The following is a 56255-nucleotide window of genomic DNA, read 5'->3' on the forward strand; positions in this document are numbered from 1 at the left end:
CCTTTACCGGACGGGGAGGGGGGAGTCTGCCGTGTCATCTGCTTTGCCGCTTGCCTTGATTGAACTTCTATTTAGTCCGCAAAAATAAAGTAACGGCATAAGTTTAAAAAACAATGACCAAATATTCTAATATATTTCAAATTACATTATAAATAATATTATAGTTAACTAAAGGTAATATTTAAGTATTTTACGATTTATTTTTGGCGTTTTTCCAGAAATCTGCTTTTAAAAACTCGTTGAGGAAAATAAAAAATGCCCCAAAAGTGATAAAACTGTCGGCCAGGTTAAAAACAGCAAAAGACCAGTTGCCAAGGTGAAACAGGATAAAATCCGCCACATAATGCAGCCTTATTCTATCCAGCAAATTGCCCAGCGCGCCGCCAATAATCAGCAAATAGCCGAAACAGGCCAGCCTGTCGCGCCCGTTTTGCCGCCAGAACAGATAAAAAATAAAGAGAATAATGGCAAAAATCAGTATAATCAGGCCAATATCGCTAAAAGAAGACAGCATGGAAAAAGCAATGCCGGTATTGCGGGTGCGATAAAAAGATAAAAACGGCAAAAGCGGCCATTCCTGCCCCTCAGCCATATTATGCGCAATCCAGTATTTGCTGAATTGATCCAGCGCCACAAAAAGCATAATCCAGCAGAAAGCATAAAGGGCATGGCGGCAGCGCACAGGCAAACTCCTTTAATCCGAAATCTCATTATATCAGAATGTAAGGCGGTTTCGGCAAATTTCATAGAGCATAATGCCGGTTGAAACCGCCAGATTAAGCGAATCGGCCCGCCCGGTTTGCGGAATACGCGCCAGAGCGGAGCAGGCTTGCACCAGGCTGTCGGCCAGGCCTTGCTGCTCATTGCCCATTATCAGCATAATATCCTTGCCGTCTTCAAAATAGGGGAGCATTCGATAATCTGCTCCGCCATGCAAATATGTGCCGATAATCTGCCCGGCAAAATTATGTATTTTTTGCAGGAATTGCGGCAGCGACAGCCGGCACAGCGGCACAGCGAAAATAGAGCCCATAGTGGCGCGCACAGCCTCCAGCGCAAAGGGGGAAGCAGTGTCGCCCACCAGCACCAGCCCGCTTACCCCTGCCGCATCGGCCGTACGGATAATTGTGCCCAGATTGCCGGGGTCGCGCACCCTGTCCAGCGCCAGAAACAGCCGGGGCCAAACAGTTTTGGCGGCGTTTTTGTTACCAGGCGGGGCGGGGCGGCTTTCAGCATAAGCGCGCGGCGCCCGACCTTGCAGAACTTGCTCCAGCCCATACCATTGCTGTTCAAACACGCCGATAATATTTTGCGCATTATCACGATGGGTAATGGCAGCCATAATTTTGGCATTGGCCTTAATCACCAAAGCGCCGGCACTAAAGCTGCGCGCTGCCGCCTGCTCGGCCAGATTGCCGCTCTCATTCCCCTCAGCATAAACCAGATAACGGATTTTATGGCCAAGCTCCAGCCCTTCCAGCACCAGTTTCAACCCCTCGGCGATAAATAATCTTTCGCGCTCGCGGTGTTTTTTCAGCGCCAAAGCGCGCAAATCCTTGATAATCGGATTAGCAAGGCTGGTAATGGTTTTTACCGTTCCTGCTGCCGGATTTCCCGCTTTTGCCGGTCTGTCGGAAAAACTGTAATTATTTGGCGGCGCGGCAAAAGCGGTGCCTGCTGCTTCCTGTTCGACCTTGCCTGTTACAGTTTTTACCATAATTTGATTGTCACTTTGTCTGTTGCTTTATATTATATTGACCCAGCGGCTAAAAAGTGAGGTAGAAAGCACTCTACCGGCTTTTTGGCGGCCGTCCGGCCGGTTTTCACCCTTGTCCGACAAGCCGGCTTCGCGCAAAATCAGCTCGCCGGATTCTACCCTGCCATTGCAGCCGCGAAAACTTTCCCGCATCAATGTGTGCAGTGCATAAAAAGAAGCGCGAATGGAATAAGCGGTTAAGATAACCGCCAGCGGCTGCGGCGATAATAAAGCGCGGGCGCGAGCCGTGAGTTCGGCAATATGGTCAAAAAACTGCCAGATCTCCCCTTTTGGGCCGCGGCCGTAAGCCGGCGGATCCAGCAGAATAATATCATAAAAACTGTTGCGTTTTTGTTCTCGCCGCATAAATTTTAGCGCATCTTCACATATCCAGCGAATGGGGGCATCAGCCATTTTGGCAAAAAGCTGGTTTTCCTGCGCCCAGCCAATGGCTTTGCGGGAAGCATCAATATGCACCACTTCTGCCCCGGCGCGCGCGGCAATAAGTGAGGCCAGCCCGGTATAGCCAAACAGGTTCAAAACACGCGGGCGCGGGCCTCCTTTAATTCCTGCCTGTTTTATCAACTGTTCCATAAACAGCCAATGCGCCTCCTGCTCAGGAAAAACGCCGACATGGCGAAAAGAAGTAAAACGGCCGAGAAAAGGCAGGCCCCGCCATTGCAGCGGCCAGGTTTCAGCCGGAATTGCGCCTTTGCCATAATGTTTTTCTGCTTGCGGAAACTGCCAGCGCCCCACCCCCTCTTCTTCCAGATTACCGGTAAATACGGCATCAGCCTGTGCCCATTCCCGCTCGGGCAAGGCCGGCGGCCATAAAGCCTGCCCTTCCGGGCGGATAATATGCAAAGCGCCGTAACGCTCCAGCTTTTTGCCAAAGCCGCTATCTATCAGAGCATAATCGCGTGTCGGCCGGGTTTCCAAAATCAGCGGCACAGTTTCAGACGGCAATTCTCCGGTAAAAGCGGGGAAGGCAAAAGGCACTTCCGGCATACTTGCCGGCGCCGCCGCCATGCGGCGCGGCAGATTTTTTTGCTTTTGGCGCATTCGCAACTTTCAGCTCAAAGCGGCAAAGATAAAATTACCCGGCAGCGGCCTTCAGCCTAAATAGTAATTTCGTCACTATAATCTTTAACAGCATGCGGTTTTTTGGCCAGCACTTCCTGGTGCAGGCGGGCATTTTCCGCCTCCAGCCTGTGCCGGTTTTTTTGCACTCTGCATAATTTGGGCAGCATGGCCAGACCGCCGGCGGCAAAACCCAGAAACAAAAACACAAACAGCCAGACAAAAAGCGGCGCGGTCAGGCTGTAACCTTCTTCTGCCCGGCCGGAAAAAAGAGAAAAAATGCCTAGATTGAGGGTTACAAAATGGCGATTGGCGATAATAAAAGCAACCATTATCACGGCCAGCGGGACAAGAATGATAAAGGCGCATATTTTTTTTAAGGACATGATTGAGCCTGTGACGAAATTATTTTTTGCGGCTTTCACCGGGTTCGGCTTCCGGGTTAAGCCGGTCATAGAGATTTTTGCCGATTTTAAAAAACGGCACCCATTTTTCCTCCACCGGCACGGGGGTGTTTTTCCGCGGATTACGCGCCAGCCGCGCCGGCCGGTTTTTGACTGAGAAAGCACCGAAACCGCGTAATTCCACCCTTTTGCCTTCAGCCAGAGCGGCGGATATTTCATCAAGCACAGTTTTGACAATATGCCCGGCATCGCGTTGAAACAAATGCGGATTGCGATTGGCAATATTTTGCACAAGTTCTGATTTTATCACAAAAACCTCCATTAAGGCGCAGATACAGGGCACAAGGCCGGCCGCATTATACATCAGCCCGGCTGCGGCCAGGCCGCAATCCGGCGAAAAAGCAGGAACATAATTTTCATTTATCTGGCTTTTTGCGCTGTTAGTCAATAATATAAAATATAATAATGCTCTGCGCCGATTATCGGCAATGACGGGTAAACTCTGTTGCCTTTGCTATTACAGGCCGGCGCGGGGGAGAAATTGCCGGTTAACGGACAAATTTGCCGTTAACCGGCCTTATTTCAAGGCGATAAAGCAGTTTTGCGGCAGAATTAACGAGATTTAATAAATTTGTATTTTAAAATGTCTGGCGCTTTGTTAAAGCCGGGAAAATCTGCCCCGCCTGGCTGGGGGCAGAGCGAGGGGCGGCACGGCAAAGGGCTTTTACTCAGATTGATTCAGGCACAGCTTCGGCCGGCAGCAGGTCAAAATGCGGATAGTGATACAGGGCAGACGTGATATATGAATAATCCCAGGCAAAAACCGCCGGAAAAAAGCGAACTGCATATTTCTTCGGCAGGGCATAAGGGGCTTAAGCCGTTTAGCCATGCGCAAAAACATTCGCGCCGGGTGCGTTTTTTAAAGATTTTTCTGCCGATTATGGCTGTTATTATTGCTGCCATATTTTCATGGTTCACCTTTTTTGCCGATTTTCCCGGGAAAGCGGTCATTACACTTAACAGTGAAGAGGGGCAAAGCAACAGGCTGGTTATGACCGCGCCCAAGGTGGAAGGCTATACCAAAGATAAGCGCCCTTATGCCATAACTGCGCAAAAAGCCATTCAGGATCCGACACAAAGCGGCATTATTGAGCTGCAAATGATTGCCGGCACTATGCCTTTAGGCAATCGCGGCAATGCCAGAATAGAGGCGGCAAGCGCCTTTTTTGACAATATTAACGGCCGCTTGCAGTTTGACCGCCCCTTTACTGTTGTGACTGAAGATGGGATTGGAGCAAAATTATTATCGGCTGATGTCAATGTGCAATCAGGGCAAATGACTACTTCCGACCCGGTGGAAATTAACAGCGCCACACAAAATCTGACGGCTGCTTCCATGCGCATTACTGAAAATGGTCGCATTATTCATTTTGGCGGCAAGGTGCATATTGTGATAAATCAGGATAAAGCGCAATAAGCGGCCGATAAAAGGCTGCGGACGGGCAGGCAGCACGCGGCCGGGCCGATTGCATTTAAGGAAAATTTAAGGTAAATCGGGCTATTCTCGCCGGGGCATAATGTTAACCTTGCCGGGGCCGGCTCCCGGAATCTTTCTGAAACGGCCTGTCGCAGAGTGGCGGAGAATGGGTTTTCGGCTAAATCGCAGGATTATTGTGAATCAAAGCGGGGGCGGCTTTTATGGGATTATGGGGCATTATGCGGTTTCTGGCAAAAATTTCTGACAAATTTGCGCTTTGGGCGGCCTGCTTTATGCTGCCGGCGGCGGGCTTTGCCTGGCCCGGCCAGGCCTTTGCGCAAAATGTTAATTTCGGTATCAATTTATCGGGCGGCAAAGAGCCGGTCAAAATTGACGCAGACGAAATGGAAATGCACGATAAAGACGGCATGGCCATTTTAACCGGCAATGTTTCCGTGGCGCAGGGAGACAGGATTTTGCGCGCCGGTAAAATGATTGTCTATTATAACAAGACCGGGGCGGCAGAAGAGGCAGAAGAAGAAACCCGCTATGGGGAAAAGGCCAATAAAAAGGCCGGCATGCGGCAGGCCAACAGCCTGGGGGCAAGCGGTATTGACAGGCTGGAAGTTTCCGACAAGGTCTATATTAAAAACGGCAGGCAAATTGCTGTGGGGGATAAGGGGGTGTTTAATGCCGGCAATAATATTATGGTGCTGACAGGAGCAAAAATTGTGCTGACAGATGGTGACAATGTGGCCACAGGCTGCAAATTGACCGCTCATATGGATTCCGGCAAAGCTTTTCTGGAAAGCTGTTCCTCTTCGCAGCAAAAAGGGCGTGTCTCCGTTATTGTTAATCGCGGCGGGCAGAATTGATTATTCCATGTGGCAGATAAAGCAGACAGCAAAAGAGGGAAATAAAGGCGCAAAAGCCGAAAATGCGCCGGCCGGGCAAACCGGCCTGTCGGGAGGTGAGCCGGCCGGGCCGGTGGAAGATTTGTCTTTGCCCGGGGCCGCGGCAGCGCGCGGCAGCCATGCTTTTTTGCCGCCGGTTCAGACAAGCGGGCAAAGTAATGGGCAAGAGGCCGTATCGGTTTCAGCGGCAGCGGGGATTATGCCGGCGGCAAATTTTATCGGCCTTGCTGTGCAGGCGGAAGAATCGGCGCCGGCTGTGCCTGAAAAGCCCTTTGAAGTGATTTTTGCTCAGGCAGGCCCGTCCGCAGGCAGAAAAAATGCCGGGAAAATATCGCCGAAAACAGCGACAGAGCGGCAAAACCTGTTGCGCGGCACATTGGTAGCGCGCGATTTAACCAAAAAATATCGCGGCCGCAGTGTGGTTAACGGTGTTTCCTTTGGCGTGCGCGCGGGCGAGGCTGTCGGTATTCTGGGCCCTAATGGTGCCGGTAAAACCACCTGTTTTTATATGGTAACCGGGCTTGTGCCCGCTGATAGCGGCATTATAGAAATTGACGGTTTTGATGTAACCACTATGCCCATGTATCGCCGGGCGCGTTTGGGTGTGGGCTATTTGCCGCAGGAAGCTTCTATTTTTCGCGGCCTTTCAGTAGAAGATAATATCAAGGCCGTGCTGGAAGTGGTGGAGAAAGATAAAAAGCGTCGGCAGGCTGATCTGGACGCTTTGCTGGAAGAATTTAAAATTGCGCATTTGCGCCGGTCTATGGCGATTGCACTTTCCGGCGGGGAGCGCCGGCGGCTGGAAATTGCCCGTGCTTTGGCTTCACGCCCCAATTTTATGCTGCTGGACGAGCCTTTTGCCGGTATTGACCCGATTGCCATTGCCGATATTCAGCAATTAGTGCGACATTTGACCAGACGCGGTATTGGCGTGTTGATTACGGATCATAATGTGCGCGAGACTTTAGGTCTTGTTGATCGTGCCTATATTATTCACGCAGGGAAAGTATTGACGCATGGCCGGCCTGATGAAATTGTGGCCAATGCCGATGTGCGCCGGCTCTATCTGGGCGATGCTTTTTCGCTTTAGGCCTTTTATCGGTTAAAGGGTAACATATTTTTGCTTTGGTAAAAGCGCGGAATAATGTGTAATCGCCTGTTAAAAAGGCGCTGTTTAATTGTTTTTCGTGATTGACTTTGGTCTTTTTGCCTTATAAGGCAAACGCGGCGCCGGCCGGGGCTGCAAGAAACAAGGCAGGTTTTGGCAGTTTTTCGCCCTTACGCGATTTATCATTTTAATTGCGGCCTGACTCTGAAAATGGCTCCGGCGCCGGCCGGGCAGGAGACAAAGGCGGCAAGGCAGGCGGGTCGGCTTAAGGCGCGGCACCTGCCGGTAAATGAGGGCAGGAAAGTGAGCAATTATGAATTTGAGCGATTTAATTGCCGTGGACGCAATTTTTACTGATTTAAAGGTTGTTTGCAAAAAGCAGCTTTTGCAGATTTTGTCGGAAAAAGCGGCGCGGTTGACAGGTTTCTCTGAGACTGTCGTGTTTGACACAATTTTGAAACGCGAAAAACTGGGCTCAACCGGCATTGGCAACGGTATTGCCATTCCGCATGGCAAATTGCCCGATTTGGCAAAAATAACCGGTATTTTTGCCAAATTATCAAATCCGGTAGATTTTGACTCGCTTGATGATCGCCCGGTGGATCTGGTGTTTATGCTGCTGGCGCCGGAAGGGGCGGGGGCAGATCACCTTAAAACCCTGTCGCGCATTGCGCGGCTATTGCGCAATCCGGATTGCATTGCGCGGCTGCGCCAGAGCAAAGATGCGCAATCCGTTTATCTGGCTTTGACCCAGGCCAGTGATTTGGCTGCCATATAAGCGGCGGGCAAGGCTTTATTGCCTGTTATCGTGCCCGCATAGATGCAGAAAACAGCAGGGCGGCCGCCGGCGCCCAAGGGGCTGAGAAATTTTTCCCCTCGCTCTTGCGCAGATAAAAAGCCGTTACTATATAGCCTTTATATTCAATTTGGCAGAGTAGCTTTGCTCTGTGACAAGGCGGTTTTGCGCCGCGGCTGCGCAAAAGCGGGTTGGGCCGCGCAAATGGCAGCAAAATCCAAGGGAAAGTGGAGATATAAATGGCAAAAATTATCGGTATTGATCTGGGAACGACCAATTCCTGTGTCGCTGTCATGGACGGCAAAAACGCAAAAATTATTGAAAATGCCGAAGGGGCGCGCACAACCCCTTCTATTGTGGCTTTTACTGATGGCGGTGAGCGTCTTGTCGGCCAGCCGGCCAAGCGCCAGGCAGTGACTAATCCTGAAGGCACGATTTTTGCAGTCAAAAGGCTGATTGGCCGCCGTTTTGACGATAAGACGGTAGAAAAAGACAAAAGCCTTGTGCCGTATAAAATTGTCAAAGGCGATAATGGCGATGCCTGGGTTGAGGCCGATGGCAAAAAATATTCGCCTTCGCAGATTTCTGCCATGATTTTGCAGAAAATGAAGGAAACGGCTGAAGCTTATCTGGGCGAAAAAGTGGAGCAGGCGGTTATTACTGTGCCGGCTTATTTTAATGATGCCCAGCGCCAGGCTACCAAAGATGCCGGTAAAATTGCCGGTCTTGATGTATTGCGCATTATCAATGAGCCGACAGCAGCGGCGCTGGCTTACGGGCTGGAAAAGAAAGAGGGCAAGACGATTGCCGTTTATGATTTGGGCGGCGGGACATTCGATGTTTCTGTGCTGGAAATTGGTGACGGCGTTTTTGAAGTGAAATCCACTAATGGTGATACTTTCCTCGGCGGTGAAGATTTTGACATGCGCCTTGTTGCCTATTTTGCCGATGAGTTTAAAAAAGAGCAGGGTATTGACCTGAAAAATGACAAACTGGCTTTGCAGCGGCTGAAAGAAGCGGCAGAAAAAGCGAAAATTGAGCTTTCTTCAGCCCAGCAGACAGAAATCAATCTGCCTTTTATCACGGCAGACCAAACCGGGCCGAAACATTTGACAATGAAACTGACCCGGGCGAAATTTGAATCGCTGGTGGAAGATCTGGTCACCCGCACGATTGAGCCATGCAAGGCTGCTTTGAAAGATGCCGGTTTGAAGGCCGGTGAGATTGATGAAGTTGTGCTGGTTGGCGGTATGACCCGTATGCCGAAAATTCAGGAAGTAGTGAAAAATTTCTTTGGCCAGGATCCGCATAAAGGAGTGAATCCCGATGAAGTGGTGGCTATGGGTGCCGCCATTCAGGGCGGGGTTTTGCAGGGTGATGTCAAAGATGTGCTGCTGCTTGATGTAACACCGCTCTCGCTGGGGATTGAGACTTTAGGCGGTGTCTTTACCCGCCTGATTGATCGCAATACCACAATTCCTACCAAAAAATCGCAGACTTTTTCTACTGCTGAAGATAGTCAAAGTGCGGTAACGATTCGTGTTTTCCAGGGTGAGCGGGAAATGGCCGCTGACAATAAGCTTTTGGGGCAGTTTGATCTGGTCGGTATTCCGCCGGCGCCGCGCGGTGTGCCGCAAGTGGAAGTGACATTTGATATTGACGCCAATGGTATTGTCAATGTTTCGGCTCGCGATAAAGGTACCGGCAAGGAGCAGCAAATCCGCATTCAGGCTTCTGGCGGTTTGAGCGATGCCGATATTGAAAAAATGGTCAAGGACGCTGAAAGTCACGCAGAAGAAGATAAAAAACGGCGTGAAGCTGTGGAGGCCAAAAATCAGGCGGAATCGCTGGTGCATATGACAGAGAAAAACCTGGCCGAGCATGGAGCCAGGCTGGCGGCAGAGGATAAAGCCGCCATTGAAGCGGCAGTGGCCGAGACAAAAGCGGTGCTTGAAGGCGGTGATGCCGATAAAATCAAGGCAGCAGCGCAGAAACTGGCGGAAGCAAGTATGAAACTTGGTCAGGCCATGTATGAGGCGTCTCAGGCTGAGGCTGGCGCCGCCGGCGGGGAAAGCGCAGAGGGCGAAGCAAAAGCCGATGATGATGTTGTTGATGCTGATTTTGAAGAAGTCGGCAATGATGACAAAAAGAAATCCTGATGCTGTTTTTTCAGATTGGATAGAGTTGCGGCTTACCCCTTGGAACAGGCTTTCAAGGGGTAAGCCTTTATAGGTCTGGATAAAATCGGCGGGAAACGGCTTGTTTATTGCACACGCGCAAGAGGCGAGGAGGGGCGCAGCCCCGACCGGGACAAAGGATAAAGAGGCGAGGAGGGGCGCAGCCCCGACCGGGACAAAGGATAAAGAGGCGAGGAGCGCGGGACGCGCGACAGGGACAAGGGATAAAGAGGCGAGAAGGGGCGCAGCCCCGACCGGGACAAAGGATAAAGAGGCGAGAAGGGGCGCAGCCCTGACAGGGACAGAGGATAAAGGGCAATCGCGCGGCATGGCGGTAAAACAGTATAAGGTTTGGCGGTAATGAAATCAGATTATTATGAGCTTCTTGGCGTGGCGCGCGATTGCGATGACAGAGCTTTGAAAGCTGCTTTTCGTAAATTGGCCATGCAATATCACCCGGATAAAAATCCGGGTGATGCTCAAGCCGAGCGCAAATTTAAAGAAATCGGCGAAGCTTATGAAACTTTGAGAGATCCGCAAAAGCGCGCTGCTTATGATCGTTTTGGTCATGCTGCTTTTGAAAATGGCGGTTTTGGAGCCGGCGGCGGTTTTGGGGCAGGTGGTTTTGGCGGCGGTTTTGCCGATATATTTGAAGATATTTTCGGCGGTATGATGGGAGGCCGGGCGCGCCGCGCCGATGCCGCCATGCGCGGCAGTGATTTAAGCTATAATATGGAAATCACGCTGGAAGAAGCTTATCACGGCAAGGAAGCGCAAATTCGAGTGCCGTCTCACCAGACATGCGATATTTGTCATGGCAGCGGTGCCAAAGCCGGCAGCAAGCCGACAGAATGCAAAACTTGTCACGGCACCGGGCGTATACGCACCGCCCAGGGCTTTTTTACGGTAGAGCGCACTTGCCCGACCTGCCATGGCCAGGGGCAGATTATTGAAGATCCCTGCCCAAAATGCCACGGCCAGGGGCGGCTGCAGAAGGATAAAGTGCTGACAGTCAATATTCCTGCCGGGGTGGAAGACGGCACGCGTATCCGCCTGTCAGGCGAGGGTGATAGCGGTTTGCGCGGCGGGCCAAATGGTGACCTTTATATATTTTTAGCCATATTGCCGCATGAATTTTTTGAGCGTGACGGCGCCAATTTGTTTTGCCGGGTGCCGGTGGCCATGACTACGGCAGCGCTTGGCGGCAAGTTTGAAGTCTCAGGCCTGGACGGCAGCAAAACGCAGGTCAAAGTGCCGGAAGGCACACAAAATGGCAAGCGCTTCCGGCTGAAAGACAAAGGCATGCCTTATTTGCGCCGCCAGCAGGCCGGCGATATGTATATTGAATTACAGGTGGAAACACCGCAAAAATTGACCAGGAAACAAAAGGAATTGCTACAGGAATTTGAAAATATCAGTGTTCATGAAAATTCGCCGCAATCTCACGGCTTTTTTGCCCGCATGAAAGAGTTTCTCGGCGGTTAGGCTGAGGTAATTATTGCAAGGACAGGGTATTCTGCCACGAACTGCCTTATTCCGCTTAAGAAAAAACTCTTAATGAGAGGGAAATATGGCTCTGCCAAAATATCCGATTACCATTGCTCCGGCCTTGGGGATTATCCTGAAATGTCATTTTGACGGCTTTGTCAGTCCTGAAATGTTAAAAACGCGGCCTGTCCTTATCGTTGCGCCGCCGATGCAACAACGGCCGAGATTGTGCACAATCATACCTTTAAGCACAACAATTCCCGAGCCAAAAATGCCGTATCATTTGGAAATTGCTATGCCGACCCCCTTATTGCCGGAGCCTTTCGATAGTCCTTCGGCATGGGTTAAAGCGGATATGCTTTATGCCGTGGGCTTTAGCAGACTGGAGAAGTTTTATTATCAGACCGGCAAAAGCAAAAACTATACTGCCCCTGTTATTGCTGCGACCACTATGCAAGAAATCCGGAGAAGGGTTTTACGGGGGCTGGGCTTGCGCGCTTTGGAACAGGGCTTCAGATAACGGGAAAAGCCTGTGGCCGGAACCCATAAGCGCCGTAGTGCTTTTTATTGACTTGCTTGCAAGTTTACTCTATACTTTTAAACGAGATCCGCTCTTGTATCTGCCTCCGGGGTGGACAATCGGCATTTAAAAGCCTTCGGCTGTAAAGCCTGGGGTCATTGTATTCCGGATTGTGTATAGGGGGAACATCGCACCGCCATAAGTAACAGTGTATGCTCAGGTGTGTGTTCTGAATTATATCCGATACAATGTTTTGCGCCGCTCTTGCATCGGCTTTCAGGGTCGACAATCGGCATTTAAAAGCTCCATTTCTGCTCAGGCAGAGTGGGGCTTTTGTTATTATTCCTGCTATTCAGAGGTCTGCGCTGAATAAAAAGCCTTTGGGTAAAGGCAGGCGAATTATCGAAACAACCGGAGAAAAATTTGCAGCAACAGCAAAACTGGTGCTGCGAGAGAGGATTGAACTCTCGACCTCTCCCTTACCAAGGGAGTGCTCTACCACTGAGCTACCGCAGCAGGTTTGCACAGGCTTTTTGCCATATCCCGGAATATTGTGCAAGTCTCAAAAAGCTTATGCCCGCCAGGAAACTCTTTTTCCGCGATAATTTTAGGGTGCCTTGCCCAAAAGCGAGAAATTTGCCATTTTAAGCGCAGGGGTTGGTCAGGATAAAGGCGGATTGGATATAGTGACGCAGGCCGATAAAAAACAGAGCAAACGCCATATTACCGTGGCACAGCGTAAAAGCGGGCAGGAAAAGCGGCTGGCAGAGCAATTACGCGCCAATTTGCTCAAACGCAAGGCGCAGGCGCGCCAACGCAAGGCAGTAGAATCAGAGGACAGTGATTAGACGCATAATTGCGATTGTGGTTTTGCGGCTCACGCAAAAGCTGCCTGCTTTATTCGGCACTTCTCTATTGCTCCGATTATGGAAGCAGCTTTTGCTGCCGCAAAGACAACGCGCCAATCTGCTCAAACGCAAGGCGCAGGCGCGCCAACGCAAAACGGCAGAATCAGAGGGCAGTGCTTAGGCGCATAATTGCGATTGTGGTTTTGCAGCTCACGCAAAAGCTGCCTGCTTTATTCGGCACTTCTCTATTGCTCCGATTATGGAAGCAGCTTTTGCTGCCGCAAAGACAACGCGCCAATTTGCTCAAACGCAAGGCGCAGGCGCGCCAACGCAAAGCGGCAGAATCAGAGGGCAGTGCTTAGGCGCATAATTGCCGGATTGCGGTTTTGCAATCAAGCCACGGCCACCATGTCGACCCAATTATTATAAATTTTGCTTTTTCGGCCAAAGCCGCAAAACCTGTTGCCTTTTTACAAATTTAGTTCTTCGCCGTCTGCCGGCACCATAACCTGCTCGCCCAGCCTGTTGGCGGCAATATAGTGGCGCAATTCTGCCCGGCTGAGCATAGCATGATTGACCGCCTCCATATGGACAGCAATAATTTTTGCTGTCGGCATGGCCTGGTGCACGCGCAATATATCCTCTTTCCCCATAATAACGGAGCCGGCAAAAGCTGTTATACAGGCATAACCGGCATTGAGAATAATAATCTCCGGCCGATATTGCGCCAGCGCCGCCTCAACACCCGGATACCAGATAGTATCGCCGGCAATATAGACGCTTTTGTGCCCTTCCGCCTGCAAAACAATGCCCATGGTTTTGCCCAGACGCGCTGCCGTATCAGGGTCGGCATACATGGCTGCCGTGCCGTGTTGCCCGGCGGTTTTATGCAGGCTTATGCCTTTGAACCGGGTTGTCTCGCCAATAATCTGTATATTGTGAAAGCCTTGCGCGCCGACAAGCGCGGCATCTGCGGCATTTTGCACAAAAATCGGCAGGGTTTTCGGCAATAATTTTTGTGCCGCATCGTCCCAGTGATCCAGATGCGTATGGGTAAGCAGCACAGCATCTATATCAGACAGCAGCTCTGCCGCCGGTATGGGCAGATCTACCAGCGGGTTGCGCCGCTCACTATAAGCGTTCGGGAAACCGGGATAAGAGCCTTTGGCTGCCAGCATGGGGTCAACCAGAAAAATGCAGCCGGCATAAGACAAGATCAGTGTGGCGTTACGGATAAGGCGCAGGGAAACAGTGCCGCCGGCCGCCGGAGATTTGCCGGCTATTATATTTGTCATAATTACAGCTCCAAATATATGTCTGGAAGTATAAGCGACATATCATTGCTCATAGCCGCCAAAAAACAGAACCCGGTGCCAGTTTTCGCCGTGATTGCGCCAAAATTACGGCCTGTGCCGCAGCTTCGATATTTTACCGGCTATAAGAGGGAAGCTTTGTCTGTCCCCGGAGCAGCGATAATTTTTACCCCTTTATCAGCTCTTCGCCATGTTTTTATGCCGCAAATAATGTTTGGTGCGCCTTTGGCAGACAAGTTTCTGTTTACGCTTTTCTGACAGGGGGGAGCTTTGCCGCGCGGATTTATCGGCATAAACCGGTAGTGTCATCATGCCCGGCCGGGGCGACATTGCCCGCCTGTTGCCGGCCTCCCCCGCGCCAGGCCCTGATTGCGGCGCATTGGCGCAGTGCTTATATAGCGGGGCTTGTGTTACGGGATTTATCTCTCGACCTATACCGGCTTTCCTGATAGCGGAAAGGCGGTCACGATTGGCTGGCCAAAGGCGATTTTCGCTGCTGCTGCCTCGTTACCCGGCGGTGGGGAGGCCGGATTTGTTGCCTTGATGAGCGGCTGATAGATTCTGCCGGGCCGGGTGCGGCGCCGGCTTATCGCCTGCCGGCTATGCTGGCAAAAATTGATGGCTTGCGGGCGCAGCTATTTGGTCGAAGAGTATAATAGCGCAGCTCATGGCGGCGCGCGCTGTCATGAGCTGCCGCAGCTTTACCCGGTATTTTCGCCGTGCTATCAGTATGATGCCGGTAATATGGCGGCAAGGCTGCCGGAAACCACCGCCCTGTCGGCGGCAGGCATTGCCGCGCCGGCCGGCTGGAAAAAGCCGGGCAAAGCTGCCGGTAGATTGTAAGGCAGCAGTGCCGGTGCGGCTTGCCGCCGCGCTTGCTATGCGGCATATATGGGGTTTGGGGTAACGGCAATCGAGGCAAAGGGAATTTTATGGACAGAATACGCATTGTCGGCGGCCACAGGCTGAATGGCGAAATTTCCATTTCCGGGGCAAAAAATGCGGCTTTGCCGCTTATTATTGCCTCTTTATTGACAGAAGAGCCGTTGACGCTGGAAAATGTGCCGAGCCTGGCTGATGTTGAGCAACTGATTCGCATTTTGGGCAATCACGGCGTGGATTATGCCCTGCACGGCCGGCGCAAAGCGCATACAAGCAGTTCTTATGCGCGTGTTATGCGCTTTGAAGCGCGCAATATTGTCAATATTATTGCTCCTTATGATCTGGTTTCCAGAATGCGGGCAGGGTTTTGGGTTATCGGCCCGCTTTTGGCGCGTATGGGCGAGGCAGAAATTTCGCTGCCCGGCGGCTGCGCTATCGGCACGCGCCCGGTCGATTTTATTTTGGACGGTTTGCGCGCTTTGGGGGCGGTTATCACCATTGAAAACGGCTATGTCCATGCCCGCGCCGCCAAAGGCCTGCATGGGGCGTCTTATCATTTCCCCAAAATAACGGTAGGCGGCACGCATGTGCTGCTCATGGCGGCCAGCCTTGCCAAAGGGGAAACTGTGCTGCACAATGCGGCGCAGGAGCCGGAAGTGGTGAATCTGGCTGAGTGCCTTACTGCTATGGGGGCGCAGATTAGCGGTGCCGGCACAAGGACAATCCGTATTAAAGGGGTAGAGTATTTATCCGGCGCGCAGGTAAAGGTTATCCCCGATCGGATTGAAGCCGGCACTTATGCTTTTGCCGCAGCGGCGACCGGCGGTAATGTGCTGTTGCGCGGCGCCAACCCTAATCATTTGCCCATTGTGCTGGAAAAATTGCAACAGGCCGGGGCGCGGGTGGATTGGGAAGAAGACGGTGTTCGTATTCGCCGCGAAGCGCCGTTTATCACCCCGGTGGATATTGAAACTGCTGCTTATCCCGGCTTCCCCACGGATTTGCAGGCGCAATTTATGGGGTTGATGACACGCGCCCAGGGCACGGCAAAAATTACTGAAACAATTTTTGAAAACCGTTTTATGCATGTGCAGGAGCTGGCGCGGCTGGGCGCGCATATCAGCCTTGCCGGCCAGACGGCCGAGGTGGAAGGTGTGCCGCTTTTGCAGGGGGCGCAGGTTATGGCCACAGATTTGCGCGCCTCTGTTTCGCTGGTGATTGCCGGGCTGATGGCAGAGGGAGAAACCATTGTCAATCGTGTTTATCATCTGGATCGCGGTTTTGAGCGGCTGGAAGAAAAACTGGCCGCCTGCGGCGCGGAAATTGAAAGATTGCGCAGCTAACCGGTTGTTTGGCTGTTGTATCAAAGAGTAATCGGGGATAGAGAGCACAAAAGCCGGCCGGGTTATATGCAGCAGTAAAATCAGGCGCTGCCGGGGCGCTACAGCATAATGAACGGCATGGCGGCGACTGTGACGGGCGGTTTGCTTTTATCATGTTTATATTGGCCATGCCGGCAAAAGGCTGAAATAAACTTTAAAAATTCCGGTTGCAAAAGCCGCAAAATCAGGCGTCCGGTTTTTATAGGCCAAAGCCTGCGGTAACAGGGAGCAGAGCAATGTTAAAACTGATGGCGCTTGATGAAGAAGATTTGGGGATTTTATCTTTTCATTTGCATAATGCGCGCCTCTATGGGCGCGATATGCTGCGCCAAATGCGGGAGCAAAGTTTTTTGCTGGCCATGCACCGCTTTAATTGGGAAGCAGCCTTGGCTGGAACAGCAATAGCAGGCGCAGAAAAAGCAGCTCCAGGCAGGAAAAGCGGCAAAATTTTGCCGGCAGGCACAGATCTGCCGGCAAAGGCAAAACAAACGGCGAAAAAAGCCGGAAAAACTGCGCCGAAAGCACAAGGCACAGCGGCGGATACAGTAAAAACAGCGCAGGAAATACCGGCTATTTTGCAATTTGATCATGTGCTGGCCGTGCGCTCATACGGCATTGACCGGCGGCAAAGCGGGCAGGTTTTGTCACTAAAGGGCCTGTGCTTCCGCCCGCAGGCTGCGCCCGGCGGCATTATCACTTTCCTCTTTGCTGAAAAGGCCGGGCTGGAGCTGAAGGTAGAATGTATCGAAGCCCGCCTGCAGGATTTGCCCACTGAGTCGTGACGACAATTTAATTTTCAATACTATTCGCCAACGTAATTGAATTCTACTTTACTCTGAATAGCTATTTCTGCCAGTATCTGCTGTAATAATTCGGGTTGAGTTATACCATTTAAATAGCTTAATAAAGCGGGAACGTTGATTATCTCTTCAATGGAATTCATATAAGAATCAATAACAGTTTTAATTTTGAATTTAGAGATTGCTTTCTTTCTTATAGCCTCTTTTATCTCAGCGCTAGAGAGTTCTGTTTTTACTACAAATGTAATAGGGAAGCGTTGGATCTTATCTATGTCCAAAAAATATTTGGTTGTATCCAACGTCTCCGTAACTTGGAAAAAACGCCCGATTGGTTTCATGACAAAATCAATTCCACCATCATTGGCATTAGTGCGACCAGTTTTATAAAGCACCAGAGCCTTTTCTGTTACAGATTCTCGCTCTTCGCCGATCCATATTGTATCCTCACTATATTTCACTTTAAGCACTGCATAGCTAACAATTTCAAAAATTCTCGCATCAACATTTGGATTTAATTGTTCTTGGATAAAACTGACCGCTAGCTCATTTTCTTTCGTTTCAAGAGTAGACATTTCTTTACATATTTTTATAAAATTTTCAAACGAACTTTTCTTTTGCATTATATATTCATCAATTATTTTGATAATTGAGTGAGCGAGATTAAATTCTATTGTATGCTTATTACCGTGTGGGACAGATATTTTCAATAAATCTTCATGAATCCAATATCGTTGTTTTTCAACATCTCTAATAATAGGGTCTATTTCGCTTATAGGAAAAAACTTTCTAAACTCACTATTCAGACGATGATTCAGAGCATGGTTTTGCAGTTTGGCACCAAATGGAAGCTGCCTCTGTCTCCTAAATAAGTCTATAAATTTTGCTCCTTCATAGACTGAATAGTCTATATCTTTTCTTGTAGCGTATCCTTTATTTATGTAATCTTCAATAAGCACATATAAAGCATAAATATTAGCAAAAGAACCTCTTGCTTTTGATCCTTTGTCAACAGATTTTGTCTTACGATTCAAATAACTTATCAGGGTGCTGCGTTCAAAAATATAATCTGCATTTTCTGCAAATTCCTGAACTAAAATTTGTCGTATAATTGAGGAAAACGGATACTGATTTAACGAATTTTTACTCATGACAGTCCCAAAGAAAATTGCTTTTTATTGTCCGGTATGCCGCTTTTTTTCTTTTGAAAAGATTTATTTAATCGTTTGAGGATCTCCCCTTTATATTCAGTCGCAATATCCAAGCGCCGTAAACCTATTTTTACATAGTCCTCTTGCAGCTCAATATTTATACTTCTTCTACCTAATTTTTGTGCGACAGCACCGGTAGAAAATGTGCCAGAAAACGGGTCTAAAATTAAATCACCCCGATTACTGCTCGCTCTGATAATGCGTTCAAGCAAAATCTCCGGTTTTTGGCTGGGGTGTTCTTCATATTCTGCCATACGATAACGCACTCTTGGCATATACCAAGCATTACCTGGTATTTTGCAATTATTGTATGGAGCCGGAACAGCCTTACGATAATCAATAAGGTTTCTTTTTGCTCCGGTTTTAGCCTCAATCTCAATATCAGAAGCATTAAATGTATATAATTTTGGATTTTTTACCGCAAAAATAATTGGCTCATATAAAGAACCATAATATTTTTTTGCCTGAACACCCGAACTATCATAATGCCAGATAATACGAGATAGAATACTCATTCTTTCTCTTAACCACAAATCAATGTAAGGCATCGCTTGCGTACTGGTCATGACATATAGGGAACCCGTTGGTTTTAATTTTTTAATACACAGATCAAGCCATTTGAAACACCACTCTATATAGCTTTTATCCGTGTCCCATATGTCAGTAAAATTACCAAATTTTTTCCCTAAATTATAAGGCGGGTCGGCGAATACCAAATCAATAGATTCGTCATCAATATCATCAAGCGCTATCAAACAATCAGCGTGGTAAATTTTTGCTCCTTTGTTTTGATATATTTCATATTTTTTATGATGCGTAAAAGCCATGTGAGCGCAGTCCTTAAAATGAACGAATCCTCGTATATCATAGGCTTAATCATCGTTATTGTTCAATATTTAAACTTTAGAAACTATCCATTATTTTTTAGATCAGTTCAAAGAACAAAGCTACTGTCTCTTCTGTGTTTCTGTTCTTATCACTGATCTCTGTCCACTTCTTTATGCTTCAGTTATCAGCGTTTACTTGGTGTGTTGCTCAAGACAGCAACGCTGTTAATGCCCGATATGGGGGGCGGCGCGGCGGCTTTTGGCTAATGCTGTCTGCTTCTGCCGCTCAGCGTAGCGGGCGCGATCGGCGTTGCTATGCTCATTATAGCAGGCGGCGCAGGAAATGCCTTCCTCATAAAGCGGCGATTTTTTATCCTCTGCCGTCAAAGGCCGGCGGCAGGCGCGGCACAGTTCCATCTCGCCCTGCTTAAGCCCGTGCCCCAGCGATACGCGCTCATCAAAAACAAAACATTCCCCCTGCCACAGGCTTTCTTCCGCCGGAATTTCTTCCAGATATTTTAAAATGCCGCCTTGCAGGTGATAGACATTTTCATAGCCCAGTTTTTTGGCATAAGCGGTCGATTTTTCACAGCGAATGCCGCCGGTGCAAAACATGGCAATATTTTTTTTGCCGCGCAGCTCGGCCGCATGGTCTTGCAGCCATTGCGGGAAGTCGCGAAAAGTTTTTATCTCCGGGTCAATCGCGCCGGCAAAACTGCCAATAGCATATTCGTAATCATTGCGCGTATCAATGAGGATTGTGTCTTTATCCTGTATCAGGGCATTCCAGTTTTGCGGCGCGACATAAGTGCCCACGGCCTGCAGCGGGTCAATGCCCGCTACTCCCATAGTGACAATTTCTTTTTTCAGCCGCACTTTCAGGCGGCGAAACGGCATTGCCTGCGCTGTAGAATATTTCAGCTCCGGTGCCTCAAGCCCTTTTTGCGCGGTGATAAAGGCCACAAGGCGGGCAATGCCCTCTTTGGCTCCGGCGACTGTGCCGTTAAGGCCTTCTGCCGCCAGCAGCAGGCTGCCTTTAATACCGGCCTCGCGGCCAAGAGCCAAAAGCGGCGCGCGCAAAGCGCGATAATGCGGCAAAGGCGCAAAACAATAGAGCGCGGCAACGGTAAAATTTTCTGCCATTTCCCTTTTCCCTGTTATTTCCCGGCAGCCTGATCCGGCGCCTAATCAACAAAAGCCTTTTCCACCACAAAAGAGGCGGGGGCATTATTGGCGCCTTCTTCAAGGCCGAAATGACGCGCCATAGCGGCGCAATCTTTCAGCATGGCCTGTGAGCCGCAAATCATCATGCGGTCATTTTCCTTATCGATCGGCGCCAGCCCGGTATCGGCAAAAAAGCGGCCGGAAAGCATAGCCTCAGTAATGCGCCCCATATGCGGCGATTTTTCCCGTGTGGTCATGGGGTAGAAACATAATTTATCGGCAAATTCGCCAATCAGCGGGTCATGCCGCAAATTTTCCAGCAATTCTTTGCCATAGCCGAGTTCCGCTATATTGCGCGTGGTCTGGATAAGAATAATCTGCGCAAATTTTTCATAAATTTCCGGGTCGCGAATCAGGCTGGCAAAAGGGGCAATGCCGGTGCCGGTGGCCAGCAGAAACAAACGCCTGCCGGGAATAAGGGCGTCCAGCACCAGCGTGCCGGTAGCTTTTTTGCGCATCAGCACAGTGTCGCCGGGGCGGATTTTTTGCAAATGCTCGGTCAATGGCCCGCCAGGCACTTTAATCGAGAAAAATTCCAGCTCCTCGTCCCAAAAGGGCGAGGCAATGGAATAAGCGCGGAAAACCGGTTTATCGGCATCAGGCAGGCCAATCATGACAAATTCGCCTGAGCGAAAGCGAAAATTTTCCGGCCTTGTCATGCGGAATTTAAACAGCCTGTCGGTATAATGTTTTACTTCTGTGACCTTTTGGGCAAAAACATTATCCATTTTGGCGGGGTGAGTTTGGTTTTTCGCCGCTATCATCAATAATCCATAGGCTCAAGCAAGAGATTTTACGCAATTTCATTGCCTTGTTTAGCGCAATGCCGGCCTTTTTTCCATATAAAACTGCTTTTCCTTTCTGCTTTAATCGGCTAATTTGGCGGCAGACGCGGTTAAAATAGCAAAAACAGCAGGAATCAAGGAGCAATGGCGGCTATGACAGCAGTGAAATTCGGCACAAGCGGTTTGCGCGGGCGGGTGGAAGATTTGACGAATAGCCTATGCCGCGCCTATATGCGGGCTTTTTTGCAGCATATGGCGCAGGCACATGGCTTGCAGCCGGGGAGCACGGTTTTGGTCGGGCGGGATTTGCGCGCCAGCAGCCCGCGTCTTGCCGCCGCTATTTGTGCTGAAATTGCTGCTGAGGGCTTCCAGGTTGAAAATTGCGGCCTGGTGCCGACCCCGGCGCTGGCTTTGGCCGCGCTTGCCGGAGCAGCGCCGGCGGTGATGGTAACCGGCAGTCATATACCGGAAGATCGCAACGGGCTGAAATTTTATCGCCCGGACGGTGAAATTGACAAGCAGGACGAAACGGCAATATGCGGGCTGCTGCAAACGGCGGCGGATAAAGGGCAAGCGGCGGAGGCTTTGGAAAACCCGGCCTTGCCGCCGGAAAACGGCCGGGCGCGCCAGGCCTATATTAAACGGGCGCTTGATTTTTTGCCGCCGCAGGCTTTGCGCGGGCTGCATATTGGCATTTATCAGCATAGTTCAGTGGCGCGCGATATATTGGCCGATATTATGACAGGTTTGGGGGCAGAAACTACCGTTTTGCACCGGGCGGAAAAATTTATTGCCGTCGATACGGAAGCCCTGCGCGAGGAAGATCGCCGCTTTGCCCATAATGCCGCTGCCGAATACCGGTTAGACGCGCTTGTCTCGACGGACGGCGATGGTGACCGGCCGCTGATAGCCGATGAAAAAGGTGAATTTCTGCCTGGTGATAGTATCGGCATTTTGACCGCCTGGTTTTTGCAGGCCGATAGTGTGGCCACACCGGTAACCACCACTACGGTGCTGGAAAAAAGCGGGTTTTTCCCCCATATTTACCGCTGCCGGGTTGGCTCTCCCTTTGTGCTGGCGGCCATGAAGGCGGCAAAAGAAGCCGGCGGGCGCTTGATTGTCGGCTTTGAGGCCAATGGCGGCGTGCTGCTGGGCAGCCCGGTGCCGCTGCCGGGGGGGCGGGTGCTGGCGGCCTTGCCCACGCGTGACGCGGTTTTGCCGATTTTAAGCCTGCTGGCGCTGGCGCGGCAGCGAAATCTGCCGCTAGGTGGCTTGCAGGCGCTGCTGCCGGCGCGTTTTACCGCGGCCGATCGCTTGCAAAATTACCCGCCTGAGGCCGCGGCGGTGCTGCTGGCGCAACTGGCGGCAACGGCACCGGGTGCGCATTTGGCCGGTGTGTCGGGCAAACTGGTTGCGCGCGATACGGTAGACGGTGTGCGTCTGAGTTTTGACAATGGCGATATTCTGCATTTTCGCAGCTCCGGCAATGCGCCGGAATTGCGCTGTTACAGTGAGGCGGCGAGCCAGGCTGAGGCAGCGGCTTTAGTGCAGGCCGGGCTGGCTCTTGCGGCACAAGCCGCGGCGTAATGCCGGCGCATTGCCGGTGCGGGCTTGTATTGCGCAACTATTCGCCCTAAAATAAACGAAGCGTCAGGCGGCAGATCGGGGAAAGCCGGTATAATCGAGGCAGGAAAACCAGCAATAATGGCCAGAAAAGTAAAAGAACACATCAAGATTACGGCCAGGGACAAAGCGCTGATTGTCCGCCTGCTGCGGGAGAACTTCCGCAAGCACGCTTTGCTGTATCTGGGTGCCATGATCAGTATGCTGTTTATTGCCGCCAGCACCTCGGCCAGCGCCTGGGTAATGAAAGATGTGGTGGAAGCAACTCTGCGCGGCCATGATTTTCAGATGATTTTATTTATTGCCGGGGCAGTGGCGGTTATTTTTATCACCAAAGGTTTTTCGTCTTTTTTCCAGTCCTTTTTCCTGACCCGGGCGGGCAATAGCATTGTTTCCGAACAGCAGCGCAAAATTTATGCCCGGCTGATGCAGCAGGGGGTTGGCTTTTACCAGAAAAATGCCTCTTCCGATCTGTTATTGCGGGTCACGCAAAATGCCAATTCCGCCCGCTCGATTATTGATACGGTGGTCACCACTTTTGTGCGTGATTTATTTTCCGTGTCCGGGCTGCTGCTGGTTATGCTGGTGCAAAATTTCCGCCTGACCATTGTGGCTTTAATGCTTGGCCCGGTGGCTTTTCTCGGTGTGCGGATAATTTTACAACGCGTGCGCGGCTTAATGGCGAAAGAATTAAGCTCGCTGGCTGATATTATTAAAGTCATGCAGGAAACGACCATTGGTATTCGCGTGATCAAGGCGTTTTCGCTGGAAGATCGCATGCAGCAGCGCATGAATAAGGCAATTACCGATGTGCAGCGCCGCGCCAACAGCATTGCCACGCTGGAGGCAGCCACCGGCCCGGTAATGGAAACTCTGGCCGGGCTGGCCATTGCCACAGTTATTGTTTTTTCCGGCTATATGGCCTCGCAGCAAAAGGGAGTGGAAGCCCAGCTTATGGCCTTTATCACTGCTTTGCTGCTGGCTTATGAACCGGCCAAAAGGCTGGCTAATGTGCGGGTGAAAATTGAATCCGGCATGATTGGCGTGCGCATGATGTTTGAGCTGATTGATGTGCCGCTAAGCCTGCAGGAAAGCAAAAATGCCGAGCCGCTGGCTTGCCCGCGCGGGGTGATTCGTTTTAACAATGTCGGCTTTGCCTATATTGACGACCGCTATGTGCTGAAAAATATCAATCTCACTTTTCCCGCCGGCAAAATGACTGCTTTGGTCGGCCCTTCCGGTTCCGGCAAATCGACCATGATCAATTTGATGATGCGCCTTTATGATCCGAAAGAAGGGTTTATCGATATTGACGGGCAGGATATAAAAAATGTCACTTTCCAAAGCCTGCGCGATCATTTGTCTTATGTCGGTCAGGATACTTTTTTGTTTGAAGGCTCAGTCTATGACAATATTGCCATGGGCCGGGCCGGGGCGACAGAAGAAGAAGTGAGAGCGGCGGCTGTTTCTGCCAATGCGCATGAATTTATCGAAAAATTGCCGCAAGGCTATCAAACCAATGTCGGCGATAATGGCGGCAATCTTTCCGGCGGGCAAAAACAGCGCCTTTCCATTGCCCGCGCTATGTTGCGCAACAGTAAAATCCTGATTCTGGACGAAGCGACCAGCGCTCTTGATGCGCAGTCGGAAGCTCTTATCCGCGATGCGCTGGACAGGCTGACCAAAGGGCGGACAACTATTGTTATTGCTCATCGCCTGTCCACTATTGCCAATGCCGATAAAATTGTGGTGATGAAAGAAGGCGATATTTGGGAAGAAGGCACGGAAGAAGAGCTGCTGGCCATTGATGACGGGCTTTATCGGGAATTATATGAGCTGCAATTCCAGAACAGCCGGCAGGCGCTGGAAAATATGTCCTGAAATCGCTATGCGCGGCAGGGAAGAGGAACCGCGCCGTTTGGTCAGGTCGCGGTAAAACGCGGCTTATAGCGCCGAAGAGGGGGGCGGGATTTCTCTGCGGCTTGATAAAAGGGTGCCTTTAAGCGGCCGCGCTTTGTTTGTTTTAGCGGCGGGGCTTCTGCTCTATCCGCCGCGGCAGTGCGCGGGCGCTGCTTGCGCCGGTAAAGCTGCCGCAAGTGCCGGTGCGGCCGGGAAGGCAGCATAGGGGGTGCCGTTTTGGCGCGGGGGCGGCCGGCGTTTGATGGGCGGCGCGGCACAAAGCCGCGCTGTCTGCTCCGGCGAGAGGGAATCCGGCAAAGGCATGAGACAGCAGGGCTGCGCCTTGCCCCCGCCCGGTTTAATTCTGTGCGCCGGCCGGTTTAAAATCCTGTCCGCTATTTGTGCAGGAAATGAAGGGGAAATATGTTCCCGAATTTTTATATAAAGCAGATTAAAGAGCAAATTCGGCGTGTTGGGCTTGCGGAAACCTGCCGCCGCCTTGCCGGCAAGCGCGACAGAGCGGCGGCAAATGCCGCCAAAGCCGGGGATTATGAGCGGAGAGTCTATTACAGCGGCTGGGCAGTGCGGCATGAAGCCATGCTGGAAGAGCTGGAAAGAGGAAAATTTACGCTGGAAATGGGGCGGTAAAGAGTTGAAATTGCTAATCTTCTTGCTGCCGCGCCGGCAATAGTCGCCGTACCGGCCAACTGGCTTACTCTTATGAGCATAATGCTATATATTTTCTGTGCCGCGCCGGCTCAGCTCCGCTGCGGCTGCCGGTTCTGCGGCTATGGGCAATGGGGCGGCGTTCGGCTGTTCTGAGTTTCAGGCGCGCATGGGCGAAGAAAGCAGCCGACAGGCGAGTGGAGCGGCAAATGGGGGTGGCAATGCTATTGTCCACCGGCGCCAAAGGGGGTAAGCCGCCTCTCACTGTTACCGGCGGCCGGCAATATATTGCCGATAGCCGGCAGGTTGCGGTTCATAAGGGCGGGCAGCTTTGCCCGGCGCCTGGTCTTTCAATCGAATAAAGCCCGCCAATTATCGGGGATACGGCGCGGCCGGCCTGTTCGGCTGATAAGCGCCAGACAGCAAGTGCCGTCAGTCAGCAGGGTTTCGCCTCTGAATATGCGCTGGCGGATAAAAAAGCGTGCCCCGGTTAATTTTTCTATTGCAGTTTCCACCAGCAGCAGATTGTCAATATAGGCCGGCACCTTGAACTCCAGATTTAATTTGCTCACGGCGAATAAAACCGGCTCCGGCACAGGTGCGGCTGCATTTGCTGCTGCCGCGGCGGCTTCAGCAGCAATTTTTTGCAAAAGGCCGAAGGCGCGCAAAGCCTCAGTGCGGCCGCGTTCCATAAATTCAACATAGCGGCCGTGGTACACTATGCCGGAAAAATCTGTATCGGCATAATAAATGCGAATGGGCAAATAATGCGCCTTGCCTTTAATAAAACCGCCATGCGGCAGAGTGTTTTCCATTATATTTCCCCAATATTATCTGCCGCCTTCCGCTCCGGTCTCGCGCAAAGGCGCCTCACAAATTCGCCGAACCCGTTCCTGCAAATTTTCAATGCGGCTAAACAGCCATTGTAACTGCAAAGCGGTGATTTTATAATGCGGTGAATAACGCGCCTCAACATAAGCGCGGCGCAACAGCTCAAAACAGCGCTTATAGGCGCGCTTGTCCTGCGGCCAGCTCGAAGCAAGCTCCGGCGCCAGCGCATTGGTCATTGAGCGCAATTTACGCAAATTATGCAGCTTGGGGCTGTAAAGCGTTAGTGTTAATAGCAGGCAATGATAAATGCTTTCCGTGGCTTGATGGGCTTCAAAAGCCGCTTTCCGCATAGCGGCATTCATTTTGCCTTTTGATCGGCCAAAAGAAAATTTTGCAAGCTCCAGACATTCTAAAGACAAATCATAATATTGGTCAAAATATTTCTGCGCCTCTTCATATTGTTGCTTTTCTGTCATATTGCCGGGCGTGGCCAGCCGGTAGCCCGGTTCAGCATAAAGCTCTATGCCGTCCCGCAAAATATCGAGAAAGAAAGGCCGGCCGATTTTAAGCTGGGCATTCACATCATAATAGCTATGGACAATAAACTCGACCGGCACGTTTATCCGCTTGAGCACCAGCTCTTCGCGCAGCAAAACCCCTTCCACATGATACCAGTTTTCCGGTGCTGCCGCTTCCTTATTATTGACGATAATCAGCAAATCATAATCGGAATTATAGCCGCTTTTGCGATCCATCACCTGCTTGCCGCGGGCATAAGAGCCAAACAGAATAATTTTTAAAATCCGGCCGCGGCGTAAAGCTTGATTCGCTTGCGGCAGTTTTGCCGGCTGGAAATTCTCAAGCAGCAGCTTGACGACATAGGCCAGCTCCCGCCGCCGGCGCGGCGGCAAATGGCGCAAACGCTCTTCCAGTGCATTTTCATCAATCATCATAGTCTGTTGTAAAACCGGCAGGAGATACAGGCAAGATAATGTGCGGACTTATGCAAAATTATTTGCCGCCGGCACCGGTTTTGCCGGCCGGTGCCAAAACATTATCGATAAAATCGGCCTGCGCCGGCGGCTCCGGCGCGGCCTGCGGCAGTGTGTTTTGCGGGGCCGGCAGCCCCAAATGGCGGAAAGCTTTGGCGGTTAACAGCCGCCCGCGCGGGGTGCGGTTGATAAAGCCCTGCTGGATTAAAAACGGCTCAATAATATCTTCTACAGCATCGCGCGGCTCGGCCAGAGCGGCAGCGATTGTCTCGACCCCTACCGGGCCGCCGTTAAAATTTTCAGCAATCAGGTGCAAATAGCGCCTGTCCAGCCTGTCCAGCCCCAGCCGGTCTACTTCCAGCCGGGTGAGCGATTCATCAGCCAAAGCATGGTTAATCTCCACCGCGCCGGCAACATGAACAAAATCGCGCACCCGGCGCAACAGCCGCCCGGCAATGCGCGGTGTGCCGCGAGCACGGGCGGCAATTTCCCGCGCGCCGGCGGCAGTAATCGGCATATGCAGCAGGCGGGCATTGCGATGCACAATTTGCTCCAGCTCTGCCGCAGTATAAAATTGCAGCCGCACCGGAATGCCAAAACGGTCACGCAGCGGATTAGTGAGCAGCCCCAGCCGGGTTGTTGCCGCGACCAGAGTAAAGGGTTTTAAATCCACTTTGACGGAGCGCGCCCCCACGCCTTCGCCGATAATGAGATCGAGTGAAAAATCTTCCATAGCCGGGTAGAGAATTTCTTCTACTGTCGGGTTAAGGCGGTGGATTTCGTCAATAAACAGCACATCATTAGCTTGCAGATTGGTTAAAATCGCCGCCAGATCACCGGCTTTGGCCAAAATCGGGCCGGAAGTGGCGTGAAAATTCACCCCCATTTCCCGTGCCATAATTTGTGCCAAAGTAGTTTTGCCCAAGCCCGGCGGGCCGGCAAACAACACGTGATCCAGCGCTTCCTGCCGGCTCCTTGCCGCCTGAATAAAAACAGCAAGATTGGCGCGCGCCTGCTCCTGGCCGATAAAATCGTCCAGGTTTTGCGGCCGCAAGGCAGGCTCACTATCGCGCTCCTGCTTTTCTGCCGAAATGAGACGCTCTGCCTCCATTATTCTGCCTTATTGCTACTGCTTGTGCCCGGTGCCGGTGCGTATAGCCCGGCCTTTCTGCCTTTATTATGTCAGTGTTTGGCCAATATTTGCAAGCCCAGCCTGATCAGCCCGGCCGTATCGGCCTTGGCCCCCTCGGCGCTTTTGGCGGCTTTAGCAATAGCGCGGCCGGCTTCATCAGCTTTATAGCCCAGATTGGCCAAAGCGGAAACAGCGTCCAGCGCTTTGCTGCCGGCCAAGGGCGCCGCTCCGTTTTTTGTCCCTGCCGCCGGGGCAATGCTAATATTGGCCGGCGCCGGGGCTTTATTATGCAATTCCGTAATCAAACGCTCCGCCACTTTTTTGCCCACGCCGGGGGCGCGGCAAATAGCGGCCGTGTCACGCAGAGCCAGGGCCTGCGCCAGCTCATCAGAGCTTAAACTGCCCAAAATAGCCAAAGCCAATTTTGCCCCCACGCCCTGCACATTTTGCAACAGGCGGAACCAGGCGCGCTCGGCGGTGCCGATAAAGCCGAAAAGTTTTATCACATCTTCCCGCATTTGCGTTTCAATAAACAGGCTGAGCTTTTGCCCGCGCTCCGGCAGGCTTTGCGCGGTTTTGCCGCTGATAAACACGACATAGCCCACGCCCTGCACATCAAGCAAAATCTGCCCTTCGGCGATTTCATCTATTATGCCGGTTAATTTGCCAATCATGGTTTACCGCTCGATTGTGCAGGGTTTTCCCCTGCCGGTTGCCTTTCGCCAAAGCCTGTTTGTCTTTATTGGCGCGTTTGTCCCGGTGCCAGGCTTTTGCGGCAACAGGCTTGCACATCAAGCAAAATCTGCCCTTCGGTGATTTCATCTATTATGCCGGTTAATTTGCCAATCATGGTTTACCGCCCGATTGTGCAGGGTTTCCCCTGCCGGTTGCCTTTCGCCAAAGCCTGTATCGTGTCATAGCGCTATTACGGCCGGCGCGCAAGAATATTGCCCTGCCGATTATGTGCATGGCAAACGGCAATAGCCAGCGCATCGGCCGCATCGGGCGAATCATATTCCGCTTTCGGCATTAAAGTTTTAATCATAAGCTGAATTTGCGTTTTTTCACCATGGCCAACCCCGATAACCGCCTTTTTTACCGCATTGGGGGCATATTCCGCCACCGGCAGGCCAAAACGCGCCGGCACCAGCAAAGCAATGCCGCGCGCCTGCCCCAATTTCAAAGTAGCGCCGGCATCTTTATTGACAAAACTATGCTCTACTGCCGCCTCCTGCGGCTGAAATTGCTCCATGATTGCGGTCAGGCCGTCATAAAGCCGGCACAGCCTTACTGCCAAAGCGGTTTTATTGTCAGAGCGCACTGTGCCGGCGGCGATAAAGCGCAGCGCATTGCCCTGTTTTTCCAGCACGCCCCAGCCCATATTGCGCAGGCCGGGGTCAATGCCGATAATCCTTAAACTATGCTGCTCCGGCATGGCACCTCCGCGCAAATGGGTTATTTTTTGCTTATTCCTGACCGAAAAATCGTGTCAAACTTGTGCCAACGGCAAATCGCGATGCAAAATTTTTCGGGAATAAGCATATTGCGCAGGCCGGGGTCAATACCGATAATTCTTAAACTGTGCTGCTCCGGCATAATTTCTGTTTCCTGAAAACGGTAAAAGCACTGCTCTTGCTGCCGGCCGCTGATTTTATCGCTCAGCCGGCTGGGCAAATTGCCCTAAAAAGATTAAAACAGCTTAAAGGGGTAAAGCAGCAAAAGCAAATCCGGCCGGCAATCGGGGCAAAAGATGAGGCGAAAAGAGTTGATAATGGCAAAAACAGAGGCTTCCGACTTGCAGTCCGGCTATTGGCTTTATCGCTTTTTGCCGCCTAAAGCTGCGGCCTATGCCCAATTAGCGCGGCTGGATCGGCCGATTGGCTGGCAATTATTATTCTGGCCATGTATTTGGGGGCTGGTGCTGGCTTTTTATGCCCAAAATCTGTTTTTGCTGCAATCTGCTTTTCCTGTCTGGCCGGCAGCGGATTTTTTGCCTGTTGCTATTGCGCATTATCACGCCTTTTCGCCGCCCGGTTTTTTGCTGTTTACTGCCTTGTTGTTTTTAATCGGCGCGGTGGTCATGCGCGGTGCCGGCTGTACTTATAACGATATTGTCGATCATAAAATTGATGCACAAGTGGCGCGCACCAAAACGCGGCCGCTGCCCTCCGGCCGGGTCAGCCGCGGAGAAGCTCTGGCCTTTATGCTGGTGCAAAGCCTGCTGGGGCTGCTGGTGCTGTTGCAACTGCCGCTTAAAGCGGTGCTGCTGGGATTATGTTCGCTGTTTATTGTCGCGCTTTATCCTTTTGTCAAACGCATTTCGCATTGGCCGCAAGCTGTGCTGGGCTTAAGTTTTAACTGGGGCGCTCTGCTTGGTTTTGCTGCTATTGCGCAGGCCGTGTCATGGCCGAGCCTGCTGCTTTATGGCGGCGCTGTCTGCTGGACAATCGGCTATGATACAATTTATGCCCATCAGGACAGGGAAGATGATGCCCTTATCGGCGTGCATTCTACGGCGCGGCTGTTTGGGGCGCAAACCCGGGCGGCCTTGCTGGTTTTTTATATTCTGGCGGCAGCCGGGCTTGCCGGTGCTTTTTGGCTGGCCGGCGCCGGTCTGTGGGCTTTTGCCGGTATTGCTGCCGCTGCCGCCTGCCTGTTATGGCAGATAAGGCGTTTTGATATGAATAATGCCGCTTTATGTCTGAAGCTTTTTAAAAGCAATAATCTGGTGGGGTTGCTGGTGGCTTTGCCCGCCTGTATCGGGCTTGTTTGCGGCCGGATTTGTTAATTTATTGTTAACTTTGTTTTTCATCTCCTTGCCGCTGCCGCCTGCCGGTTATGATCTGTTAAGTTTTTCGCCTTCATAGTGCTGCCTGACATAAACTATATGCAGGGAGTATTGCCGGGTAATGTGCCGCCTCAATTCAGGGCGGAATCTGTTTTGCCCGGCACAGTAAAAAATGAAAAAAGCAGCTTTTTCTGTCGTGCCGGCGTGCAACAGCGGTAACTTCTCCGGCCTCGTGCCGGCTTTAGCTTTAATCTGCCTGATTTTGCCCGCCTGTGTTGTCCGCGAGGGCGGCGGGGAGAAACTGGCCGCCGCCACAGTGGATAACAGCCTGATTACCGGCTCAATCAAGCGCAGCGCGCCCGCGCCGGTTGACCCGCAATCTGCGCCGGATAATGCGGTGATTTTAGCAAAATTTGTCACGCTGGAGCAGCAAAACGGGCACCGGAAAAGCCTGGCCTGGGAAAATACTGCCACGGGCAGCCGCGGTATAATTTCTGCCCTTGGACAGCCGGGCAAAGGCAAAGCTGCCGGAACCTGCCGCCTGTTCCAGACCACGCGCGAATCTTTTGACGGTATTGGCCTTTATAAAGGAGAAGCCTGCCGCTATGGGCGGCAGCCATGGGTATTGAGCTTTTTGCGGGAAGAATGAGGCCGCTTATTTGCTGAAACAGGCGGCGAAGGGGCATTGGCTGCGGCCTTATAAAGGCTGCTGCCTGCTGCCGGGGGAATTATTTTCGCTTCTCTCACAGGCTGAGGGGCGGTTTTTTCTGTCTCGGCTTGCACGGAATAGCCGGGCCCGGTCAGCTCAGTCAGGCTCTGAAGGGCAGCCGTTTCGGCTGCTGCTTTCGCCTGTTTCTTTCCCTTCATTTGAAGGAAGTGATTTTTGGCTGTTATAGTGGCGGGCGCTATGCGGCAAGGCCGGTGCTTTTAGCCTTTTCTGCCCTCAGAATTACAGCCATTCCAGCCTGCCGTTTTCCAGTTTCAGGATTTTATCTTGCGGAATGATGCTATTGGCTGCCGCATTTTTGTCTAACCCGCCAAAACGGTGCAGGATTGTGCGCAACCAGCCGCCATGGGTGACACAGACTGTCTTGTGACCAAGTGTGGCCAGCCAGCTATTGGCGCGCTCGGCCAGCATTTCATAAGTTTCCGCCCCTTCACCTATGGGCAGGAAATGCCATTTATCCGCCAGCCGGGCAGCATAGGCCGATGGGTAGCGTTCAGCTATTTCTGCCATTTGGAAACCCTGCCAATCGCCAAAGCAGATTTCACGCAGCAAATTATCTGTGGCATAGGCTTGCGGCGCCAGCCTCATAGAAGCGCGCAGGCGTTCCATTGTTTCACGTGTGCGGCGCATCGGGCTGGCGACAAAATAAAAATCTTCTGCCCGGCCGATTAAAGCTTTCAGCTTCAGCCCGTTGGCCGCGGCCTGCGCCCGGCCTGTTGTGTCAATATCTGTATCAATGCTGCCCTGAATACGGCCGACAGCATTCCAGTCTGTCTGGCCGTGGCGCGAAAAATAGATAAGAGGAAGATGTCGCATGGCACTCTCTGCCACAGGCGCAAATAACGCCTGACTCATTATCACGGCGCTGCCGGCGCGCCGCACAGAACTAATCCTTGATGGTGGAAATATCCGGTGCGTCCACTGCTTTCATGCCGATAATATTATAACCGGAATCAGCGTGATGTATTTCGCCGGTCACACAGCAGGACAAATCTGAAAGAAGATAAAGCGCCACATTGCCGATTTCATCAATCGTCACTGTGCGGCGCAGGGGGGCGTTATATTCATTCCATTTCAGAATATAGCGAAAATCACCAATACCGGAGGCCGCCAGAGTTTTAATCGGCCCGGCCGAAACAGCATTAACGCGGATATTTTGCGGCCCCAAATCCATTGCCAGATATTTGACGCTGGCCTCCAGCGCGGCTTTGGCAACACCCATAACATTATAATTGGGCATAACTTTTTCAGCGCCGTAATAAGTGAGTGTTACAATAGAGCCGCCATTGGGCATCAGTTTTTCAGCGCGCTGCGCCAGCGCCGTCAGCGAATAGACAGAAATTTGCATGGTTTTGGCAAAATTGCCTTCACTCGTATCAATATAGCGGCCAACCAGCTCATCTTTGTCGGAAAATCCGATAGCATGCACCAGAAAATCCAGTTTTCCCCATTCGGCGCGAATAAAGTCAAAAACAGCATCTATTGAGGCCGGGTCGGTTACATCGCAATGGCCGCATATTAAAGCATCAAGCTCGGCTGCCAGCGGCTCTACCCGTTTTTTCAGCGCTTCTCCCTGATAAGTGAAAGCAAGTCTGGCACCGGCCCGGTGCGCCTGCCGGGCGATACCCCAGGCAATGGAACGATTATTCGCCAGGCCCAAAATCAGGCCGCATTTGCCGCGCAACAGCTTATCGCCTGTCTCTACCGGATCGCTATTGCCCGCCATTGCCTTATCTTCTGCCGCCATTGCCAAAGCCCCATAATTTCTGAAATATTCTCTCGTTTAAGCCTATGGCACAAATGCCTTGTTTCTTCAAGCCGGTCTCACCAAAAGCCGCCGGTTTTTTTGCCGGCGGCCTTTGATAATGCGCTCGTGCTTCAAGGCCGGTGCTCCGCGGTGCCGGCAGCCGCGCGCACGGTAAACGGCACTTCCATAATTTCACCATTAGAGAATTTGAACTGTGCCTCAAATTTCTCCCCGGCTTTAAAAGGGGTTTTGGGGTTGATAAACATTAAATGATAGGAGCCGGGTTTAAAAGACATCTGGCTTTGCGCCGCAATTTCCACCCCGTCAGCCAAATGGCGCATTTTCATGACATTGCCTTCCATGGTCATGGAGTGAATTTCCACTTTTTGCGCTACATTACTGTGCACTTCGGCCAGGCGGATAGCTGTCCTGCTGTTATTGCGGATTTCAAAATAGCCGGCGCCGACTTTGGCCGCCGGCAGCATGGCGCGCGCCCAGGCGGATTGCACTGTAACAGCGGCAGCTTTTTCTGCCGGCTCCACTGCCGATATGCCAAGTGTAGCGGTGGAGCTGTGCCGCATCTGGGCGGCAGGTTTTGGCGCTGCCTCTGTCTGCGCCAAAGCATGGGAGGCGGCCGCCAGAACAAAACTGCCAAATGACAGTGCCAGAGCGGATTTGCCAATATTGATATTGATGAAAGTCATGATTTTATTCCCTCACAAATTATTTTGAATGCGGTGATATTTTGTCAAAGCAACGAAAATCCTGTTTCAGCACAGGCAGAGCAGGCAAACAGAAACGCAAAGCGCCGACCCTAAATGCGAAATGTGGCTGCTTTATGCCGGCCGGAATTTTGTTCTCTTATACACTGCCGGCAGGCATAATACTTTCACCTTTGCCTGCGCCTTGAGGCAGGCGCACTATAAATATGCTGTTTCCGGTTTTTATTATCCGGCAAAATTGCCGGATATAAGCAGCGCTCTCTTGCTTTTGTCTAGTATTTTTTCACCAGCTCCTCCAGATTTTTGTCATGTTCTTCCGGCAGCATGAGGCGGATATGCACATAAAGCGGCGCCCGGCCGCCCTCTTTCAGCGGCAGGCCTTTATCTTTCAGCCGCAAAACCCTGTCGGATCCTGACCAGGCGGGAATGCCGACCGCAACCGAACCGTCAAGCGTTTTAATGGTTTCCTTGCCGCCCAGAACGGCTGTTTTCAGCCCAATCGGCAAATCCATATGCACAGTGCGCCCCTCCAGCCGAAAGCGCGGATCCGGCTGAAAGCGGATTGTAACCAGCGCATCACCGGCAATACTGCCGGGGGGCTGCTGCCCCTGACCTTTCAGACGGATTGTCTGCCCGTCTTCCAGATAAAGGGGCAATTTGATTTTCAGGCGCTTGCCGTCTGAAAAGGCGACATCTACTTTTTCTGCGCCGACAATTTGCTCCAGCGACAAATCCAGTGCGGCGCTTATATCGGCACCGCGCGGCTGCCTTGAGCGCCTTGCGCCAAAGCCGGCCTGGCCGCCGCCAAAATTGCCCGCCCGGCCAAAGCCGGCCTGGCCGAATATATCGCCCAGAATGGATTCATCAATATGAATATTGCCGCCAAACCCGCCGGACTGTGAGGCGCCGCCAAAGTCAAAATTGCCAAAAGGATTATGGCCGCGCCCGCCGGTGCCAAAACCGCTTTGACCAAAGCCGCCCTGAAATTTCGGCTTGCCTTCAGCATCAATTTCACCGCGATCAAAGGCTGCGCGTTTGTCTTTATCGCTCAAAATTTCATAGGCCTGATTAAGCTCGGCAAATTTCGCCGGCGCGCCGGCATCGCCTTTATTATGATCCGGGTGATAGCGCATGGCCAATTTGCGAAAGGCTGATTTTATTTGCTTTTCATCGGCTGTTTTTGCAACACCCAGAACCGTATAGGGATTGCGCATGAAATTTCCTCTCGCAGGGGTGTCGGATACAGGATTCAAGACAGCTTTATAACAGACTGCCTCCTTTTATTTCCCCTATATGCGTAATCTAGCAACAGATTACGAGGGAAAAAAGCTTTTTTAGCAAAATTAATGCAGAAATCTGTCTGGCGGAAATTTTGTCCTTTGCCGATAAAAACTGTGCGCAGGAAAGCAAAGACGAAGTTTTTTGTAACAGGACATATTTTCGCCGCTTTTTTGCCGGGCTTTATGTTAAGACTAGCCGGAATAATTGGGGCACACAGTGTCCCTGCGCCAGGTCTATTGTTAAGATCCCAGGTCTTGTTGAGAGGTGAAATTATGAGTAAAACCCGCACGGAAACTGACAGTTTCGGCCCGATTGAAGTGCCTGCCAATCAGTATTGGGGGGCGCAGACGGAGCGCTCTTTGCGTAATTTTAAAATCGGTGATGAAAAACAGCCTGTGCCGCTTATTCATGCGCTGGGCATTATTAAGCAGGCCGCGGCCAAAACCAATATGAAGCTTGGCCGGCTGGACAATAAACGCGGTGAGGCGATTGTCGCCGCGGCAGTGGAAGTCGCCGCCGGCCGGCTGGACGATAATTTCCCTCTGATTGTCTGGCAGACCGGATCCGGCACCCAGACCAATATGAATGCCAATGAGGTGATTGCCAACCGCGCCATTGAGATATTGGGCGGCGAAATCGGCTCTAAAAAGCCGGTGCACCCCAATGATCATGTCAATATGAGCCAATCTTCCAATGATACTTTCCCCACGGCCATGCACATTGCCGCAGCAAGGGAGGCAGTGGAAAAATTATTGCCTGCTATCGATTATCTGGCCGCTGCCCTGCATAAAAAAGAAAAGGAGTTTGCCGGCATTATCAAAATCGGCCGCACCCACACGCAGGACGCTACGCCGGTGACGTTGGGGCAGGAATTTTCCGGCTATCGGGCGGCGCTGGATTATGGCCGCCGCCGTATTGAAACAGCATTGAAAGGGCTTTATCATCTGGCGCAGGGAGGCACGGCTGTCGGCACCGGGTTAAATGCTCCTGTCGGTTTTGACTGCGCTTTTGCCGAGGAAGTGGCGGCGATTACCGGCCTGCCGTTCAAGCCGGCGGCCAATAAATTTGAGGCCCTGGCCAGCCACGGCGCTTTACTGGAATTTCACGGCAGTTTGAATGCGCTGGCGGCCGATTTGTTTAAAATCGCCAATGATATTCGTCTGCTGGCTTCCGGCCCGCGTTCCGGCTTGGGCGAGCTGAGCCTGCCGGAAAATGAGCCTGGCTCTTCTATTATGCCGGGCAAGGTCAACCCCACCCAATGTGAGGCTATGACCATGGTGGCGGTGCAGGTTTTCGGCAATCAGACGGCCGTGACAATCGGCGCTTCGCAAGGGCATTTTGAGCTCAATGTTTATAAGCCGGTTATTGCCTATAATGTGCTGCAATCACTACGCCTGCTGGCCGATGCCATGCGCTCTTTCACCGATCATTGCGTAATGGGGATTATTGCCAATGAAGCGCGCATTCATGCTTTGCTCGAGCAATCGCTGATGCTGGTAACCGCGCTGGCGCCGGCTATCGGTTATGATGCGGCGGCCAAAATCGCCAAGACAGCGCATAAAAACGGCACAAATTTGCGCGAGGAAGCCTTGAAAAGCGGTTTGGTCTCAGCAGAGGATTATGATCGGCTGGTGCGGCCGGAGAAAATGATTGCTCCGCATTAAGCTGCCGTTTTGTGCCCCAAAAGCCGCTGGCAGCCGTTGCAGAGTTTTCGGGTAAGGCCGCAAAGCAGGAAATATTTTGTGCCGGGGAGAGTTGCAGACGGCGGCTGGCCATTTTTGGATAGGACACAAAACCGGACAAAGAACAATTTCCGGCAAACAGATAATGGCGCGTCCGGTTTAAATGAGGGTGCCGTTTCGCCGGTGTGAGACGAGGAATTGTGCCCTGGCCTTGCTGTCAGCCGCTAAGTTGCGGTTAAATTGCCTTTAGCCCGGCAATGATTATCTGCGCTCTCAATGAGAATGGGGTTCTGTGTGTGGCCTTATCACGAATTTTTGGGGGAAGCACTGCTCTGGAATTGAGCCGCTTGAAAAACCGGTTTGCCCGTAATTGCGGCAGCTTTTGCCGCGGCTCTATTGCCTTGCCGTGATAGGCAATCGGAGGTCAAGCAGGCGCAGAAACGCGCCAGAGCCGGCCTCGCCCCAAAGGAGAGGAGCTTGTCCTTGGTTATGCGCGCGCGCCGCTTGCGGGCTTTTCTTAAATTGCGGGGCAGGCGGCCTTAAGGAAGAGGGGAGCGCCAAAGCGGTTTTGAGCGCCCGATGCTATTTTATATCGGTGCTTTTTTGCACCATATCAAAAATTTTGATAATGGCCTGCAAATTTGGCGGCAGATAATCTTCCTTATGGCGTTCATTATAGATTTTGAAAGCGCCGTTAAGCACGGTTACCAGCACCCCCATAACAGAAGAAACGCCGGCAATAATAAACATTGCCTGCGTATAGGGGCTGAGGCTTTTAAAATAATCGGGCAGGAAGAAAATGAGATAACCGAGCAAAAGATTGATAGAGATAACATAGGCAGCGGCAAACAGCACAGCAGAAAATCTTATCCATTTTATCCAGTTCAAATCTTTCTTCAAATCAGTAATATAGGCTTGAATATCGATAATAGCCTGCTTTTTAAGCCTGTTCCCTGCCTCTAAATCCTGCACCCTGATGGTCAGGTCTTTTATAAGCGATTCCAGCCGGCGGGAATCGGGCTGATTGAGAGCCTGCTGCTCTGCCGGTGATTCGTGTATTTGCGGCACAACCGGCACTGGGAATACAGAAGAGTCTGCCATAGATTTAGTTTATGCACTTTTAAATTGCATAAGGCAAGCAGGAATTCAGGCAGGTTTTTCCGGCATGCCGCGCTCCCGCGCGGATTGAATATAATAATTGCGCATGGCTTCAAGCGGTATAGTGCCGAAAAAGCCTTTATCTCTTTTCACTGTTTTATCCCACGGACTGCCGTCAAAATGGGTAATTTCCGAAAGTTTAAAAGCGGTCATCGGCCCGTAAAGCTGTAAAACAGCGGCAATAGTGTCCTTTTGCGCCGGACTCAATTCCGCCTGATAAGGGGCAAGCAGGTCTTTATTTTCTATTTTTTCACTGCTTTCAATCGGCAGGCTGCCGCGGCCGCTGTAATTCCAATAAACATCGGGATAAATCGGGCCATATTGCCAGGCTTGCGGCTGGGTGGCGATTAACGGTTCCCGGCAAAAATAAAATGACCAGCCATGTGCCATAAAAATAAGTTTTTGCAGTTTCATCAATGATAAGTCATCAATATTATATTTGGGCGCTTCGTCCAGAATATAATTGGCGACAGCCCGTGCATCTTGCGGTTTTTCCTGCATTTCAGCCATGAATATTTTTGCTCCTTCAGGGCTTGGGCCGGGGAATCAACAAGCCTCCCGAATCAGGGGAGGCTGCCATCGATTTACTTTTTCGCAATCGCTAATGTAAGCAAATTTTATAAAGAAAGCAATAAAAATAGCTGATTATTGACAAAATAGGAAAAATCCCGCCCCGGCAAAATTGTTAGTGAGCAGATTTCAGGCTTTTGCCGCCGTGCCGAAGCGGTTTTCAATATAATCGGCCAGCATTTGCTCAAACCGGGCGGCAATATCCGGCCCGCGTAAAGTGGCGGCTTTAACCCCGTCAATAAAAACCGGCGCGGCCGGGCTTTCCCCCGTGCCGGGCAGGGATATGCCAATATCGGCCTGTCTGGATTCTCCCGGGCCATTGACAATGCAGCCCATCACCGCCACAGAGAGCGCTTCCACACCGGGATATTTCTCCCGCCAGAGCGGCATATTGCGGCGAATATCGGTCTCTATTTTTTGCGCCAGTTCCTGAAAAGCGGCAGAAGTCGTGCGGCCGCAACCGGGGCAGGCGGCAATAATCGGCACAAAACGGCGAAAGCCCATGGTTTGCAATAATTCCTGCGCCACCTGCACTTCACGCCGGCGGTCACCGCCCGGCTCCGGTGTCAGCGAAATGCGGATTGTGTCGCCAATGCCCTGTTGCAGCAAAATGCCCATGGCAGCGCTGGAGGCGACAATGCCCTTAGTGCCCATGCCGGCTTCTGTCAGGCCCAGATGCAGAGCATAATCCGAGCGCTCGGCCAGCATAATATAAACGGCAATCAAATCCTGCACGGCGCTGACTTTGGCTGATAAAATAATTTTACTGCGCGGCAGCCCCATAGCCTCTGCGGCTTTGGCCGAGAGCAGCGCCGATTGCACCATGGCCTCACGCATGACCTGCTTTGCTCCCGCCGGCCTGGGGGAAGCGGCATTCTCATTCATAAATCGGGTCAGCAATTCCTGATCCAGCGAACCCCAATTAACCCCAATGCGCACCGGCTTGTCATAGCGCAGGGCAATGGCAATAATATCGGCAAATTGTTTATCGCGCTTGTCGCGGAAGCCGACATTGCCGGGATTGATGCGATATTTGGCCAGAGCCTCGGCGCAGGCCGGGTGGTCGGCCAGCAATTTATGGCCAATATAGTGGAAATCGCCAATAAGCGGCACATTCAGCCCCAGCCGCGCCAGCCGGTCGCGAATATGAGGCACGGCGGCGGCGGCTTCATCGCGATCCACCGTGAGGCGCACCAGCTCAGAGCCGGCGCGCGCCAGCTCGGCCGCCTGGCGCACCGTGGCATCAATATCGGCCGTATCCGTATTGGTCATGGATTGCACCGCCACCGGTGCCGCACCGCCGATTATCATGCCGCCAATAGTAACGCCCACAGTCTTATGCCGCGGCAATATGGAGCTTAGATAGCGGGGTGCTGCTGCCGTATTTTGTGCGCAAGGGGGCGTGAGTTCAGACATAATCAGCCATTATTTGATAAAGGTGCCGGATTGTGCTGCCAATCAACGGGCAGATTCTGCCGGCAAGGCAGTGCCTTATAGACTTTTCGCCATGCTAAAACAACAAAAAAGCAAAAACGGGGCAATAGTCGCCGCCGCGCCTTTTTATAATTTGCTTTTATCCGGCCTTGCGTTAAATTGGGGCAGGAATTGTTATAAGCATATAATCGGCAAATCCGCCGGGAAAGGTGTTGCAATGCAGATAAAGACTGTCACTACAACCCCGTTTGACGATCAGAATCCCGGCACTTCCGGCCTGCGCAAAAAAGTCGCCCTGTTTGCCCGGCCGCATTATGCCGAAAATTTTATTCAGGCCGTATTTAATGCGGTTGGCCCCATGCAGGGTAAATTGCTGGTTCTGGGCGGTGATGGGCGCTATTATAATCGCGAAATTATTCAGTTGGTGCTGAAAATGGCAGTAGCGCAAAATGTGGGTAAAATTCTGCTGGGGCAAAGCGGTATTTTATCGACTCCCGCCACCTCACATATTATCCGCAAATATCAGGCCTATGGCGGTTTTATCCTTTCCGCCAGCCATAATTGCGGCGGCGTCGATGGTGATTTCGGCATTAAATATAATATGGATAATGGCGGCCCGGCGCCGGAAAAGGTGACACAGGCGATTTTTACTGAGAGCAAAAAGCTCACCGCCTATCATATTGCCGTCATGGACGATGTGAATATTGACCGGCAAGGCCGCAGCCAATGCGGCGAGACAATAATTGAAGTGATCGATTCTGTCCGTGATTATGCCGATATGATGGAGGATTTGTTTGATTTTGCCGTTTTGCGCCGCTTTTGCGCCCAGGGCTTTGCTGCCGGGGTGAAAAACGGCGCGGCGGCCAAGGCCAATGGTGCCGGCAAGGGAGAGGCGGCCGGCGGTTTCCGCTTTTGTTTTGACGCCATGAATGCGGTAACCGGCCCTTATGCGCATGAAATTTTTGAGCATCGCCTTGGCCTGCCCAAGGGCACGGTAATACGCGGCACGCCTTTGCCCGATTTCGGCAAAATTCACCCTGATCCCAACCGGATTTATGCCGCTGATTTATGCCGGGCGGTAATGGCGCCGGACGGGCCGGATTTCGGCGCCGCCTCAGATGGAGACGGCGATCGCAATCTGATTATCGGCAAGGGTATGTTTGTTGCGCCTTCGGATTCGCTGGCTATTCTGGCCGCCAATGCCACTCTGGTAAAGGCCTATAAAACCGGCTTGCGCGGCATTGCCCGCTCCATGCCGACCGGCATGGCGGCCGACCGCGTGGCGGCAAGGCTGGGCCTGCCGCTCTTTGAAACGCCGACCGGCTGGAAATTTTTCGGCAATTTGCTGGATAGCGGCGCGGTGACCTTTTGCGGTGAAGAAAGTTTTGGCACCGGCTCCAGCCATGTGCGGGAGAAAGACGGTATTTGGGCGGTGCTGATGTGGCTGAATATTATGGCCGCGACCGGTAAAACGGTGAAGCAACTGGTTGAGGAGCATTGGGCGCTTTATGGCCGCAATTATTATACCCGCTATGATTATGAAGGAGTGGAGAGTAATGCTGCCGATAAAATAATGGCCGATTTGCGCGCCGGCCTGGCGGCGTATGAAGGGCAGGAAATGGACGGCTGGGAAATTGTCAAAGCTGATGATTTTGCCTATCATGACCCGGTAGATAAGAGTGTGAGCCGCCATCAGGGCATTCGCTTTTTGCTGGCCAAAGCCGGGGACAATGCCAAAGGTGAAAAAGGGCAGAAATCCGGCAGAGAAGCGGTGAAAGGCGATAAAGACGCAAATTACGCGGCACGTTTTGTCTTTCGTCTTTCCGGCACCGGCACGCAAGGGGCGACTTTGCGCCTGTATCTGGAATATTATGAGGCAGATTATGACAGGCAGAATCGCGATGTGCAGGAGGTTCTGGCGCCGCTTGCCCGCCTGGCCGACAAAATTTCCGGCTTGCAGGCCCGCTTGCAGCGCAACCGCCCCAGTATGATAGTGTGAGCGCCCGGATCGCTTTGTCACTCTGCCCTGTGTTCCTGCCCGGCTGTTTTGCCTTAATTTTGCTTGATAAATGCCGTTTGATAGCCTAAGGACAGCGAAGTTAAACGGATTTTCCGGTCGGAGTATGTAATGGCGCGACAAGCAGCAGAGCAAGGGGTTTTTGCCCCTGCTTTTATCCTGAAGACAGAGGCAGGCAAAGCGGCAGTAGAGGCTGTTGCCGCCGGGCAAACCGGGGCAAATGGCGCGGCGGCTTTTGGCAGCCGGATTTTTGCCCATGCCGGCGCTGAGGATCTGGCCGCTTATAGCGCGCGCGAGCAGGAAAAAGCGGCGCTGGCGGCCGCACAGGCGCTGGTGGCGTGGCAGCCCGGCGCGGCTATTATCCGGCTGGATAAGGATTATCTCACCCGCAAGGGTGAAAAAGTTTCAGTTCTGACTTTGGTCAATAGCAATAAGCCGTTTTTGTTTGATTCTGTTATTGGTGAAATTTACGGCCGCAATCAGCAGGAAGCCGGCTTTGCCGCCGGCGATGAGCGCCGGGCCGCTCTGCCGCCGGCCGTGTTTCTGGTGGCGCACCCGGTTTTTGCGGCATTTCGGCAGAGTGATAACAGCCTGGCAATAGCACAGCCGGGTCTGCCGGCGGCGGCGGGGGCGGTGCGTATCAGCCTGATTCAGATACATTTGCAATTTGCCGATGACAGCCAGGCAGAAGAGCTTCTGGCCGCCTTGCGCATTGTAACAGAGCAGGTGCGCCTTGTTTTTCATGATCGTGCTTCTATTGAGCAGGCTCTGGCAGGTGTGCAGGATAAATATCGCCAGGCAATGCCTGCCGCCTATCAATCACAGCGCGCGCGGGTGCTGGAGTTTTTATCCTGGCTGGTCTCGGGCAATTTTGTTTTTCTTGGTCTGCGCGAATATGCGTTTAGCCAGAAAGGCGGCAAGGCGGAATTACGGCCGCAAGGGGCGGAGCTGGGGATTTTAACCGATGCGGATATTCGTATTTTGCGGGATCCGGAAAAAATGGAAACTTCGGAAGAAATTCTCTCTTTTATGAAAAGCGGCGATTTAATGCTGGTGACCAAAGCGCGCACCCGCTCACTTGTGCATCGCAATGCTTTTCTTGATTATATCGGCCTGAAATTATTTGACAATAAAGGGAGATTGAGCGGTGAATTGCGCCTTGTCGGCCTGTTTACCGCCAATGCCTATCATGCTTCGGTTTTGCATATTCCCTATTTGCGCCCCAAAGCAGAGGCGATTATGACCGGGCTTGGCTATGATAGAGCCGATCATTCCGGCCGCAGCCTGCTGCATATATTGGAAACTTATCCGCGCGATGACATGTTCCGCCTGCCGGTGGCGGCTCTGGCGCCGAATGCCGATATTATCCGCGAGCTGGGGGAGCGGCCGCGTATTTGCGTGTTAAGCAATGCCGATCGTTTTGGCCATTTTGTCTCATTACTGGTTTTTGTGCCGCGCGACCGTTATAATACTGCCGTGCATCAGGCTGTGGGTGCGGCTTTATTACGCGCTTATGACGGTGATTTTTATGAAAGCCAGCCGCGCTTTTTTGACGAGAGTCTGACCCGTATTCATTATATTGTCCACCGCAAAGGCGGGGCCGTGCCGGCTGTGGCGATAACCGGGCTGGAGGCGGAAATTGGCGGGATTATCGGCACATGGGAAGACAAGGTGCAGGCGCTGGCAAAGGCCATGCCGGCGCCCGCCCGCATTGCCGCTCTGGCAGCAAGATTGCCGCAATCTTATCGCGATGTGTTTGCGCCGCAACAGGCGCTGTTTGACGCCGCCTTTATTGCCGCTTTAAGCGCAACAGAGCCGCTTTATGTTGAATTTTATTGCCCGGTTGCAGGGGGGGGGCGGCTGTCCTTGCGCCTGTTTCATCGCGGTCGGGCTTTGCATTTGTCGCAACGCGTGCCAATATTGGAAAATATGGGTTTTCGCGTTATTTCTGAGCAAACAGTGGAAATACCGGTAGAAGAACTGCCGGCGGAAAATAGAGCGGGCATTGAGGCCGCGGCCGCGGTTTACATTCACGCTATGGAGCTGGAAAATCTTTATGCCGACCCTGAAAAAGCGAGCGCCGCCGCCGCGGCAAAGCCTGCGGCCAATCTGGCCGCTTTGTTCCGGCTGGTCTGGGCCGGGCAGGCGGCTGATGACAGTTTTAATGCTTTGCTGCAATCCGCCGGTCTCAGCCTTGAGGCGGTGTTTATTCTCCGCGCTTATGGCCGTTATTTGCAGCAGGCGGGCGTGCCTTACAGCCAGGACAGGCTGGCTGCCGCTTTGAATCATTATCCCGCTATTGCCCGGGCGCTTTATCAGCTTTTCTGCCTGAAATTTGACCCGGAACTGCAAACAGACGGGATAGAAAAGCAGTATAGCGCGCTGGAAGCGGCGCTTGAGCGTGATTTGCAGAATGTTCCCGCTTTAGATGATGACCGCATTATCCGCGCTTTCCGCAATTTGATTGCGGCGAGCCTGCGCAGCAATGCTTTTGCTGCGGCGGGCACAGGGACAGATAAAATTGATAAAGCGGCAATTCCGGCAGTTAAAACGCTGGCTTTTAAATTTGATCCGCATAAAATTGATAATTTGCCCCAGCCGCGCCCTTATCGCGAAATTTTTGTTTACGGCCCGCTGGTGGAAGGAGTGCATTTGCGCTTTGGCCCGGTGGCGCGCGGCGGTATTCGCTGGTCAGACAGGGGGCAGGATTACCGTACCGAAATTCTGGGGCTGGGTAAGGCACAGCAGGTGAAAAATGCCGTTATTGTGCCGGTGGGGGCAAAAGGCGGTTTTTACCCGCATTATTTGCCGGCAGCGGCGGATCGCGCGGCGGTCAGTGAGGCGGCGCGGCAGGCCTATATGGCTTATATTGCCGCTATGCTGTCCATTACCGATAATATTAGTAATGGGGAAGTAGTGCCGGCGCGTGAGGCTTTGGTGCGGCATGACGGTGATGATCCGTATTTTGTTGTCGCGGCCGATAAAGGCACGGCCGCCTTTTCTGACACGGCCAATGCTTTGAGCCGGGAAGCCGGCTTCTGGCTGGACGATGCTTTTGCCTCCGGCGGGTCGGAAGGCTATGATCACAAGGCTATGGGTATTACCGCCAAAGGCGCCTGGGAAGCGGTAAAACGTCATTTTCGCGAGATGAATCACAATATTCAGAGCGAGCCTTTTACCGCTGTCGGCGTGGGTGATATGTCGGGCGATGTCTTTGGCAATGGCATGCTTTTGTCGGAAAAGACCCGGCTTCTTGCCGCTTTTGATCATCGCGATATATTTATTGACCCGGAGCCGGATTGCGCGGCCGCCTATAATGAGCGGCAGCGTTTATTTGCGCTGCCGCGTTCGAGCTGGCAGGATTATGACAAAAGCAAAATATCGGCCGGCGGCGGCGTGTTTTCACGTCTGGAAAAAAATATCAAATTATCACCGCAGGCGGCAAAAGCTATCGGTTTTGATAAAACAAACGGCACGCCGTTTGAAATTATGGCAGCAATTTTGCGGGCGCCGGTGGATTTGCTGTGGTTTGGCGGTATCGGCACTTATATTCGCGGCACAAATGAGACCAATGCCCAGGTAAGCGACCGTGCCAATGATGCGCTGCGCATTACCGGGCAGGAAGTGCGCGCCAAAGTCATTGGTGAGGGGGCCAATCTGGGCGTAACCCAGAATGGGCGGGTGGAATATGCTTTTGCCGGCGGCCGTATCAATACGGACGCTATTGATAATTCTGCCGGGGTGAATTGCTCTGATATTGAGGTGAATATTAAAATTGCCCTGGCGGCAGCGCAGGCTGACGGGCGCTTGACGCGGAAACAGCGTAACAGCCTGTTAAAGGCCATGACGGCGGAAGTTTCCACTTTGATTTTGCGCAATAATTATGTGCAGAGCCTGGCTTTGTCTTTGGGGCAGCAGCGCGCCGCCGGTCTTTTGCCGTATCAGATACGCTTTATGAACGAGCTGGAAGCGCGCGGCCTGCTGGATAGAATAGTGGAAGTTTTGCCCGATAACCGCATTCTGGCCGAGCGACAGGAAAAAGGCTTAGGGCTGACCCGGCCGGAGCTGGCCGTGTTAATGGCTTATGCCAAAAATACTTTGGCGGCTGAGCTGACAAAAAGCGATCTGGTGCTGGAGCCTTATTTTGAGGAAACACTGCTGGAGTATTTTCCTCAGGCCATGCGCGCGGATTTTGCCGAATATATTCGCCGGCACCCGCTGCGGCGCGATATTATCGCCACTATTCTGGCGAATGACAGTGTCAACCGTGGCGGGGTTACTTTTGTTTCGCGCCTGCATGATAAATCCGGCCGGAGCACGGCAGAAATTGTGCGCAGTTTTATTGTGGTGCGTGACGGTTTCGGCCTCAAAGCCCTGTTTGATGAAATTGACGCGCTGGATAATAAAATTGCCGGTTTGGTGCAAAACCGGTTTTATGAAGTGCTGTCACGCATGATATTTGCCACAACAGACTGGATATTGCGCAATGTCCGCCCGACAGATTCTCTGCATAATCATGTGGCAATGATGAAAAATGTCTATCAGATGATTGCCGGCAAGCTCACCGCTCTTATCCCTGATTATTTGAAAGAGAAGCAGCAAAAAGCAGCCAAAGCCTATGAAAAACAGGGTGCGCCCGAGGCGTTGGCCGAACAACTGGCTTTGCTGGAACTGGCGGCTGTTATTCCTGATATTATTTTGGTGGCACAGCAGACAAAAGCCGATATTGCGCAGGTTGCCCAAACCTGGTTTGCCTGTGTTGAGCTGCTTGGCCTGCCGCAACTGGAGGAGGCGGCAGCCAGAATAATAGTGCGTGATTATTATGATGGTCTGGCGCTGGAGCAGGCGCAAAACAGCATGGCGGAATCCTTGCGCGCTATAAGTCTTGCCGTTTTGAAAAATTTTGCCGGTGCGGCGCAGCCGGTCGAAGCCTGGCAATCGCGGCAAAGGGAGACAATAGCAGATAATATTGCCCGCTTACAGGCTCTGCAAGGGGCGGATATGAATGTTTCCCGCCTGACAATAGCTGCCGGTATTTTGGCGGATTTAGCTGCTGACAGTGCTTGACATATTCGCGTCCTGCCGAAATTCTCCCCTGCCGCAGGCGAAAGCGCAGCGTAAATGCGATAAAAGCCGCAGTGAAAACCAGGCTTTGGACTATAAATTTCGCTGCTTTTAAGCGGATACAGGGTTATAATATGAGAAATAACTTTGATGAATTTATTAACGAAGTTATTTGTGGCGATTCTGCCGTTATATTAAAGAAAATTCCCGACAAATCCATTGATTGTATCATAACGTCTCCGCCTTATGATAATCTTCGTGATTATAAAGGATTTACATTTATTTTTGAGAATATAGCAACTGAAATCTGTCGCGTCTTAAAAGATGGCGGTGTGTTAATCTGGATTGTTGGAGATGCTACAGTCGGAGGTTCTGAAACTCTGACTTCGTTTAAGCAGGCACTATATTTTCAATCATTAGGTCTAAATTGTCATGATACAATGATATATCAGAAGAATAATTTCAGTAATCCCTCCAGGACGAGATACCATCAAATTTTCGAGTATATGTTTATTTTTTCCAGGGGGGCTCCAAAAACTTTTAATCCAATTATAGATAGAAAAAATGTTTATGTTGGCTATTCCAGTTTAGGTGAAAATACTGCGAGGAAGGCAGATGGCTCTTTTTCTACAAATCGTAAAAGAACTATAGGCGAATACGGTATGAGGTATAATATATGGAAGGGAAATACAGCGGGACAGGAAAATATGTGCAAACATTTATCTCACCCGGCACAGTTCCCTCTATGGCTGGCAAAAGATCATATATTATCCTGGACTAAGGAAAATGATATAGTATTAGACCCGTTTTGTGGCAGCGGAACAACGGGTTGTGCCTGTAAAGAATTAAAAAGACGGTTTATAGGTATAGAGATAGAAGACACATATTGCCAAATAGCAAGGGAGAGAATTAAAAATCATAAATATCAATATGATTCTGCTCTACAACTGCCCCTGGAGTAATTGCGCAGGATTATAAATATGTTTATTGTTCTGTTGAAACTCTAATTTCAATTTAACCTGCTTCAAAAACATATCGGTAAAATGAGCTTTTCCGCTTACTAATCTTGCTGTTTTGGTAGTTGCAAAGCCAACTAACAAATGAGAAGCATCTTGTGTAATTTTTGGGGAAGCTGAGGGTGAAAAATAGAATGATCTGAAAGACGAATTTTCACTGCCGTCAGCGTAAGTTTTTATTTCTACATAGCAAGGATAAGCATCGTCTATGAACCCGTCCGGGTACCCCGTTGCTCTTATGCCGCCTTTCGTTGTTTTGGGCGAGGTATATTTCAATCCAAGTTTTAGGCATTCTTCGGCAAATTTTATCTCAACATAATTGCCAAATTCGTTTACTCTTCCAGTCCAGCCGGGTAAGGAGTTTATAATAGAAATCGTGTTATTTGCCGCCGATTTTAGCTGTAATAACAAAGAAGGATTGGAAAATTTTATAACCTTACGGTCATAGATAGTTTCAATAATATCAGGAAAAGCAAAACTTTTTCCGTGATTGGATTTCATTATTGTGAGGTCTGGTATTTTTGCCATTTTACGCCTTTTGGTAAAAAAACAGGATAAGCCAAAGGCGAAACCGGCGGACGCGCACCAGGGCAGGATATTATTGTGCGCAATATCAAGCGCCGCCGGCAAAAACCAGAAATGCTAAAGCCCACAAAATGTATCAGGCCGAAAGCTTCGCCATAATAGCGTCACTTATATCATAATTGGCATAGACATTTTGTACATCGTCATCATCATCGAGTGTATCAATGAGGCGCAGCACCGATTGCGCCTTTTCCTCATCAAGCGGGGTCAGGCTATCCGGTTTCCACACGGCTTTAATGCTTTCTGCTTCCCCTAGGCTGGCTTCCAAAGCTTTGGCAACATCGCCAATCGCTTCAAAAGCGCAGAGAATAATATGGCCGTCCGCATCAGACTGGACATCATCGGCACCGGCTTCAATCGCCGCCAGCATCACTTTTTCACTGTCACCCGCTGCTGCCGGATAAATAATTTCGCCAATGCGGGTAAACATAAAGCCGACAGAACCGGTCTCCCCCAAAGAGCCGCCGGCTTTGGTAAAGGCTGAGCGCACATTAGAGGCGGTGCGGTTGCGATTATCGGTTAAAGCCTCAACAATCACCGCCACGCCGCCCGGGCCATAGCCTTCATAGCGGACTTCTTCATAATTTTCGCCGTCATTGCCGGCGGCTTTTTTGATTGCCCGCTCAATATTGTCTTTCGGCATGGATTGCGCTTTGGCATTTTGAATGGCAAGGCGCAAACGCGGATTCATATCCGGCTCAGGCAAGCCGTGTTTGGCAGCGACAGTAATTTCGCGCGCCAGTTTGGAAAATATTTTGGAGCGGGCAGCATCTTGCCGTCCTTTACGGTGCATAATATTTTTAAACTGTGAATGGCCGGCCATAAACTTTCCCCGTTAAATACGGGGCATTCGCGCCCCGCTTATTTCGTATCTTTTATAAAACAAACTTATCTTCAGAGCAATCGGCTTTCTTGTCTTTGTTTTTCAGCTATATTGCTGGCTTAAAAAACCTTAGACTGCCGGCAGAGACAATAGCAAAAACATAGAGTTTGCAGCACAAAATGCGCTATGCAAAACAGTCAGCCTCGAGCGCGACAAAACAAACGAAAAAATGGCAATCTTACACAGAGCAGATTAACCTCTTGCAGCAGCGCGGCCTTATTATTGATAATGACGCTGCTGCCGCAAAAGCTTTATCTTCCATCGGCTATTAGCGCTTAAGCTGTTATGCCTACCCGTTTCGTGCCTTTGGCGCAAATCGCCTATTACCAAAGCTTTCGGCCTGTCGGGCGCTGTTTTGGCAAGCTGGCTGCATGGGTTTAACTTTGTGCGTAATATTGCTGCACATCATGCGCGATTATGGAACAGTGCTATTGCGGTGCCCGTAACAATACCGAAAACTTTATCTAACTTATCCAGGTTAGACAACAGGCGGCCATTTTTATATTTTTGCCTGATACAATTTATTATAAAACAGTCAGAAAAAGAAAGGCTGGCGCTGCCGCCCTGCAACTGGGGAGAAAAGTTTAAAAATCTGCCGGCGATATTTCTGCATATTGCCAATCAGGCGGTCACCCTTTCGGATATGGGCTGCATTGCGGACTGGGGAAAATGGGATTTACGGCAATAATTAGCGAAAAAATGTCCGGTGCGTATGCAAGCCTTGCTTTTTCCCCTTATTTCTGAGAGGCAATCAATGCAGCCAAACACAGAGACCCCGGAACTATTATGCGCGGTAATAGCGTCCCTGTTGTGATTTGCAAGGAAAAAAGAATTATCGCCTTGACAATTCGGCACAATAAGGCTGCATAGCGCGAAGAGTATGAGTCTCCTCACCGGAAATCGGGCATGGCCTGCTGCAAATGCGGGCCAAGGTGCCGGCTTTGCGCCGCTAAAACGGCTCTGCTGTTTTAGCTTGGGGGCGCAAGCCATAATTTTGCCGCTGCGTGCGGCTTTTGCTTTTTTCGCCGCGTTAATTCCAGAAATCGGGCATGGCCTGCTGCAAATGCGGGCCAAGGTGCAGCGGCGACAGTCTTTCTGCCAGGCCGGTGCGGTCGGAAATTTCGACCGCCAGGCCGCAAATGGTCGCCTTGCCGGTTGCGGCCTCAAACCGGCGGCGCGGTATTTTGCTCAAAAAGCGCTGTAACGGCTCTTCCTTATCCATACCCAGCACGGAATCATAATCGCCGCACATGCCGGCATCAGACATATAGGCCGTGCCCTGCGGCAGAATATGGGCATCGGCAGTCGGCACATGGGTATGCGTGCCGGCGACAATACTGGCGCGGCCGTCAACAAAATGGCCGAAAGCCTGCTTTTCGCTGGTGGTTTCGGCATGGAAATCGATAATAATGGCATCGGCCTGCTCACCCAGCGGGCAGGACGCCAGAATTTTTTCGGCCGCGGCAAAAGGGTCGTCCAGCGCCGGCTGCATAAACACCCGCCCCATAATATTGGCGGCCAGCACGCGTGCCCCTTTGGCGGTGGTGAAAACAGCGGCGCCTTTGCCCGGCGTGCCGGGCGGGTAATTGGCCGGGCGCAAAAAGCGCTCGGCGCGCTCAGCATAAATCAGCGCATCTTTCTGGTCAAAGGCATGATTGCCGGTAGTGATAACATCAATGCCGCTGTGCAGCGCCTCAAGATAGATTTTTTCGGTTATGCCGTGACCGGCCGCGGCATTTTCGCCATTGACGGCGACAAAATCCAGCTTGAAATCATGCCGAAGCGCCGGTAATTGTTTAAAGACCGCCTCGCGCCCGCTGCGGCCGACAATATCACCCAAAAACAAAAAACGCATTATTTCATCTCTCTCACTATTATCAGGCAAGGTTTTTAAAACGGCCTCAGGCCGGTTTCGGTCAGGACAGCGTGCAGTTTTATATCATGCTTTTCCGCCTGCCAGGCAGGAAGTTCCTGAATATTAAAGCCGAGGCCGATAAGCGGCGGGTTGGCGCCCTGCCTTTGCCTGGCTGCTATTGCCTTGTCATAATGGCCGCCGCCGCGCCCCAGCCGGTTGCCGCAAGCGTCAAAAGCCAAAAGCGGCAATAAAATACTATGCGGCAGGCAGGCCGAAGCTGTTGCCGGCGGCTGGTAAAAGCCGAGACTATGGCGCTCCAGCCTGTCGCCCGCCCGCCACAGGCGAAAGAGCATTTTATCGGCCTTTGTTACAGCGGGCAATGCCGTTTTTTTGCCTTGCGCCTGTAGCGCCTGTAGCAAGGGGCGGCTGTCAATTTCATCACCTTGCGGGTAGTAAACGGCAATAATATCGGTATTTGCAGAATCGTTTTGCCGGTGATTGCGCCTGTTATAAGCGGCACAAAAAGCCAGCAGCGCCGGCAGGTGCAGCGCCAGGGATCCGGCTGCCTGACAGCGTGCCGCAGCGGTAAGACCGGCGCGACAAATCTGCGCCCGGCGGCGCAAAAACGCTTTATCAGATACCATGGCAGCTCTGCCTTGATCGGGGAAAAAACGGCTGTTTCGGCAATAAAGCGGCAAAATTGTCACAGCGGGCGATAAGCAGGGTGATGAAAAAACGGTGTCCACGGCAACCGATGGAATATATGACCCGGGAACCTGCTAAACAGGTGGGCGCCGTATGAAAAAGCCCACGGGCCTTAACAGGGACAGCTCCCTATAGGATCAATAAGGCCCCGAGGATTGTTTACCCTGTCGCGAAGCGCAGATCACCGCCGCCGAATATACTATAGAAAGCGCTCTTATGCAACTATTGGGGCAGCTTTGGCGGGCAGGCGGGCAAATCCCGGCATGGAATCAGACAAGGAAGGTCAAATAGCGCGGCTGCTGTCTTTTTCAATCAAAACCTGAATACGCCGCTGGGCACTGCGCATTTGCGGATAAAATTCCAATGCTTTTTCATAAGCCTGTAGTGCCTGCGCCGGCCGGCCGGTCATTTCCATCACCGCTCCTAATTGCAACATGGCATTATAATGGCGCGGCTCCAACTGTAAGACGCGCTGCATCTCGACCATGGACAGAGCAATATCATTGGTCATCAGGTGAACAGAGGCGCGGCGCAGCCAGCCTTCAGCATAATCAGGCGCCAGAGCAACGACATTATCAAGGAAATCCAGCGCTATGGCATAATTTTTCCCGGCAATTTCCTTATTGGCCCAAAACATCAATAAATCAATGCTGTCACTGCCGGATTGTGCCCATAGACCTTCAATAGAGCGGCTGACAGCCTCCGCTTTGGCAAAATCAGCGCTGCGTTTAAGCTCGGCAAATAATTTATCTTCTTCGTCCCGGCGCTTTTGTGCCGCAGAGGCGGTTTTGTCATTTGCCGGCGGTTTGAATGTGCTGTCGGGCGGGGTTGCTGCCTTGCCGCCGGTTTTACCCGGCATATTAAGATGAGGAAAAATCTCCTGCTCACTGAGCGGCGGTTTGGCGGAATCATGCGGTGTATCAACCATTATGGCCGCCATTGAAGCAGCATAATATGCTGCGTCCGCCGGCAAAATGCCGGTTTTATTGCTGCAAAATAGTGCTAACAGGGCAAAAAGGCGGCAGCCACGGCGAAGTTTGATAATAAAGAGCATAGGCACAGATTAGCGCAGAAGGCCGGCTGATAACAAGCCTCGATAGAGATATGCTGCCGGTTAATACACTGAAAAGATGCGTAATAATTATATATTCGGCTATAAAATATATATTTATATTATAATTATCCGATATAAATATGATTATTTTTTACACTTGACTTTCATAGCTGAAGCAGGGAATTTGCGCAAACAAGATTCAGGGAGAATCATAAAGCTGGAGGAAATCGATGAAGAAATATTATGTGACAGCGGCGCTGGCTGCTGTCTTGGCGCTTTCGGCTGCGCCTTTGGCTATGGCCGCGCCTTTGCCGACCAATATTACGGGCGAGGACATCAGGAGCGGTCTGCTCAATAATGATGCTAATGCGGCCAGGACAGCTACCCAGTTGAATAATACCAATACTCAGGTCAATACAAACACAGATACTATTACTAAAAATACAAGCGCTATCGCTGATAATACAAAAGCTGCCGCTGCGGCGCAGACAACAGCCAATGACGCCAAAAACACGGCGGATACAGCTAAAACCGCGGCAGATAATGCGCAGCAGGCCGCTGATAATAATGCTCAGAATATTGCCGCAAACACGGCAGCTATTGATAAAGCGCAGAGCGCGGCGGATAATGCCCAAAATACCGCCAAAGCAGCTCAGACTACGGCCAATGCGGCGCAGACAACAGCCAATGACGCCAAAAACACGGCGGATACAGCTAAAACCGCGGCCGGTAATGCGCAGACAACAGCCGATGCAGCTATAAGTAATGCGGCAGCAGCACAAAAAAATGCCCTTAGCGCTATTACTGACGCAGCAAAAGCGCAAACTACTGCTAATAATGCAACACAAAAAGCAGAAGGGGCGATGAATACAGCCCTGGACGCCAGGACTGTGGCCGGTAATGCGCAGCAGACCGCCGATAATAACGCCAAGGATATTGCCAACAACACGGCAGCTATTGATAATGCGCAAAGCACGGCGGATAAGGCGCAACAGGCTGCCGATACGGCTATAAGTACTGCGGAAGCGGCGCAGGAAATGGCTGGGGAGAACGCCAATGCTATTGCCGATTTGGATAAGCGCACTAATGTCGGCAGTAATGAGGACGGCAGCAAAAAGACGGTTAAGGACTATGTTGATGACAGCATTAACGCCAGCGAAGGTCGAACCGATGAAAAGCTTGCCGGGGTGAATGGCAATATTGAGGCCAATACGAAAGCTATTGACGAGGTTCGGCAGACGGCCGGTGATGCTAAAACGGCTGCCGATAATGCGCAAAGTGCGGCCGATAATGCGCAGCAGACTGCCGATGCCGCTAATACAGCCGCTGACAATGCCCAGAAGACGGCTGATAATAATGCCGGAAATATTGCCGACAATACCAATGCGATTCAGGAGAATCAGAAAAATCAACAGGCTGTTAATGATGCGCAAAAAACAGTCAATGAAACTTTAAGTGCAGAGGTTAAAGCAAATTTTGGCAGTATAAACGAGAATAGACTGGCTATCAGCAATAACAGAAATGCCATTGCCACTAATAGGGCGGCTATTAGTGAGGTAAAGGAGCAGCAGGAGTGGAATACTGACAAAATTGTTGAGCATGAAAGCCGCCTTGACCAAAACGAAAGCCGGATTGACCTAAATGCGCGCGGCGTGGTGGAAAATTCTGCTCGTATCAGCCGCAATACTTCCGATATTGCCAAAAACACTAATACCATTGTCGATTTGCAGAAGCAAACTGATGTCGGCACCAATGCGGACGGCAGCAAAACGACTGTGCGGGAAGCGATTGACAAATCTGCCGGTGAGACCCTTGATTCGGCTAAAAATTACGCTGATGAAGGGGATAAAAAGACTCTTGATGCTGCTAAAAATTATGCCGATACCGGCGATAAGCAGACTCTGGATTCGGCTAAAAATTATACCGAAGACCGTATCGGCAATATTGACGGCGTCAGAAAAAGTGTCTACGCCAAAGATGAAAACGGCAGGATTATCTATAAAGACGGCAAGCCGGTGCGCGCTGCCGATATTCCTGAGCAGGCATTGGCAAGGCAGCAAAAAACAGCGGCAGCCAGCGATCCGAAACCAAAAACGGTTAAGGAATATGTTGATGACAGCATTAGCGAGAGCGAAGCCAGAACCGATGAAAAATTTGCCATAGTGAATGATAATATTAACGCCATTGCTCAGGGCAGTTATGATTATACTGATAAAATATCGGCGCAGACACTGGAAAAGGCCAATGCCTATACGGATAGCCGGGTTAACCAGCTTAACAGCAAGGTTAAAAAATTGCGCGCCCGCGCTGATGCCGGCATTGCCGGCGCCACCGCTATTGGCAGCCTGGCTTTTGACACTTTAAAAGCCAATGCTGTTTCCGGCGGTTTGGGTATTGCTAAAAACAAGGTGGCCGGCGCTGTCGGCTATCAGCGCAATTTTAGTGATAAATGGCGCGCCCGGGCGGCAATTTCCGTCTCTGATAATTATGTTCAGGGCGGCACATCGGTTGGCTTTAGCTGGTAAGAGCGGCTATTATTATTGCTTCCGTTTTTTGGAAAGGCAATCAAAGGTGGTTTTGGCTGCCTTTGATTTTTATGACCGGCGGCTTGATACAGAGTGCCGGAGCCGGTGCTATAAATAGAAAGCCGGCACTACAGCGCTATAATTGGGCAAAAAAGCCGTTTCCAATAAGGGAAAGCACTATAGGGAGGCCGTTGGCACAGCTCTTTGCCGTGCTGCAATCCTTGCCGGCGACTGCCTTTGCCGGCCCGGAATATTACCCCGCTTGCAGGAAGCAGATCTTATTACCGGCTGAACTGCCGGGATTGCGGGC

Annotated in this window: 55 protein-coding genes, 1 tRNA gene, 1 other RNA gene and 1 pseudogene (1 of these 58 cut by a window edge); 27 read left to right on the forward strand and 31 right to left on the reverse strand. The window is 51.5% G+C overall.

Annotated elements, in window-relative coordinates:
* The 6 genes from DPQ22_RS01145 to DPQ22_RS01170 all read right to left on the reverse strand — a co-directional run.
* Positions 1-38, reverse strand: the 5' portion of a protein-coding gene (locus DPQ22_RS01145) for a hypothetical protein (RefSeq protein WP_150212747.1). 931 nt of this gene lie to the left of the window's left edge; 38 of the gene's 969 nt are visible here — the first part of the coding sequence; the start codon lies at positions 36-38; the stop codon falls past the left edge of the window.
* A 152-nt stretch (positions 39-190) separates the two neighbouring features.
* On the reverse strand, positions 191-682 hold the full coding sequence (gene lspA / locus DPQ22_RS01150; protein WP_150212748.1) for a signal peptidase II: 492 nt from the start codon (positions 680-682) through the stop codon (positions 191-193).
* A gap of 33 nt (positions 683-715) precedes the next feature.
* Complete coding sequence (locus tag DPQ22_RS01155) at positions 716-1717, reverse strand: TrmH family RNA methyltransferase (protein ID WP_150212749.1); 1002 nt, start codon at positions 1715-1717, stop codon at positions 716-718.
* A 27-nt stretch (positions 1718-1744) separates the two neighbouring features.
* Positions 1745-2785: an RsmD family RNA methyltransferase gene (locus DPQ22_RS01160; protein WP_425305134.1), complete on the reverse strand. Its 1041-nt coding sequence runs from the start codon at positions 2783-2785 to the stop codon at positions 1745-1747.
* An 89-nt stretch (positions 2786-2874) separates the two neighbouring features.
* Complete coding sequence (locus tag DPQ22_RS01165) at positions 2875-3222, reverse strand: LapA family protein (RefSeq protein ID WP_190323081.1); 348 nt, start codon at positions 3220-3222, stop codon at positions 2875-2877.
* Positions 3223-3241: 19 nt separating this feature from the next.
* A complete protein-coding gene (locus tag DPQ22_RS01170; RefSeq protein WP_150212751.1) occupies positions 3242-3550 on the reverse strand; it encodes an integration host factor subunit beta in 309 nt (102 codons plus the stop codon).
* A 492-nt stretch (positions 3551-4042) separates the two neighbouring features.
* Here DPQ22_RS01170 and lptC point away from each other — a divergent pair, with 492 nt between their 5' ends.
* From lptC to DPQ22_RS01210, 8 genes and pseudogenes are all read left to right on the forward strand, one after another.
* Complete coding sequence (gene lptC / locus DPQ22_RS01175; RefSeq protein WP_150212752.1) at positions 4043-4717, forward strand: LPS export ABC transporter periplasmic protein LptC; 675 nt, start codon at positions 4043-4045, stop codon at positions 4715-4717.
* Positions 4718-4938: 221 nt separating this feature from the next.
* A complete protein-coding gene (locus tag DPQ22_RS01180; RefSeq protein ID WP_246681419.1) occupies positions 4939-5592 on the forward strand; it encodes an LptA/OstA family protein in 654 nt (217 codons plus the stop codon).
* 403 nt (positions 5593-5995) lie between these two features.
* Positions 5996-6721, forward strand: a pseudogene (gene lptB, locus DPQ22_RS01185) (LPS export ABC transporter ATP-binding protein); the annotation flags it as partial.
* 331 nt (positions 6722-7052) lie between these two features.
* On the forward strand, positions 7053-7517 hold the full coding sequence (gene ptsN, locus DPQ22_RS01190) for a PTS IIA-like nitrogen regulatory protein PtsN (RefSeq protein WP_150212753.1): 465 nt from the start codon (positions 7053-7055) through the stop codon (positions 7515-7517).
* Positions 7518-7774: 257 nt separating this feature from the next.
* The gene (gene dnaK, locus DPQ22_RS01195; protein WP_150212754.1) at positions 7775-9694 is read left to right on the forward strand and encodes a molecular chaperone DnaK; all 1920 of its coding nucleotides are present in this window, start codon (positions 7775-7777) and stop codon (positions 9692-9694) included.
* Positions 9695-9794: 100 nt separating this feature from the next.
* A complete protein-coding gene (locus tag DPQ22_RS01200; RefSeq protein ID WP_150212755.1) occupies positions 9795-10073 on the forward strand; it encodes a hypothetical protein in 279 nt (92 codons plus the stop codon).
* A complete protein-coding gene (gene dnaJ, locus DPQ22_RS01205) occupies positions 10073-11197 on the forward strand; it encodes a molecular chaperone DnaJ (protein ID WP_150212756.1) in 1125 nt (374 codons plus the stop codon). The genes DPQ22_RS01200 and dnaJ overlap by 1 nt, the downstream gene beginning before the upstream one ends.
* 85 nt (positions 11198-11282) lie before the next feature.
* A complete protein-coding gene (locus DPQ22_RS01210) occupies positions 11283-11720 on the forward strand; it encodes a type II toxin-antitoxin system PemK/MazF family toxin (protein ID WP_150212757.1) in 438 nt (145 codons plus the stop codon).
* 441 nt (positions 11721-12161) lie between these two features.
* Here DPQ22_RS01210 and DPQ22_RS01215 read toward each other — a convergent pair.
* A tRNA-Thr gene (locus tag DPQ22_RS01215) sits at positions 12162-12236 on the reverse strand.
* Positions 12237-12337: 101 nt separating this feature from the next.
* On the opposite strand from DPQ22_RS01215, the gene DPQ22_RS01220 reads away from it, so the two are divergent.
* The 3 genes from DPQ22_RS01220 to DPQ22_RS01230 are packed head-to-tail and all read left to right on the forward strand — an operon-like array spanning position 12338 to position 12930.
* Entirely contained in the window at positions 12338-12568 is a 231-nt protein-coding gene (locus DPQ22_RS01220) for a hypothetical protein (protein WP_150212758.1), read from the forward strand.
* Entirely contained in the window at positions 12561-12749 is a 189-nt protein-coding gene (locus DPQ22_RS01225) for a hypothetical protein (RefSeq protein ID WP_150212759.1), read from the forward strand. Before DPQ22_RS01220 ends, DPQ22_RS01225 begins: the two co-directional genes overlap by 8 nt.
* Complete coding sequence (locus DPQ22_RS01230; RefSeq protein ID WP_150212760.1) at positions 12742-12930, forward strand: hypothetical protein; 189 nt, start codon at positions 12742-12744, stop codon at positions 12928-12930. The genes DPQ22_RS01225 and DPQ22_RS01230 overlap by 8 nt, the downstream gene beginning before the upstream one ends.
* A 108-nt stretch (positions 12931-13038) precedes the next feature.
* On the opposite strand, the gene DPQ22_RS01235 is transcribed toward DPQ22_RS01230, so the two are convergent.
* Together DPQ22_RS01235 and DPQ22_RS08720 are read right to left on the reverse strand one after the other, a co-directional pair.
* Positions 13039-13863, reverse strand: coding sequence for an MBL fold metallo-hydrolase (locus DPQ22_RS01235; protein ID WP_150212761.1), 825 nt, complete (start codon positions 13861-13863; stop codon positions 13039-13041).
* A gap of 195 nt (positions 13864-14058) precedes the next feature.
* A complete protein-coding gene (locus DPQ22_RS08720) occupies positions 14059-14211 on the reverse strand; it encodes a hypothetical protein (protein ID WP_190323082.1) in 153 nt (50 codons plus the stop codon).
* Positions 14212-14520: 309 nt separating this feature from the next.
* Between DPQ22_RS08720 and DPQ22_RS01240 the strand changes: the two genes are divergently transcribed.
* The 3 genes from DPQ22_RS01240 to DPQ22_RS01250 all read left to right on the forward strand — a co-directional run bounded on the left by DPQ22_RS01240 (position 14521) and on the right by DPQ22_RS01250 (position 16927).
* Positions 14521-14724, forward strand: a complete 204-nt coding sequence (locus DPQ22_RS01240) for a hypothetical protein (protein WP_150212762.1) — start codon at positions 14521-14523, stop codon at positions 14722-14724.
* 89 nt (positions 14725-14813) lie between these two features.
* The gene (gene murA / locus DPQ22_RS01245; RefSeq protein WP_150212763.1) at positions 14814-16106 is read left to right on the forward strand and encodes a UDP-N-acetylglucosamine 1-carboxyvinyltransferase; all 1293 of its coding nucleotides are present in this window, start codon (positions 14814-14816) and stop codon (positions 16104-16106) included.
* 275 nt (positions 16107-16381) lie between these two features.
* Positions 16382-16927, forward strand: a complete 546-nt coding sequence (locus DPQ22_RS01250; protein WP_150212764.1) for a DUF2948 family protein — start codon at positions 16382-16384, stop codon at positions 16925-16927.
* A 20-nt stretch (positions 16928-16947) separates the two neighbouring features.
* Here the strand turns inward: DPQ22_RS01250 and DPQ22_RS01255 are convergent, their stop codons facing one another.
* The 4 genes from DPQ22_RS01255 to DPQ22_RS01270 all read right to left on the reverse strand — a co-directional run bounded on the left by DPQ22_RS01255 (position 16948) and on the right by DPQ22_RS01270 (position 20968).
* On the reverse strand, positions 16948-18093 hold the full coding sequence (locus DPQ22_RS01255; protein WP_150212765.1) for a restriction endonuclease: 1146 nt from the start codon (positions 18091-18093) through the stop codon (positions 16948-16950).
* Positions 18090-18980: an adenine-specific DNA-methyltransferase gene (gene yhdJ, locus DPQ22_RS01260; RefSeq protein WP_150212766.1), complete on the reverse strand. Its 891-nt coding sequence runs from the start codon at positions 18978-18980 to the stop codon at positions 18090-18092. Before yhdJ ends, DPQ22_RS01255 begins: the two co-directional genes overlap by 4 nt.
* A gap of 225 nt (positions 18981-19205) precedes the next feature.
* Positions 19206-20123, reverse strand: coding sequence for a rhodanese-related sulfurtransferase (locus DPQ22_RS01265; RefSeq protein WP_150212767.1), 918 nt, complete (start codon positions 20121-20123; stop codon positions 19206-19208).
* 41 nt (positions 20124-20164) lie between these two features.
* Complete coding sequence (locus tag DPQ22_RS01270; protein WP_150212768.1) at positions 20165-20968, reverse strand: ferredoxin--NADP reductase; 804 nt, start codon at positions 20966-20968, stop codon at positions 20165-20167.
* Positions 20969-21142: 174 nt separating this feature from the next.
* Between DPQ22_RS01270 and DPQ22_RS01275 the strand changes: the two genes are divergently transcribed.
* The 4 genes from DPQ22_RS01275 (at position 21143) to DPQ22_RS01290 (ending at position 25539) form a co-directional block, all read left to right on the forward strand.
* Complete coding sequence (locus DPQ22_RS01275; RefSeq protein ID WP_150212810.1) at positions 21143-22576, forward strand: phosphomannomutase; 1434 nt, start codon at positions 21143-21145, stop codon at positions 22574-22576.
* 117 nt (positions 22577-22693) lie between these two features.
* The gene (locus tag DPQ22_RS01280; protein ID WP_150212769.1) at positions 22694-24493 is read left to right on the forward strand and encodes an ABC transporter ATP-binding protein; all 1800 of its coding nucleotides are present in this window, start codon (positions 22694-22696) and stop codon (positions 24491-24493) included.
* Between the two features lie 441 nt (positions 24494-24934).
* On the forward strand, positions 24935-25159 hold the full coding sequence (locus DPQ22_RS01285; protein ID WP_150212770.1) for a hypothetical protein: 225 nt from the start codon (positions 24935-24937) through the stop codon (positions 25157-25159).
* A 149-nt stretch (positions 25160-25308) separates the two neighbouring features.
* On the forward strand, positions 25309-25539 hold the full coding sequence (locus DPQ22_RS01290) for a hypothetical protein (protein ID WP_150212771.1): 231 nt from the start codon (positions 25309-25311) through the stop codon (positions 25537-25539).
* Here the strand turns inward: DPQ22_RS01290 and DPQ22_RS01295 are convergent.
* The 5 genes from DPQ22_RS01295 to ruvC form a co-directional block, all read right to left on the reverse strand.
* Positions 25528-25992: a YbgC/FadM family acyl-CoA thioesterase gene (locus tag DPQ22_RS01295; protein ID WP_150212772.1), complete on the reverse strand. Its 465-nt coding sequence runs from the start codon at positions 25990-25992 to the stop codon at positions 25528-25530. The two genes, DPQ22_RS01290 and DPQ22_RS01295, sit on opposite strands and share 12 nt — an antisense overlap.
* A gap of 15 nt (positions 25993-26007) precedes the next feature.
* Positions 26008-26961: a HEPN domain-containing protein gene (locus DPQ22_RS01300; protein ID WP_150212773.1), complete on the reverse strand. Its 954-nt coding sequence runs from the start codon at positions 26959-26961 to the stop codon at positions 26008-26010.
* Between the two features lie 58 nt (positions 26962-27019).
* On the reverse strand, positions 27020-28114 hold the full coding sequence (ruvB, locus tag DPQ22_RS01305; RefSeq protein ID WP_150212774.1) for a Holliday junction branch migration DNA helicase RuvB: 1095 nt from the start codon (positions 28112-28114) through the stop codon (positions 27020-27022).
* Positions 28115-28182: 68 nt separating this feature from the next.
* Entirely contained in the window at positions 28183-28806 is a 624-nt protein-coding gene (gene ruvA / locus DPQ22_RS01310; protein ID WP_150212775.1) for a Holliday junction branch migration protein RuvA, read from the reverse strand.
* A gap of 251 nt (positions 28807-29057) precedes the next feature.
* Positions 29058-29567 carry a crossover junction endodeoxyribonuclease RuvC gene (gene ruvC, locus DPQ22_RS01315; RefSeq protein ID WP_150212776.1) on the reverse strand — a complete coding sequence of 170 codons (510 nt, stop codon included), beginning with the start codon at positions 29565-29567 and terminating at the stop codon, positions 29058-29060.
* Between the two features lie 336 nt (positions 29568-29903).
* Here ruvC and ubiA point away from each other — a divergent pair, with 336 nt between their 5' ends.
* On the forward strand, positions 29904-30920 hold the full coding sequence (gene ubiA, locus DPQ22_RS01320) for a 4-hydroxybenzoate octaprenyltransferase (RefSeq protein WP_150212777.1): 1017 nt from the start codon (positions 29904-29906) through the stop codon (positions 30918-30920).
* 172 nt (positions 30921-31092) lie between these two features.
* Entirely contained in the window at positions 31093-31569 is a 477-nt protein-coding gene (locus tag DPQ22_RS01325; RefSeq protein WP_150212778.1) for an RT0821/Lpp0805 family surface protein, read from the forward strand.
* Between the two features lie 300 nt (positions 31570-31869).
* Here DPQ22_RS01325 and DPQ22_RS01330 read toward each other — a convergent pair whose 3' ends face one another.
* The 4 genes from DPQ22_RS01330 to DPQ22_RS01345 all read right to left on the reverse strand — a co-directional run bounded on the left by DPQ22_RS01330 (position 31870) and on the right by DPQ22_RS01345 (position 35330).
* Positions 31870-32502 (reverse strand): histidine phosphatase family protein, encoded by a 633-nt coding sequence (locus DPQ22_RS01330; protein WP_246681420.1) that lies wholly within the window; start codon positions 32500-32502, stop codon positions 31870-31872.
* Positions 32503-32533: 31 nt separating this feature from the next.
* Positions 32534-33373 (reverse strand): enoyl-ACP reductase FabI, encoded by an 840-nt coding sequence (gene fabI, locus DPQ22_RS01335; protein WP_150212812.1) that lies wholly within the window; start codon positions 33371-33373, stop codon positions 32534-32536.
* Positions 33374-33525: 152 nt separating this feature from the next.
* On the reverse strand, positions 33526-34098 hold the full coding sequence (locus DPQ22_RS01340; protein ID WP_150212779.1) for a copper chaperone PCu(A)C: 573 nt from the start codon (positions 34096-34098) through the stop codon (positions 33526-33528).
* A 290-nt stretch (positions 34099-34388) separates the two neighbouring features.
* Positions 34389-35330 carry a DnaJ C-terminal domain-containing protein gene (locus DPQ22_RS01345; protein WP_150212780.1) on the reverse strand — a complete coding sequence of 314 codons (942 nt, stop codon included), beginning with the start codon at positions 35328-35330 and terminating at the stop codon, positions 34389-34391.
* Between the two features lie 339 nt (positions 35331-35669).
* Here DPQ22_RS01345 and fumC point away from each other — a divergent pair, with 339 nt between their 5' ends.
* Entirely contained in the window at positions 35670-37061 is a 1392-nt protein-coding gene (fumC, locus tag DPQ22_RS01350; protein ID WP_150212781.1) for a class II fumarate hydratase, read from the forward strand.
* 600 nt (positions 37062-37661) lie between these two features.
* Here fumC and DPQ22_RS01355 read toward each other — a convergent pair.
* From DPQ22_RS01355 to ispG, 3 genes are all read right to left on the reverse strand, one after another.
* Positions 37662-38180, reverse strand: coding sequence for a hypothetical protein (locus DPQ22_RS01355; RefSeq protein ID WP_150212782.1), 519 nt, complete (start codon positions 38178-38180; stop codon positions 37662-37664).
* 45 nt (positions 38181-38225) lie between these two features.
* Positions 38226-38747 carry a Panacea domain-containing protein gene (locus DPQ22_RS01360; protein WP_150212783.1) on the reverse strand — a complete coding sequence of 174 codons (522 nt, stop codon included), beginning with the start codon at positions 38745-38747 and terminating at the stop codon, positions 38226-38228.
* Between the two features lie 189 nt (positions 38748-38936).
* Positions 38937-40223 (reverse strand): flavodoxin-dependent (E)-4-hydroxy-3-methylbut-2-enyl-diphosphate synthase, encoded by a 1287-nt coding sequence (gene ispG, locus DPQ22_RS01365; protein ID WP_150212784.1) that lies wholly within the window; start codon positions 40221-40223, stop codon positions 38937-38939.
* Between the two features lie 235 nt (positions 40224-40458).
* On the opposite strand from ispG, the gene DPQ22_RS01370 reads away from it, so the two are divergent.
* From DPQ22_RS01370 to DPQ22_RS01380, 3 genes are all read left to right on the forward strand, one after another.
* The gene (locus DPQ22_RS01370; protein ID WP_150212813.1) at positions 40459-42240 is read left to right on the forward strand and encodes an alpha-D-glucose phosphate-specific phosphoglucomutase; all 1782 of its coding nucleotides are present in this window, start codon (positions 40459-40461) and stop codon (positions 42238-42240) included.
* A 129-nt stretch (positions 42241-42369) separates the two neighbouring features.
* Positions 42370-47325 (forward strand): NAD-glutamate dehydrogenase, encoded by a 4956-nt coding sequence (locus tag DPQ22_RS01375; RefSeq protein WP_150212785.1) that lies wholly within the window; start codon positions 42370-42372, stop codon positions 47323-47325.
* A gap of 131 nt (positions 47326-47456) precedes the next feature.
* Positions 47457-48284 (forward strand): DNA-methyltransferase, encoded by an 828-nt coding sequence (locus DPQ22_RS01380; RefSeq protein ID WP_150212786.1) that lies wholly within the window; start codon positions 47457-47459, stop codon positions 48282-48284.
* Here DPQ22_RS01380 and DPQ22_RS01385 read toward each other — a convergent pair.
* Together DPQ22_RS01385 and DPQ22_RS01390 are read right to left on the reverse strand one after the other, a co-directional pair.
* Positions 48264-48866 carry a hypothetical protein gene (locus tag DPQ22_RS01385; RefSeq protein WP_150212787.1) on the reverse strand — a complete coding sequence of 201 codons (603 nt, stop codon included), beginning with the start codon at positions 48864-48866 and terminating at the stop codon, positions 48264-48266. The two genes, DPQ22_RS01380 and DPQ22_RS01385, sit on opposite strands and share 21 nt — an antisense overlap.
* A 133-nt stretch (positions 48867-48999) precedes the next feature.
* The gene (locus tag DPQ22_RS01390; protein WP_150212788.1) at positions 49000-49746 is read right to left on the reverse strand and encodes a YebC/PmpR family DNA-binding transcriptional regulator; all 747 of its coding nucleotides are present in this window, start codon (positions 49744-49746) and stop codon (positions 49000-49002) included.
* 179 nt (positions 49747-49925) lie between these two features.
* Between DPQ22_RS01390 and DPQ22_RS08725 the strand changes: the two genes are divergently transcribed.
* Both DPQ22_RS08725 and DPQ22_RS09390 read left to right on the forward strand, forming a co-directional pair.
* Positions 49926-50078, forward strand: a complete 153-nt coding sequence (locus tag DPQ22_RS08725) for a hypothetical protein (protein WP_190323083.1) — start codon at positions 49926-49928, stop codon at positions 50076-50078.
* Positions 50079-50128: 50 nt separating this feature from the next.
* Positions 50129-50494 carry an Abi family protein gene (locus DPQ22_RS09390; protein WP_425305135.1) on the forward strand — a complete coding sequence of 122 codons (366 nt, stop codon included), beginning with the start codon at positions 50129-50131 and terminating at the stop codon, positions 50492-50494.
* Between the two features lie 342 nt (positions 50495-50836).
* Here the strand turns inward: DPQ22_RS09390 and DPQ22_RS01400 are convergent, their stop codons facing one another.
* From DPQ22_RS01400 to DPQ22_RS01415, 4 genes are all read right to left on the reverse strand, one after another.
* Positions 50837-51661, reverse strand: a complete 825-nt coding sequence (locus DPQ22_RS01400) for a TIGR00282 family metallophosphoesterase (RefSeq protein ID WP_150212789.1) — start codon at positions 51659-51661, stop codon at positions 50837-50839.
* 35 nt (positions 51662-51696) lie between these two features.
* Positions 51697-52305: a 5-formyltetrahydrofolate cyclo-ligase gene (locus DPQ22_RS01405; protein WP_150212790.1), complete on the reverse strand. Its 609-nt coding sequence runs from the start codon at positions 52303-52305 to the stop codon at positions 51697-51699.
* 91 nt (positions 52306-52396) lie between these two features.
* Positions 52397-52552: non-coding RNA, 6S RNA (gene ssrS, locus DPQ22_RS01410), on the reverse strand.
* 97 nt (positions 52553-52649) lie between these two features.
* A complete protein-coding gene (locus DPQ22_RS01415) occupies positions 52650-53294 on the reverse strand; it encodes a tetratricopeptide repeat protein (RefSeq protein WP_190323084.1) in 645 nt (214 codons plus the stop codon).
* 356 nt (positions 53295-53650) lie between these two features.
* Between DPQ22_RS01415 and DPQ22_RS01420 the strand changes: the two genes are divergently transcribed.
* Positions 53651-55945, forward strand: coding sequence for a YadA-like family protein (locus DPQ22_RS01420; protein WP_150212792.1), 2295 nt, complete (start codon positions 53651-53653; stop codon positions 55943-55945).
* Positions 55946-56255 lie beyond the last annotated feature (310 nt).

The sequence above is a fragment of the Candidatus Tokpelaia sp. genome, from assembly GCF_008636115.1.
GTDB lineage: Bacteria > Pseudomonadota > Alphaproteobacteria > Rhizobiales > Rhizobiaceae > QLZD01.

Coding starts and splice junctions, on each gene's coding strand:
- DPQ22_RS01155 (WP_150212749.1), bottom strand. CDS start 1,717: ATGGTAAAAACTGTAACAGGCAAGGTCGAACAGGAAGCAGCAGGCACC.
- DPQ22_RS01160 (WP_425305134.1), bottom strand. CDS start 2,785: ATGGCGGCGGCGCCGGCAAGTATGCCGGAAGTGCCTTTTGCCTTCCCC.
- DPQ22_RS01165 (WP_190323081.1), bottom strand. CDS start 3,222: ATGTCCTTAAAAAAAATATGCGCCTTTATCATTCTTGTCCCGCTGGCC.
- lptC (WP_150212752.1), top strand. CDS start 4,043: ATGAATAATCCCAGGCAAAAACCGCCGGAAAAAAGCGAACTGCATATT.
- DPQ22_RS01180 (WP_246681419.1), top strand. CDS start 4,939: ATGGGATTATGGGGCATTATGCGGTTTCTGGCAAAAATTTCTGACAAA.
- ptsN (WP_150212753.1), top strand. CDS start 7,053: ATGAATTTGAGCGATTTAATTGCCGTGGACGCAATTTTTACTGATTTA.
- dnaK (WP_150212754.1), top strand. CDS start 7,775: ATGGCAAAAATTATCGGTATTGATCTGGGAACGACCAATTCCTGTGTC.
- dnaJ (WP_150212756.1), top strand. CDS start 10,073: ATGAAATCAGATTATTATGAGCTTCTTGGCGTGGCGCGCGATTGCGAT.
- DPQ22_RS01210 (WP_150212757.1), top strand. CDS start 11,283: ATGGCTCTGCCAAAATATCCGATTACCATTGCTCCGGCCTTGGGGATT.
- DPQ22_RS01235 (WP_150212761.1), bottom strand. CDS start 13,863: ATGACAAATATAATAGCCGGCAAATCTCCGGCGGCCGGCGGCACTGTT.
- DPQ22_RS08720 (WP_190323082.1), bottom strand. CDS start 14,211: ATGTCGCCCCGGCCGGGCATGATGACACTACCGGTTTATGCCGATAAA.
- murA (WP_150212763.1), top strand. CDS start 14,814: ATGGACAGAATACGCATTGTCGGCGGCCACAGGCTGAATGGCGAAATT.
- DPQ22_RS01250 (WP_150212764.1), top strand. CDS start 16,382: ATGTTAAAACTGATGGCGCTTGATGAAGAAGATTTGGGGATTTTATCT.
- DPQ22_RS01255 (WP_150212765.1), bottom strand. CDS start 18,093: ATGAGTAAAAATTCGTTAAATCAGTATCCGTTTTCCTCAATTATACGA.
- yhdJ (WP_150212766.1), bottom strand. CDS start 18,980: ATGGCTTTTACGCATCATAAAAAATATGAAATATATCAAAACAAAGGA.
- DPQ22_RS01265 (WP_150212767.1), bottom strand. CDS start 20,123: ATGGCAGAAAATTTTACCGTTGCCGCGCTCTATTGTTTTGCGCCTTTG.
- DPQ22_RS01270 (WP_150212768.1), bottom strand. CDS start 20,968: ATGATAGCGGCGAAAAACCAAACTCACCCCGCCAAAATGGATAATGTT.
- DPQ22_RS01275 (WP_150212810.1), top strand. CDS start 21,143: ATGACAGCAGTGAAATTCGGCACAAGCGGTTTGCGCGGGCGGGTGGAA.
- DPQ22_RS01280 (WP_150212769.1), top strand. CDS start 22,694: ATGGCCAGAAAAGTAAAAGAACACATCAAGATTACGGCCAGGGACAAA.
- DPQ22_RS01285 (WP_150212770.1), top strand. CDS start 24,935: ATGTTCCCGAATTTTTATATAAAGCAGATTAAAGAGCAAATTCGGCGT.
- DPQ22_RS01290 (WP_150212771.1), top strand. CDS start 25,309: ATGGGGCGGCGTTCGGCTGTTCTGAGTTTCAGGCGCGCATGGGCGAAG.
- DPQ22_RS01295 (WP_150212772.1), bottom strand. CDS start 25,992: ATGGAAAACACTCTGCCGCATGGCGGTTTTATTAAAGGCAAGGCGCAT.
- DPQ22_RS01300 (WP_150212773.1), bottom strand. CDS start 26,961: ATGATGATTGATGAAAATGCACTGGAAGAGCGTTTGCGCCATTTGCCG.
- ruvA (WP_150212775.1), bottom strand. CDS start 28,806: ATGATTGGCAAATTAACCGGCATAATAGATGAAATCGCCGAAGGGCAG.
- ruvC (WP_150212776.1), bottom strand. CDS start 29,567: ATGCCGGAGCAGCATAGTTTAAGGATTATCGGCATTGACCCCGGCCTG.
- ubiA (WP_150212777.1), top strand. CDS start 29,904: ATGGCAAAAACAGAGGCTTCCGACTTGCAGTCCGGCTATTGGCTTTAT.
- DPQ22_RS01325 (WP_150212778.1), top strand. CDS start 31,093: ATGAAAAAAGCAGCTTTTTCTGTCGTGCCGGCGTGCAACAGCGGTAAC.
- DPQ22_RS01330 (WP_246681420.1), bottom strand. CDS start 32,502: ATGAGTCAGGCGTTATTTGCGCCTGTGGCAGAGAGTGCCATGCGACAT.
- fabI (WP_150212812.1), bottom strand. CDS start 33,373: ATGGCGGGCAATAGCGATCCGGTAGAGACAGGCGATAAGCTGTTGCGC.
- DPQ22_RS01340 (WP_150212779.1), bottom strand. CDS start 34,098: ATGACTTTCATCAATATCAATATTGGCAAATCCGCTCTGGCACTGTCA.
- DPQ22_RS01345 (WP_150212780.1), bottom strand. CDS start 35,330: ATGCGCAATCCCTATACGGTTCTGGGTGTTGCAAAAACAGCCGATGAA.
- fumC (WP_150212781.1), top strand. CDS start 35,670: ATGAGTAAAACCCGCACGGAAACTGACAGTTTCGGCCCGATTGAAGTG.
- DPQ22_RS01355 (WP_150212782.1), bottom strand. CDS start 38,180: ATGGCAGACTCTTCTGTATTCCCAGTGCCGGTTGTGCCGCAAATACAC.
- DPQ22_RS01360 (WP_150212783.1), bottom strand. CDS start 38,747: ATGGCTGAAATGCAGGAAAAACCGCAAGATGCACGGGCTGTCGCCAAT.
- ispG (WP_150212784.1), bottom strand. CDS start 40,223: ATGTCTGAACTCACGCCCCCTTGCGCACAAAATACGGCAGCAGCACCC.
- DPQ22_RS01370 (WP_150212813.1), top strand. CDS start 40,459: ATGCAGATAAAGACTGTCACTACAACCCCGTTTGACGATCAGAATCCC.
- DPQ22_RS01375 (WP_150212785.1), top strand. CDS start 42,370: ATGGCGCGACAAGCAGCAGAGCAAGGGGTTTTTGCCCCTGCTTTTATC.
- DPQ22_RS01380 (WP_150212786.1), top strand. CDS start 47,457: ATGAGAAATAACTTTGATGAATTTATTAACGAAGTTATTTGTGGCGAT.
- DPQ22_RS01385 (WP_150212787.1), bottom strand. CDS start 48,866: ATGGCAAAAATACCAGACCTCACAATAATGAAATCCAATCACGGAAAA.
- DPQ22_RS01390 (WP_150212788.1), bottom strand. CDS start 49,746: ATGGCCGGCCATTCACAGTTTAAAAATATTATGCACCGTAAAGGACGG.
- DPQ22_RS08725 (WP_190323083.1), top strand. CDS start 49,926: ATGCGCTATGCAAAACAGTCAGCCTCGAGCGCGACAAAACAAACGAAA.
- DPQ22_RS01400 (WP_150212789.1), bottom strand. CDS start 51,661: ATGCGTTTTTTGTTTTTGGGTGATATTGTCGGCCGCAGCGGGCGCGAG.
- DPQ22_RS01405 (WP_150212790.1), bottom strand. CDS start 52,305: ATGGTATCTGATAAAGCGTTTTTGCGCCGCCGGGCGCAGATTTGTCGC.
- DPQ22_RS01415 (WP_190323084.1), bottom strand. CDS start 53,294: ATGGTTGATACACCGCATGATTCCGCCAAACCGCCGCTCAGTGAGCAG.
- DPQ22_RS01420 (WP_150212792.1), top strand. CDS start 53,651: ATGAAGAAATATTATGTGACAGCGGCGCTGGCTGCTGTCTTGGCGCTT.